The organism is Bradyrhizobium sp. 154, from assembly GCF_023073875.1.
In the GTDB taxonomy this organism is placed as follows: domain Bacteria; phylum Pseudomonadota; class Alphaproteobacteria; order Rhizobiales; family Xanthobacteraceae; genus Bradyrhizobium.
On sequence record NZ_JADPKG010000085.1, the window covers coordinates 1 to 57394 of the forward strand.

Annotated in this window: 50 protein-coding genes and 3 pseudogenes (1 of these 53 cut by a window edge); 15 read left to right on the forward strand and 38 right to left on the reverse strand. The window is 62.7% G+C overall.

Going from position 1 to position 57394, the window contains the following annotated elements; all coding sequences use genetic code 11:
• A pseudogene (locus IVA92_RS19565) lies at nt 1-678 on the reverse strand (transposase); the annotation flags it as partial.
• Nucleotides 679-1583: 905 nt separating this feature from the next.
• On the opposite strand from IVA92_RS19565, the gene IVA92_RS19570 reads away from it, so the two are divergent.
• Nucleotides 1584-2111: a transglutaminase-like cysteine peptidase gene (locus tag IVA92_RS19570; protein ID WP_256464981.1), complete on the forward strand. Its 528-nt coding sequence runs from the start codon at nt 1584-1586 to the stop codon at nt 2109-2111.
• A 1432-nt stretch (nt 2112-3543) separates the two neighbouring features.
• Here the strand turns inward: IVA92_RS19570 and IVA92_RS19575 are convergent.
• The gene (locus IVA92_RS19575) at nt 3544-3888 is read right to left on the reverse strand and encodes an H-NS histone family protein (RefSeq protein ID WP_247280405.1); all 345 of its coding nucleotides are present in this window, start codon (nt 3886-3888) and stop codon (nt 3544-3546) included.
• A gap of 951 nt (nt 3889-4839) precedes the next feature.
• Here IVA92_RS19575 and IVA92_RS19580 point away from each other — a divergent pair.
• Nucleotides 4840-5532, forward strand: a complete 693-nt coding sequence (locus IVA92_RS19580; protein ID WP_247280406.1) for a response regulator transcription factor — start codon at nt 4840-4842, stop codon at nt 5530-5532.
• 35 nt (nt 5533-5567) lie between these two features.
• Here IVA92_RS19580 and IVA92_RS19585 read toward each other — a convergent pair whose 3' ends face one another.
• Complete coding sequence (locus IVA92_RS19585; protein ID WP_247280407.1) at nt 5568-5819, reverse strand: hypothetical protein; 252 nt, start codon at nt 5817-5819, stop codon at nt 5568-5570.
• A 257-nt stretch (nt 5820-6076) separates the two neighbouring features.
• Between IVA92_RS19585 and IVA92_RS19590 the strand changes: the two are divergent.
• Nucleotides 6077-6349, forward strand: a pseudogene (locus IVA92_RS19590) (hypothetical protein); the annotation flags it as partial.
• Nucleotides 6350-6831: 482 nt separating this feature from the next.
• Here the strand turns inward: IVA92_RS19590 and IVA92_RS19595 are convergent.
• The 16 genes from IVA92_RS19595 to IVA92_RS19670 form a co-directional block, all read right to left on the reverse strand.
• Complete coding sequence (locus IVA92_RS19595; RefSeq protein ID WP_247280408.1) at nt 6832-7623, reverse strand: Crp/Fnr family transcriptional regulator; 792 nt, start codon at nt 7621-7623, stop codon at nt 6832-6834.
• Between the two features lie 667 nt (nt 7624-8290).
• Nucleotides 8291-9346: a UDP-glucuronic acid decarboxylase family protein gene (locus tag IVA92_RS19600; protein WP_247280409.1), complete on the reverse strand. Its 1056-nt coding sequence runs from the start codon at nt 9344-9346 to the stop codon at nt 8291-8293.
• 11 nt (nt 9347-9357) lie between these two features.
• On the reverse strand, nt 9358-10482 hold the full coding sequence (locus tag IVA92_RS19605; protein ID WP_247280410.1) for a glycosyltransferase: 1125 nt from the start codon (nt 10480-10482) through the stop codon (nt 9358-9360).
• Entirely contained in the window at nt 10479-11567 is a 1089-nt protein-coding gene (locus IVA92_RS19610) for a glycosyltransferase (RefSeq protein WP_247280411.1), read from the reverse strand. The genes IVA92_RS19605 and IVA92_RS19610 overlap by 4 nt, the downstream gene beginning before the upstream one ends.
• Complete coding sequence (locus tag IVA92_RS19615; protein ID WP_247280412.1) at nt 11564-12694, reverse strand: glycosyltransferase; 1131 nt, start codon at nt 12692-12694, stop codon at nt 11564-11566. The genes IVA92_RS19610 and IVA92_RS19615 overlap by 4 nt, the downstream gene beginning before the upstream one ends.
• Nucleotides 12691-13773 carry a glycosyltransferase family 4 protein gene (locus tag IVA92_RS19620; protein WP_247280413.1) on the reverse strand — a complete coding sequence of 361 codons (1083 nt, stop codon included), beginning with the start codon at nt 13771-13773 and terminating at the stop codon, nt 12691-12693. Before IVA92_RS19620 ends, IVA92_RS19615 begins: the two co-directional genes overlap by 4 nt.
• 26 nt (nt 13774-13799) lie before the next feature.
• Nucleotides 13800-15086, reverse strand: coding sequence for a TIGR04295 family B12-binding domain-containing radical SAM protein (locus tag IVA92_RS19625; RefSeq protein WP_247280414.1), 1287 nt, complete (start codon nt 15084-15086; stop codon nt 13800-13802).
• Complete coding sequence (locus IVA92_RS19630; protein WP_247280415.1) at nt 15083-16147, reverse strand: NAD-dependent epimerase/dehydratase family protein; 1065 nt, start codon at nt 16145-16147, stop codon at nt 15083-15085. Before IVA92_RS19630 ends, IVA92_RS19625 begins: the two co-directional genes overlap by 4 nt.
• Complete coding sequence (locus tag IVA92_RS19635; protein WP_247280416.1) at nt 16147-17259, reverse strand: NAD-dependent epimerase/dehydratase family protein; 1113 nt, start codon at nt 17257-17259, stop codon at nt 16147-16149. Before IVA92_RS19635 ends, IVA92_RS19630 begins: the two co-directional genes overlap by 1 nt.
• A gap of 213 nt (nt 17260-17472) precedes the next feature.
• A complete protein-coding gene (locus IVA92_RS19640) occupies nt 17473-18678 on the reverse strand; it encodes a phosphopentomutase (protein WP_247280417.1) in 1206 nt (401 codons plus the stop codon).
• The gene (locus IVA92_RS19645; protein WP_247280418.1) at nt 18666-19619 is read right to left on the reverse strand and encodes a beta-xylosidase; all 954 of its coding nucleotides are present in this window, start codon (nt 19617-19619) and stop codon (nt 18666-18668) included. The genes IVA92_RS19640 and IVA92_RS19645 overlap by 13 nt, the downstream gene beginning before the upstream one ends.
• Nucleotides 19616-20383 carry a TIGR04290 family methyltransferase gene (locus IVA92_RS19650; RefSeq protein WP_247280419.1) on the reverse strand — a complete coding sequence of 256 codons (768 nt, stop codon included), beginning with the start codon at nt 20381-20383 and terminating at the stop codon, nt 19616-19618. Before IVA92_RS19650 ends, IVA92_RS19645 begins: the two co-directional genes overlap by 4 nt.
• On the reverse strand, nt 20380-21189 hold the full coding sequence (locus tag IVA92_RS19655; protein WP_247280420.1) for a sugar phosphate nucleotidyltransferase: 810 nt from the start codon (nt 21187-21189) through the stop codon (nt 20380-20382). The genes IVA92_RS19650 and IVA92_RS19655 overlap by 4 nt, the downstream gene beginning before the upstream one ends.
• Before the next feature lie 2 nt (nt 21190-21191).
• Nucleotides 21192-22295 carry a glycosyltransferase gene (locus IVA92_RS19660; RefSeq protein WP_247280421.1) on the reverse strand — a complete coding sequence of 368 codons (1104 nt, stop codon included), beginning with the start codon at nt 22293-22295 and terminating at the stop codon, nt 21192-21194.
• The gene (locus IVA92_RS19665) at nt 22292-22888 is read right to left on the reverse strand and encodes a histidine phosphatase family protein (protein ID WP_247280422.1); all 597 of its coding nucleotides are present in this window, start codon (nt 22886-22888) and stop codon (nt 22292-22294) included. The genes IVA92_RS19660 and IVA92_RS19665 overlap by 4 nt, the downstream gene beginning before the upstream one ends.
• A complete protein-coding gene (locus IVA92_RS19670; protein ID WP_247280423.1) occupies nt 22888-23988 on the reverse strand; it encodes an inositol-3-phosphate synthase in 1101 nt (366 codons plus the stop codon). The genes IVA92_RS19665 and IVA92_RS19670 overlap by 1 nt, the downstream gene beginning before the upstream one ends.
• 318 nt (nt 23989-24306) lie before the next feature.
• On the opposite strand from IVA92_RS19670, the gene IVA92_RS19675 reads away from it, so the two are divergent.
• Together IVA92_RS19675 and IVA92_RS19680 are read left to right on the forward strand one after the other, a co-directional pair.
• Nucleotides 24307-24594: a hypothetical protein gene (locus tag IVA92_RS19675; RefSeq protein WP_247280424.1), complete on the forward strand. Its 288-nt coding sequence runs from the start codon at nt 24307-24309 to the stop codon at nt 24592-24594.
• Nucleotides 24595-24608: 14 nt separating this feature from the next.
• Nucleotides 24609-25586 (forward strand): hypothetical protein, encoded by a 978-nt coding sequence (locus IVA92_RS19680; RefSeq protein WP_247280425.1) that lies wholly within the window; start codon nt 24609-24611, stop codon nt 25584-25586.
• On the opposite strand, the gene IVA92_RS19685 is transcribed toward IVA92_RS19680, so the two are convergent.
• Nucleotides 25526-26311, reverse strand: a complete 786-nt coding sequence (locus IVA92_RS19685; protein ID WP_247280426.1) for a Crp/Fnr family transcriptional regulator — start codon at nt 26309-26311, stop codon at nt 25526-25528. The two genes, IVA92_RS19680 and IVA92_RS19685, sit on opposite strands and share 61 nt — an antisense overlap.
• A gap of 526 nt (nt 26312-26837) precedes the next feature.
• Between IVA92_RS19685 and IVA92_RS19690 the strand changes: the two genes are divergently transcribed.
• Nucleotides 26838-28763, forward strand: a complete 1926-nt coding sequence (locus IVA92_RS19690; RefSeq protein WP_247280427.1) for an SDR family oxidoreductase — start codon at nt 26838-26840, stop codon at nt 28761-28763.
• On the opposite strand, the pseudogene IVA92_RS19695 reads toward IVA92_RS19690, so the two are convergent.
• From IVA92_RS19695 to IVA92_RS35790, 12 genes and pseudogenes are all read right to left on the reverse strand, one after another.
• Nucleotides 28647-31035, reverse strand: a pseudogene (locus tag IVA92_RS19695) (glucose/quinate/shikimate family membrane-bound PQQ-dependent dehydrogenase). The gene IVA92_RS19690 and the pseudogene IVA92_RS19695 overlap by 117 nt on opposite strands.
• A gap of 5 nt (nt 31036-31040) precedes the next feature.
• Nucleotides 31041-31418: a c-type cytochrome gene (locus tag IVA92_RS19700; protein WP_247280428.1), complete on the reverse strand. Its 378-nt coding sequence runs from the start codon at nt 31416-31418 to the stop codon at nt 31041-31043.
• A gap of 20 nt (nt 31419-31438) precedes the next feature.
• Nucleotides 31439-32074 carry a cytochrome c gene (locus tag IVA92_RS19705; RefSeq protein ID WP_247280429.1) on the reverse strand — a complete coding sequence of 212 codons (636 nt, stop codon included), beginning with the start codon at nt 32072-32074 and terminating at the stop codon, nt 31439-31441.
• Nucleotides 32074-32913: a substrate-binding domain-containing protein gene (locus tag IVA92_RS19710; RefSeq protein ID WP_247280430.1), complete on the reverse strand. Its 840-nt coding sequence runs from the start codon at nt 32911-32913 to the stop codon at nt 32074-32076. Before IVA92_RS19710 ends, IVA92_RS19705 begins: the two co-directional genes overlap by 1 nt.
• Nucleotides 32897-34732, reverse strand: a complete 1836-nt coding sequence (locus IVA92_RS19715; protein WP_256464854.1) for a methanol/ethanol family PQQ-dependent dehydrogenase — start codon at nt 34730-34732, stop codon at nt 32897-32899. Before IVA92_RS19715 ends, IVA92_RS19710 begins: the two co-directional genes overlap by 17 nt.
• Before the next feature lie 104 nt (nt 34733-34836).
• Nucleotides 34837-35628 carry a heme-binding protein gene (locus tag IVA92_RS19720; protein WP_247280432.1) on the reverse strand — a complete coding sequence of 264 codons (792 nt, stop codon included), beginning with the start codon at nt 35626-35628 and terminating at the stop codon, nt 34837-34839.
• Nucleotides 35629-35700: 72 nt separating this feature from the next.
• On the reverse strand, nt 35701-36609 hold the full coding sequence (locus IVA92_RS19725) for a cytochrome c oxidase assembly protein (RefSeq protein ID WP_247280433.1): 909 nt from the start codon (nt 36607-36609) through the stop codon (nt 35701-35703).
• Nucleotides 36597-36950, reverse strand: a complete 354-nt coding sequence (locus IVA92_RS19730; protein ID WP_247280434.1) for a hypothetical protein — start codon at nt 36948-36950, stop codon at nt 36597-36599. Before IVA92_RS19730 ends, IVA92_RS19725 begins: the two co-directional genes overlap by 13 nt.
• Nucleotides 36947-37546: a cytochrome c oxidase subunit 3 gene (locus tag IVA92_RS19735; RefSeq protein ID WP_247280435.1), complete on the reverse strand. Its 600-nt coding sequence runs from the start codon at nt 37544-37546 to the stop codon at nt 36947-36949. The genes IVA92_RS19730 and IVA92_RS19735 overlap by 4 nt, the downstream gene beginning before the upstream one ends.
• Nucleotides 37543-39456, reverse strand: a complete 1914-nt coding sequence (gene ctaD, locus IVA92_RS19740) for a cytochrome c oxidase subunit I (protein ID WP_247280436.1) — start codon at nt 39454-39456, stop codon at nt 37543-37545. The genes IVA92_RS19735 and ctaD overlap by 4 nt, the downstream gene beginning before the upstream one ends.
• Nucleotides 39453-40463: a cytochrome c oxidase subunit II gene (gene coxB / locus IVA92_RS19745; RefSeq protein WP_247280437.1), complete on the reverse strand. Its 1011-nt coding sequence runs from the start codon at nt 40461-40463 to the stop codon at nt 39453-39455. Before coxB ends, ctaD begins: the two co-directional genes overlap by 4 nt.
• Before the next feature lie 88 nt (nt 40464-40551).
• A complete protein-coding gene (locus IVA92_RS35790) occupies nt 40552-40674 on the reverse strand; it encodes a hypothetical protein (protein WP_256464853.1) in 123 nt (40 codons plus the stop codon).
• 722 nt (nt 40675-41396) lie between these two features.
• Here IVA92_RS35790 and IVA92_RS19750 point away from each other — a divergent pair.
• Nucleotides 41397-42596 (forward strand): ABC transporter substrate-binding protein, encoded by a 1200-nt coding sequence (locus IVA92_RS19750; RefSeq protein ID WP_247280438.1) that lies wholly within the window; start codon nt 41397-41399, stop codon nt 42594-42596.
• A gap of 126 nt (nt 42597-42722) precedes the next feature.
• Nucleotides 42723-44525, forward strand: a complete 1803-nt coding sequence (locus tag IVA92_RS19755; RefSeq protein WP_247280439.1) for an AMP-binding protein — start codon at nt 42723-42725, stop codon at nt 44523-44525.
• A 171-nt stretch (nt 44526-44696) separates the two neighbouring features.
• On the opposite strand, the gene IVA92_RS19760 is transcribed toward IVA92_RS19755, so the two are convergent.
• A complete protein-coding gene (locus IVA92_RS19760) occupies nt 44697-45209 on the reverse strand; it encodes a helix-turn-helix domain-containing protein (protein ID WP_247280440.1) in 513 nt (170 codons plus the stop codon).
• A gap of 233 nt (nt 45210-45442) precedes the next feature.
• Between IVA92_RS19760 and IVA92_RS19765 the strand changes: the two genes are divergently transcribed.
• Together IVA92_RS19765 and IVA92_RS19770 are read left to right on the forward strand one after the other, a co-directional pair.
• The gene (locus IVA92_RS19765; protein WP_247280441.1) at nt 45443-46075 is read left to right on the forward strand and encodes a 2-hydroxychromene-2-carboxylate isomerase; all 633 of its coding nucleotides are present in this window, start codon (nt 45443-45445) and stop codon (nt 46073-46075) included.
• A gap of 74 nt (nt 46076-46149) precedes the next feature.
• On the forward strand, nt 46150-47349 hold the full coding sequence (locus IVA92_RS19770) for a CoA transferase (protein WP_247280442.1): 1200 nt from the start codon (nt 46150-46152) through the stop codon (nt 47347-47349).
• Between the two features lie 26 nt (nt 47350-47375).
• Here the strand turns inward: IVA92_RS19770 and IVA92_RS19775 are convergent, their stop codons facing one another.
• Both IVA92_RS19775 and IVA92_RS19780 read right to left on the reverse strand, forming a co-directional pair.
• Entirely contained in the window at nt 47376-48053 is a 678-nt protein-coding gene (locus IVA92_RS19775; protein ID WP_256464860.1) for a glutathione S-transferase family protein, read from the reverse strand.
• Nucleotides 48053-48793: an SDR family NAD(P)-dependent oxidoreductase gene (locus tag IVA92_RS19780; RefSeq protein WP_247280444.1), complete on the reverse strand. Its 741-nt coding sequence runs from the start codon at nt 48791-48793 to the stop codon at nt 48053-48055. The genes IVA92_RS19775 and IVA92_RS19780 overlap by 1 nt, the downstream gene beginning before the upstream one ends.
• 361 nt (nt 48794-49154) lie before the next feature.
• Here IVA92_RS19780 and IVA92_RS19785 point away from each other — a divergent pair, with 361 nt between their 5' ends.
• The 5 genes from IVA92_RS19785 to IVA92_RS19805 are packed head-to-tail and all read left to right on the forward strand — an operon-like array spanning nt 49155 to nt 54473.
• Entirely contained in the window at nt 49155-49892 is a 738-nt protein-coding gene (locus tag IVA92_RS19785; RefSeq protein WP_247280445.1) for an SDR family oxidoreductase, read from the forward strand.
• A 14-nt stretch (nt 49893-49906) separates the two neighbouring features.
• Nucleotides 49907-51088, forward strand: a complete 1182-nt coding sequence (locus IVA92_RS19790) for an acyl-CoA dehydrogenase family protein (protein WP_247280446.1) — start codon at nt 49907-49909, stop codon at nt 51086-51088.
• A 23-nt stretch (nt 51089-51111) separates the two neighbouring features.
• Complete coding sequence (locus tag IVA92_RS19795) at nt 51112-52242, forward strand: acyl-CoA dehydrogenase family protein (protein ID WP_247280447.1); 1131 nt, start codon at nt 51112-51114, stop codon at nt 52240-52242.
• Nucleotides 52243-52256: 14 nt separating this feature from the next.
• On the forward strand, nt 52257-53444 hold the full coding sequence (locus IVA92_RS19800; RefSeq protein WP_247280448.1) for an acetyl-CoA C-acyltransferase: 1188 nt from the start codon (nt 52257-52259) through the stop codon (nt 53442-53444).
• Nucleotides 53445-53468: 24 nt separating this feature from the next.
• Nucleotides 53469-54473 carry a nitronate monooxygenase family protein gene (locus IVA92_RS19805; RefSeq protein WP_247280449.1) on the forward strand — a complete coding sequence of 335 codons (1005 nt, stop codon included), beginning with the start codon at nt 53469-53471 and terminating at the stop codon, nt 54471-54473.
• 87 nt (nt 54474-54560) lie between these two features.
• Here the strand turns inward: IVA92_RS19805 and IVA92_RS19810 are convergent, their stop codons facing one another.
• The 3 genes from IVA92_RS19810 to IVA92_RS19820 form a co-directional block, all read right to left on the reverse strand.
• Nucleotides 54561-55700: a DUF305 domain-containing protein gene (locus IVA92_RS19810; RefSeq protein WP_247280450.1), complete on the reverse strand. Its 1140-nt coding sequence runs from the start codon at nt 55698-55700 to the stop codon at nt 54561-54563.
• Nucleotides 55697-55876 carry a CsbD family protein gene (locus tag IVA92_RS19815; RefSeq protein ID WP_247280451.1) on the reverse strand — a complete coding sequence of 60 codons (180 nt, stop codon included), beginning with the start codon at nt 55874-55876 and terminating at the stop codon, nt 55697-55699. The genes IVA92_RS19810 and IVA92_RS19815 overlap by 4 nt, the downstream gene beginning before the upstream one ends.
• 149 nt (nt 55877-56025) lie before the next feature.
• Nucleotides 56026-57394: the 3' portion of an alpha-amylase family glycosyl hydrolase gene (locus tag IVA92_RS19820; RefSeq protein WP_247280452.1), read on the reverse strand. 230 nt of this gene lie beyond the right edge of the window; the window shows 1369 of its 1599 coding nt (coding positions 231-1599); its start codon lies beyond the right edge, outside the window — the gene reads right to left on this strand; it ends in the stop codon at nt 56026-56028.

Consider the following 57394-nt stretch of genomic DNA (forward strand, 5'->3'; position numbering starts at 1 on the left):
CGGTCAGGATGCGGAAGCGGCGGCCATCGGTGAGCTGGTCCGAGACGAAGTCGAGCGACCAGCGGTCATTCGGCGCTATAGGCACCACCATCGGCGCCCTGGTCCCGAGCGCCCGCTTGCGGCCACCACGGCGACGGACCGCGAGCCTCTCTTCCTGGTAGAGCCGGAACAGTTTCTTGTGGTTGACCAGATAGCCCTCCCGCCTGAGCAGAACATGCAGGCGCCGATAGCCGAAGCGACGGCGCACCTCGGCAATCGCTCTCATGCGTTGGCGTAGGGCCGCGTCGTCCGCCCGGGTCGTCCGATATCTGATGGTCATGCGGCAACAGCCGATGGCTTTACACGCCCGCCGTTCGCTCATCCCGTGGGCGTCCACGAGATGGGCGACAGCTTTCCGCTTCCCCGCGGGCGTCACCACTTCTTTCCCAGGAGGTCCTTTAACGCCGCATTGTCCAGCATGGCGTCGGCCAAAAGCCGCTTCAGCCGCGTGTTCTCATCCTCCAGCGTCCTCAGCCGCTTGGCCTCCGAGACCTCCATCCCGCCAAATTTGGCTTTCCATTTGTAGATGCTGGCATCGCTGACGCCGTGCTTCCGGCACAGATCGACAACCGACACGCCAGCCTCGTGCTCCTTCAAAATCCCGATGATCTGCTCTTCCGTAAAGCGGCTGTGCTTCATGCTCTGGTCCTCATATGGGCCAGAGCGAACTTCAATCTGGATTAAGTCCAGGGGGCAAGGTCACTGATTCTGGAACGGCTCGCCCCCGCCCTACGCGCACAGATTTCCCGCCGCGAGCGCATTACCCACTGATCAAGGGACCGCCGGTAGATTGCCGGAGGCGATCGAAAAGGCGCAGCCGTCAGGATCGGTTAGTGGGGTCAAATCGGCTGCCTTGACAAACAACGCGACCAACACTCGACATCGCCGGTCCTGATCGTCCAACCCGAGCGTCCGGATCGAACCCCGATTCCAAAGCTCCGCAGGCTTCTGTCAGGCAGTGGCCTGCGAGAAGCGATGGTGCTGGCGATTTCGACTCGCGTCCCCGCCTTGCGCACAAAATTCGGCGCACAACCGCGGACCGAGTGCGCGGCGCTTCCCTGTTGTAAAAAATATGCTGCTGATTGCAGCCATTCGCTTGGCGGGCGAAGTCACCGCTACGATTGTCGTCTGACCTATGAGGGGGACGAAGTTCGGGCCAGCGCTCCTTCGGCGCCGTCCGCCCGATAACAGCGCGACGCTCGCGACGCGAGCACAACCGTCGGTGACAGATGGCATAACCGCGTAAGGGCAGCAGCGCTCCCGGAGAGAAGCAACCGAGGCGCATTTGAACCTGCTTGTCCACTGGCAGGCCGAGCGTTTTAGTCCGAGGCGCAATAATCGGATTGTTATTTTCGTTGCTAATTATATATTAAACATATTTAAATGGGCGAATTAATCGCGCAGTTCTGCCCATAGCCTGGCTGCGACTGGATCCGAACCTCAGTAGGGATCGGCAGATGTATCGAGTCTCCGGCTCCGTCTTGGTTATAGCGATCGCCATGATGGCCGGAGGTACTCCATGGGCGGGGGCAGGACGCCTGGCGATGCCTACGCCTCCTCAAGCGGCACTAGGGCGCATCGAACTTGGGCGGCCCACACTTCCGCCTCTGACGTACACGATGTTCTGCCTGCGCTACGAGGCCGAGTGCCGCTCGCGGCGGGGCTTCCGCGGCGGTCCAGTCCGGCTGACGGAGGAACGGTGGGCGGATCTCTTAGAGGTCAATGGTCTGGTCAACTTGTCCATTGTGCCTGCGCCCAACCATCTCGGCTTAGACGGCGAGGCGTGGAGCATCAATCCCGATCGCGGGGACTGCAATGATTACGCTGTAAGCAAACGTCACGAACTCCTTCAGCGTGGCTGGCCGGCGCGGGCCTTGCTCCTGAGCGAGGTCATCGTCAGTTCTGGAGAGCATCATTTGGTGCTGCTCGTGCGCACCCGGAGCGGCGATCTCGTGCTCGACAATCTTGCTTCAGAGATCAAGCTGTGGTCGCGGGTCCCCTATCGTTGGGTTCGCGTACAAATGCCGAGCAGCAATCAGCTGTGTTCGACGGTCGACCGCGGAAAGGTATAAATTTGGCCGAGCCAGCACAAGGCAATCACCATTTCCTTTCCACGACTAAATTAGTAACCTGTCGCGAAAGGCGCGGAGCCTTTCGTCGGGACCGACCAGGAGCCCGATCAGGCACACGGCCGAGGTGACCACTACGAACCGACCGTTCGATCGGCCAGTCCCATCGAGCGCCGGGTTGAGTGTGAGCTCGGTCGAGGCCTTCGGGCAGGAGGGGGGGGCAAGCACCTCGAAGTCTCCCGGTATGGCGTTTGCCGGGAGGACTTAGGTCATATTGAAGGGGAAATTCATTTCAACGTTGCTCTTGTTCCAAGCTCCGAACAGCGAGCTTGATCGCGTCTGTCGACCTGCCCGCTGGCGTCGATCCGGCTTCCAGCCCATAGCTCGTTCGCGACCGGTCGCGGTGAGATCTGGAGGTCCGCCCACCAAGGCGTCTTGTTACCATTGCGGTGTAGCTCTTCATCTTGACGATGCGTACGGTGAATTCGTCGCTGACCTTGCAGGCGAACTTGACGCGGCTAGCGTGGGACGGAAGCTGTTTGCAGACCAGGAAGGCCTGAGCGCGAAGGAAGAGCGATCCGCCTTGCTGTGCTTGCGCGATTCTGGGCGAAGGGGAGTCCAGCCTCAGCGCTCAAACTGGGTGGACGCTTTTCGCACCGGCCTGCCAAGGTTCAAGAGGAGGACTATTCTCGGTTGGCCATGAGTCTGAGCGGCAGCTTTTTTGACTTTGATCTGGTTGGCGGCTGCGGGGCGCCGCCTCCTGAAGCGAGTTCTTCAGTCGCAGGCGGCCGAAACTAGTAGGAGACCCGCGCCGGTACCGCCGAGCTGCGCGTCCTAAGCTGCGTAGGGGCCCTACGTTCCGGCTTCTTCAAACCGCCGCGCATGGCCGAGAAGTTTAGTTTAAGGTGGTGGGATGAAGGGTCTCGCCGGCCCGCCGACGGTGAACCTTACCGCGGCCGATCTCAATTTCCCCGTCTTCCTCGGCGATCGCCGCCAGATCCAACAATCTCGAGCAGGTAGCCGCTGACATCGTTCAGGTGAACGCGTTGCATGACGACGGTGATGACGCCTTTTGTCGTCTAACCGCGACCTGAGCGTGTTGGAGAACCACAGGTTGATGGCGTCCGGCTTCTGCGGATCATCGATAATGAAAATATCGCCGCCTGGGCGCTGGCCGCATCGTTTGGTCCAGGAAGGATGCAATTCGGCGATTGTCATCTCGCCGGGCGCTTGAAGGAATTCGCGGTGTTTGATGTTGCCGCGACCGACTGTCTATTTGATCGAGACGTTGTACGGAGGATCCGCAAAACACCATCGCTACTTGTTCTCCGACCCTCAGCGCGGGCTAGATCGGCTTCAACGCGAGCGTCGCCACACAAACCGCCGTGAAACCGCGCGGGGTCGTCGGCGCGCGACGATAGCGCGGCGGCGCGCCTCAGCCGGTCCGGCGGCGCCTTTGCGCGGACGAGCGATCGATCAGGAGATCGTTTAGCTTCTTGCCGGCTCGAAGCTGCGCTTTCAGCCATCGGGGCTGCTTACCGCGACCAGACCAAGTTTCGGACGGATTCTTCGGGTTCCGGTATTTCGGCAGCACCGGCGGGTAGGGGCGGCGCGAACGTTCCTGGGTCTGAGTCGGACCGGCGGTCCCCTCAATCTTACGAAGCCGCTGTTCGAGCTTGGCTTTTTCCGCAGTCATCCTGCGACTGAGGACGGTCGTGACCTCATCGTAAAGCCGCCACAGCTCGGCTGTGGTCATGTTTGCCCAGTCGTCCTTCTCCATGGAAGCTGTCCCCAACTACTTCCGAACCGAAACAGGAGGGGGATTATCAGGTCAAGCCGGGGTCGGGCAAGCGCGATCCGGGCGCGCGGCGGCGCCTGTGTGGAACGCGGTACCTGGTGCTACCGATTGGGACCGTGCCTCCGACCGAGCGGTCGCTTCCCTGGCGCCCTCCGCCCGTGGGCTCGTCGCCTGGGCGCAAGCAATCGCTGCTCGGCCTTCAACACGCGACTACGTAGGTTCTGCAATTCGGTGAATTGAACGATTAGGGCCTGATGTGTTTGACGCAAAATAGCGGAAGAATACATGTGACCACCTACTCATGCCAACGATGACCGCGCGACCGCTCATTGAAGTTGCTGAATTGACGAAATCAGCTCCAATTTGGGGACCGGGTTTTCATCGGTGCTACACGGGCTGCGATCAAACGCAGCCATATTTTGTCTTTGATTGCCAATCCTCGCTTTGATGAATAGTAATACTTTTTTGCCCTCCCTCCGGAAAGCGAGGCTTTTCGAATGGCCTCGCTTCAGTGAAACTTCGTCGAATGTTAGATTTGAATCGTGAATGACCCTATATATCGTTCGTAATAACCGGCCCTGGCGAAGTTAGATGGATGTTGACCATAATGACAACGCAACCGATCGGGTGCGCCGATGACACTCTTCGAGAGAATTTGTAGATCGAATCTACCAATCGTTGTGGAAAGAATGGCGCTTTCGTCGAGGAATTCGCGGTTTTTAACTTTCCGTGGAGCACCGCATTCTTACGGTGCTGCACGCATTCTCTGAGCGAGTTACGCTAGCGCGGCCATCGAGCGTTGCTGCTTCGTGCTGTCTCAAACCTAAGCCGTGCGACTTTATGGCCGAGCTGATGGGTCATGCCTCGCGCATCTCAAAGGAGATGCCGGATTAAACGGCTGCACGGGGGTTGTTAGCAACAGGCAAGGGAAGCATGCGCCGCATCAGAGTTGTCATCGCGGATCGACACCCGATCGTCTTACAGGGAATCAGGAGCGTTCTTGCGACGCAGCGTGATTTTACGATCGTTGCGTCGTGCAGCGATGGTGCAAGCTGTCTTGAGGCAATCCGATTTCTTGTGCCGGACATCACGCTTGTCGATGCTGCACTGCCCGATGTCAGCCGACAGCAGATCCTCGCTCTTGCAAACACGGTAGGCCCAGGTGTCCCGATAATCTTCTTCGCGGGTATCGCGGGCGACAGTGAGCTACAGAGGCTGGCCTTGGACGGCGCCTGCATCATCCTCCCGAAGGACGCGAATCCGGAGATGCTGGTCGCAACCCTGCGGAAGGCTGCCCAAGGCGTAGCAGCAGGCTTGTCGAGCACCGGGAACGGCAACCAGGAGCCCCGTGCTGGTGAGAAGAGGCCGCTGACACAACTGACGGGCCGGGAGCGCCAGATCATGCGGCTCGTGTCGGAGGGGCTATCGAATAAGGAGATTGGGCGTCGCTTGAATATTGCCGACGGTACGATCAAAGTCCACCTTCATCACATCTTCCAGAAGCTGGATGTCAGCAATCGTACAGTTCTCGCGGCATTGGCGATTTCGCGAAACGAGCTGCATACAGCGCCACGTGAGCCGGATCCCCCGGATCTGTTGCGTCAGGATCCGGCCAGCGTGAAGTGACGAGGACGTCTGCCGTGCTCGTGCGCGGGGGCGCGCTATGGTGGCGCCAGATGCTCAATCATATTGCGGCAAGCCCCTTCGGCCTCGGCTAATGTTCCAAAGGGCGAGCCGCCAATCTTGATTGCGGCTTGGTTCTTGTGGAGCGGACGCCAACTCGCCAAGTAGCCGGAGCGTCCGTGAAAGCCCGAACCTCCAGGGCTTTCAAAACTGATCACGAACGAGAAGCCGTGGCTGCTCGCGCTCCAGATCTCCATGTCCCGGACGGACCGGTGGAATTGCAGTGGCATCGCAATGATCCATTGCAGCCGAACTCGCGCTCGGCCAGTTAAACACAAATTAACTATATTAAATGCTGAGGCGCAACTCAATTCGCGCAGCAAGCCGCAATGCGCGGGCGCGCCGAGAGGAAAACACGGAATTTGGAGCCGTTCTGTCGGAGCGACGCACGTTCAGTAACTCCCGCCGGGCAAGGAACATTCCCTGGTTGAAAGCGTATTTAATATATAATAAGGTATTTAAAATTTTAAATCGAGGAGAGCGCGTCGTGACCCGGGATGGTAATGAAGATGACGACCGGCGGGCGTTTTTGAAAACCTGCGGAAGATTTGCAGCCGTGACGCCCCCCGTCATGACCCTGCTTCTGTCCACTTCCCTGACCTCAAAAGCCATTGCAAGGTCAGGCGGCCTGCACGCGGAGAGGCAGAACGACAGGGGCCAGTCGTTCTTCGACAACGATCGGTCGTCCGCGGCGGGGCCGGGGAACTCGAGCGGAGGGTCATCTGGGGGCGGTGGAGCAGCTGGCGGTGGCCCTGCTGGATCATCTCGTGCCGGAGGGACATCCGGCGGTGGCGGCGGTAGCGGCGGGTCCGGTGGTGGCGGAGCCGATGGCAAAGGGCCGTTCGCGACCGGCGGTAGCTCTGGAACTCCAAGCGCGGATGGCGGGGTCGATTGCGCCGACGAAGAGAACAAGGAAAAGCGCAAGGCCGATTGCCCCAGGGCTGATGCTCGGATCTCGAGCGCAATCGAATCCAACCGGTAGGAGTCTTCTTAGCCCATGCATGAGCGCTATGGGTCGCCGTACGGCCAGCAATGCCCGGGCCTTTGCTCCGGCATGCTGGAAAGTGTGGCCGAAAGCGCACCTGAGCAATCTATGGTCGGCTTCGGTCGAGGGCGCGGCCCCTAAGCTGCCAATTTTCTGAGCTCGCTTCCGCGCAGGAGTGGGCGTTTGTAACGACAGACCCGCGCACTTTTGCCGAATTGCGAAGCTACACGCGACTGGTTCGCGAAAGTGAACCGGCTCTACGAGCCTGTCCCGGCTACTCGGCTACCGGGCGAATGGGAGGCCCGCCGCGCTGGCGCCCCATGAACGAGTCCGACCGCGCCCTGCGAAACTATCCGATCGATTTTGCGGCTCATGACCTTGTAGCACTCGCATGCCACGGCTTCGAGCCGCGGCCGATCAATCTCGAGCTGGCCGCGCCGATTGGATTTCAGAGCTCTTGAGGCGCGCATTGTGCTTACGACATGTGTGACGGTGGTGCGGCGGACGCCCAGCAATTCCGATAATGTTTCCTGGGTCAGCGGGAGGAGATCGCCTCCATTCGCCCGGTCGTGAATGTGAAGCAGCCAGCGCGCCAGGCGGGCTTCGACGGAATGCAGTGCATTGCAGGCGGCCTCGTGCTGAAGCTGCGTCAACAACGATCTCGTGAAGACCTGCACCATGGATGTGATTGGAGGGCTGCGATGTTGCGCTGCCAGAAATTGCACCGCCGAGATCTGCAGCGCGAACCCTGGTATGCGAACGACTGCCGTCGCGGGCGAATTGGATGCGCCGAGCGCTGACGTCAGGCCCACAGCCCCCTCGTGGCCGATGATCGCTGTGGCAACTGTCTGGCCGTTCGGCAGCGCCATGATAGCGGCGATCGCGCCGCTCAGGGGGAAGAGGAGATGTTCGACCCGGTCGCCCGATCGGGCCAGCACGGAATCGCGCTCGATCTCGACTTTCCGCAAATGAGGCGCAAGCAAAGCAAAATCTGCTGGCGGCAACGCTGCTAACAACCGATTACCAACTCTGGTCGCGTGGTCCATCATGGGATTGGTCCCCGACGGATGCTCGGCCTAGGACTCATGCCGGTTTGTCGAGCTGCTCTGCAGAGTGACAGCTCAATGGCAAGCCAACCGGCCGCCACAGATATGGTTCCTATGATGGATGGTGAGCATGCGCAGGACCCACAGCCGCACGCTGTAGCGGAGATCCTATGCCTCTGGCTTCAGCTGGCGCTCGGCAAGGCCGCCGCGGACATCACAACCGATCGCATCAAACTTTGTCGCGAGCAGGCTGCGCGAGGGCAGAAGAGTGTCCTCGCCAGGGAACGCTCTCCGAACGAGCTCTTCGACCACGATTAGAGAAGCGCAAGACGCCTGCAAACGCGCTCTGAATCACTCAGTGACAGTATCGAACTGCTTCAGGAAAGTTTTCTGACCGATCGGACCAACACTGGTGGAAAGACGGCCATGAATGCGCGGCGATGCCCATATTCTGCCAGACGATCCCCGGGACGCGATCGGCAAGTCATTGATGGTCTTCAACCGGTTGCTATCTCTTAATCAGCGGGTCCCAGATTCGAGCCCTGGTGCGCCCACCATTCCATGGCTTCGCCTCCCAGCTCGGCTGAGCCGCGTGGATAATTGACTTTGATCGGCTGAGCGGATGTCCGCTTCTCAACTGGGATCCGATCCAACGAGAAGCGCGTTGATCTTAATCCGCAATCTTGAGCATGCCGCGCGTCGGACCTCTCTTTCGCCGTGCAAGAGCCGGCACCAGCGTCGGTGACTCATCCGCGACGCGCAACGCGAAATAGGCGATCGTCGCCTGAAGACCGTCCTTCAGCGCTACGCGCGGACGCCATCCCAGAAGTTGCGCGGCGGTGTCGATGACCGGCTTGCGACGCTTCGGATCGTCCTTCGGCAGCGCCACGAAGCGGAGTGGGGAGGCCGACTCCGTGTACGTCAGGACCTCCCGGGCTATGGCCTCGATCGTGACCTCGTGCGGATTGCCGAGGTTGCACGGGCCGGTTACCGAGGCCGGGCTTTCCATCAGCAGTTGAAGGCCCCGCACCAGATCGTCGACGAAGCAGAAGCTCCTTGTCTGCGTGCCGCCGCCATAGATCGTGATCGGCTCGCCGCGCAGCGCCTGCACGATGAAATTGGAGACGACACGGCCATCGTTCTCCAGCATGCGCGGGCCATAGGTGTTGAAGATGCGCGCGACCTTGATCTCGGTTCCGTGCGTGCGGTGATAGTCGAACATCAGCGTCTCGGCGGCGCGTTTGCCCTCGTCGTAGCAGGCCCGCGGCCCGATCGGGTTGACGTTGCCAAGATAGGATTCCGGCTGTGGATGCACCTCCGGATCGCCGTAGACTTCGCTCGTCGAGGCCTGCAGGACGCGGGCGCCCTTGCGGCGGGCGAGCTCGAGCAAATTGATGGTGCCGAGCACGCATGTCTTCATCGTGCCGACCGGATCCTTCTGGTAATGCCGGGGTGAGGCGGGGCAGGCGAGACTGTAGACCCGGTCGATCTCGTCGTCGATCTCGATCTCCTCGCGCACATCATGTTCGATGAAGCGAAAGTTCGGATGGTTCAGCAGCGGCCTGATATTGTCGATTGTGCCCGTGAACAGGTTGTCGAGGCAGATCACCCTGTTGCCGCGTTGCAGAAGCGAATCGCAGAGATGAGAGCCGATGAAGCCGGCGCCGCCGGCGATGAGCACTGTCGGCGAGCGACGGAGCGTGGGAATGCGGGTCTGGAGTGTCATGGCAAGCTCCCTCAGAGTTCGGCGACTTGAACCGGTCGGCCAGCCGGTAGCCGCGCCGATTTGCGGCGGCGGCGCGCGGTTGCTTCGGCGCAGTAGACCTCCAACTGGCGGGCTCGATGGTCGGAGGTGTGATCGGTCAGAACGCGGCGGCGCGCGCTCTCGGCGATAGTGCGTCGACGTTCCTCGGGCATGTCGCGCAGGATCTCGATGACGTCGCGCGCCGTTGAGGCCAGCAAGATTTCCCGCGACGGCTCGAAGATGGTCTCGATCCCCGGCCATCGGTCGGAAATCACGGGCGTGCCGCAGGCGGCAGCTTCGAACAGCCGAACGCTCGGCGAGAAGCCCAACGCGCGCATGTCGGCGCGGGTCGCATTCAGGGCGAACCGCTGCTCCGCGTAAAACATCGGGTGCTGCTTTGGCGCGAGGTGCTCGATCCGCATGACATTGTCGGGCCAGGCGATATGTTCAGGATATTGCGCGCCCGCGACGGCGAATTGCTCGGACGGCAGCATCCGCGCCGGGGACAACAGCAGTTGTTCAAGGACGGGCTGCCGATCCTCGCTATAAGTTCCGAGATAGCCCAGTGCCCATTTCGTCTTGGCCTGTTGCGGCACGTAGGCGTCCGCGTCGGCGCTGCAATAGAGAACCCGTGCCATCGGGCTGCCGTAACGCGCCTCGATCATGTCGGGCACCGGGCCACCGGCGAACGATAGATAGAGGTCGAAACGCGGGATCATCGCAGCGGAGAGATAGTCGAGGCCCCGGTCGAGTCTCGCCAGCGTCACCGGCGTGTCGATGTCGTAGAAGGCGGTGATCCCTCGCGCTTGGCTCGTGATCCATTCGGAGATGGCGATACCGTCGGGCACATAGGAGCCGATGATGACGAGGTCGGCGTCCCGGATCAGCTTTCCGAAGCGGCGAGGGACATCCTTCAGTGATTGATAGAGCTCGACAGTCCATGACGACGGCTTGGTGAGATCGCGATGCTCGCGATACCAGGCGACGTCGCGCTCCAGGAAGGTGACATGGTGGCCTCGTCGCGCGAGGGCCTCGATCAGGGCGCGGTAGGTCGTGGCGTGACCATTGCCCCATGATGACGTGACCGAAAGACCGACGACGACGATGCTAAGGTTCATTCTGCTGCCTCGATGTGCGAGCTGCTTCCGACGAAGAGATCGTTGAATTGGCGGGCGCGATGCCTGTAGGTGTGTTGGCTGAGAATGTGCGCGCGGGCACGGCTGGCGATCGCGGCGGCCCGATCAGGGCTGAGGGCGCCGAGATGGCCGGCAATCTCGGCTCCATTCGCGGCCACCAGCACTTCGCGATCCGGCTCGAGGAAATGGTCGATGCCGACCCATTGATCGGTGATCAAGCAGGCGCCTGCGCCGATCGCCTCGAATACCCGCGTCGGCGGCGAGAATCCGTATCGCGCCATGCTGTCGCGATTGACGTTGAGCGTGGCAAGGCCGGAGCCGAAGAATGCGTTGTGCTCGCCAGTGCCGACATGCCCGACCTTTCGGAGGTTGCCGGACGTATCCTTGGTCTCCCAGCCGGAGCCGCCGAGAACGAACGTCTTGTCCGGCAACTGGCGCGCGATGTCGAGGAAGAAGTGCTCGACGCGCTGCTCGCGATCAGGCAGGCGATTTGCCAGCAGGCTGAGATCGCAGGTGAAGTCCGGCTTGGGCGGCGATGGAAAATGCGTTTCGGGGTCGAGGGCGTTGTAGATCGGAACGCAGTCTCGCGCACCAATAGCGCGGTAGGCCGATACGACGCCATCGCCGCCGCCGTAGGTCAAGACCATGTCGTAGGATGGAATCGCACGGCGCAGATGATGCTCCGGATCGTTTGCCATCGCTTCGAGCGTGGCGGGAGCATCGACATCCCAGTAGATGCGCATGGTTCGGGAGGGTAAGGCAGCAACGGCGGTCTCCAGCTCCTGATCGAAGACGCCGACGCCGCTGGCCTTGATCAGCATGTCGGCCGATCGCGCCGCCGCATCGAGCGAGCCGCGCCAGCCGTCGGCGGTCGCGGGGTACACGACGACCCTGGCCCAGCCGGGGTCGTCGATGTCGCGGTGGGCCTGCCGCTCGAAGGCGTCAGGCTCGAAGAAGATGACGTCGTGTCCGAGCGCCGCAATCTGCTTGAGCATGCCGCGATAATAGGTGGCGGCGCCGTTCCAGTAGGACGAGACAAGGCTGGATCCGAAGAAGCAGATCTTCATGCGGAGGCTCCGATGTAACGCAGCGGCTGTGACGAGCTATCGGAGGCACGAATGGCCTCCACGATGCCCACAAGCTGTTGTGCGCGGTGACGGCAGGTATGGCGCTCCTGAATGGTCCGAAGGCCGGTCTCCACCATCGCGGAAGACAGCTCCCGATCGTCGAGAACGGCGCCGAGCGCGCGCTTCATCTCCGCGCCATCGGCCGCCTGGAGATAAGCGCCGTCCGGAAACAGGCTTTCCGCATCGGACCACGGCGCCGAAAGCAGAGGAATGCCGCAGGCGAGGGCCTCGAACACACGGATGGTAGGGATGCCCGGAAGCGACCGTACATAGGGCCCGCGCGGGACATGAATGGTCGCGCGCGCGCCGGCGAATGCCACCGGAGCCCAATGCGCAGGCAGCCAGCCGCCGTGGCGGATACCTGTGGCCCGGATGGCCTGGAGCGCGGCATCCGAGTAACGCACGCCATAGACGCTCGCGCGCAAATTCAGCTCGGCAACAGGCTCGACCAGGAATTCGTTGAGCTCAGTGCTGCGTTCGCCGTCGCCCCAATTGCCGATCCAGACCAGATCGTCGGTAGGTTCGACATTCGGCAGCGGGTGGTACAAGGCGATATCGGCGGCTTCGTGCCAAGTATAGGCCCGGTCGGCCCAGCCGAGCTTCACGTAGATCTGGCGAAGCACCTCGCCGAAGGCGAGCACGCCGTCGAATGCATCGAGGTCAAATTGTGCAAGTTCGTCCGGCGCTGTAATCGCACGATGGTGGGTATCGTGGAACAATAATGTGAAGGGAGCGCCGTGCGCGCGCCTGTGCCCGATCTGCTCGATCACATCGGGCGAGTTCCATTCGTGCACGACGACGAGATCGGCGCCATCGAGCGCTTCGTCGAAATCGAGCGAGGCATCATAGCGACGAATGGAAATGCCTGGGAAGAGCTGTCCGATGTCTTGCAGGACCTCGCTGCCGCTCTCGCGGATGGCATTCAACCGACTCCAGCCGTCGATCGGCTCGAAAACGACGACCTCGTGACCAAGCGCATGCAGCTCGCGGGCGTAGCCGCGCAGGAAATGAGCGTTGCCATTGTTCCAGCAGGAGGTGAATGCGTGGTAGAACAGGACGCATTTCATGCGCGCACCTCGATCTGGCCGGCTTGAGGTGTCGTGCGGTTGGCAGCGAGCAGCCCTTTGTAGAGCTTCAGATAAGCGCCGGTCGTGCGCGACAGCGAATAGGTCAGGGAACGCTCGTAGGCGGCGCGTTGCAGCTGTGCTCTTTCGAGATCGTCCGCACAAAGTTCTGCGAGAGCTCGGTGCAACGCCTGACTATCGCAGGGATCGAAAAACAGCGCGGCTCCGCTCCACAATTCCCGGAACGTCGGGATGTCCGACAGCACGAGCGCGCAGCCGGCGGCGGCTGCCTCCAAAACGGAGAGGCCGAACGGTTCATAAAGTGCTGGGCTTGCAAAGATCGCCGCGCGCTGGAGATGTCCGCGCAAGGCGCTGTGCGGCAATTGCCCAAGCCAAGTGACGCCCACGGACGGATCTGCTTCAGCGGGTCCTGCGACCTGAACCGGCCAATCCAGATCCGGTGCAGCCGCAGCCAATACTCCGATGTTCTTGGCATGATCCCACAGCCGGCCGGCCGCGAAGATCAGCTCCTGCTTTCGAGTTGAGAGGTCCCCAGCAGTAGTCCCGTTCCAGATCACGGCGCCGGGAGACCGTGGCCGATAGATCTCCATGATGTCATCGTGGAACGACCGGCTCGGGCAGACCCAAGCTTGCGTGCTGTTGAGCGCCGCGGCCACCCGTTCCGTATAACGCGCCCAACGGGGCTCGCCGAGCCAGGTCGTATCCCGACAGGCCAGCGCCCATGAGTTGACGCAGGAGTGCGCCACGAGAACGGTTGGCGCACGCCACGACAGGGTTGCCTCCCGGAAACTGTTGAGGTGGACAATGTCCGGCCTGAACCGTGCTTCGAGCCCTAGAAGGACACGCCTGGCATTGCAGAGGTCACGCCCTTCCGGGTCTTGCCATTCCAAAGCGAGGTCGGTTTCGATGAGGCGAACCCCCGAGCCGTGCAGCATCTCGCGCTGGTCCGCGCGCGCGGATGGACCCATCGTCGCCAGCGTCAAGTGGGCGCCCGCGGCGGCAAGGCTCGAGGCGAGTGAGCAGGAATAGGTCCACACGCCGCCCACAGTGTCGGTCGTCATCAGGATCCTGATGTCGGAACCGCGGCTCATGGCGCCACCGGATGTTCGAGGGCGTCGAGCGGGACCGGCCGATCGTTCTGCACGTCGCTGAACTGGTCGAACATTCCAAGATAGTGCTGATGCGCGCGCTCCCAGGCGAAGTCGTCGGCCTCGCCCCACAGCTTTCGGTAGTCCGGCGAGCCGGGGTAGGGATAGAGCGGGACCGGGTCGTTCGCCCAGATGCCGGCATCCTGCATCTTGCGGCGCCAGCGCTGCACTACGGGATCGTCGTCCTCGGGGAGCTCGATCAGATTGGCCTGCACGAAGGGGACGTAGCGTCGGGCTTCGACCAGGCGGTCGGCGAGCTGGTCGGTGGTCATCTTGCAGTTCTTGGCGAGTGCCGCGCGGCCCTCGACGGTGAGACTTTCGATGCCAGCCTCGATCGAGACGCAGCCTGCGCGACCCAGCAAGGCGAGCATGTCCGGCTTCCAGAGATCGATGCGGGTCTGGACACCGAATTTGAGGCCCCGCGTACTCAGCCCTTCCAGAAGTTCTGGGTTCGGAAGGAAGATTTCGTCGATGAAGTAGACATATTCGACGCCTTGGCCGCGCAGCCGATCAATCTCGTCGAGAATGATCGAGGGTGGCCGTTTGCGGTAGGCGTTGCGGAAATTCTCCTTGGCGCAGAACGTGCAATTGTAGGGGCATCCCCGCGACGCCTCGACCTCCGCGCCGGGGCCCACCGGTTCGGCCTCGAAGCGATGATGGTGGTGACGATGCCGCCGGATCATCTCGTCCGGCCAGTCGAGCGCTGGCTGATCCTTGAAGTCGACCGCCTGCGGGCCGCCATTGACCCGGACCGTGGCGCCGTCCGCCAAGCACAGGCCGGGGAAGTCCCGCTCCCCGTTGGCCAACCGCAGCAAAGATGCTTCGCATTCACCCATGACGATTATGTCGACCGCGAGCTTCTTCAGGGCCGCCCGCGGCGTGGTCGAGCCGTGCGGCCCAACGGCGACCAAGACCGGTGCAAGATCCCGTACCGCCAGTGCAAGCTCCTGCGGAACGCGCAGCTCCGGCGGTGCGCAGCGCCAGAACAGGTAGGTCGGTGCCGTCGTGATGACGATCAGGTCAGGCTCGAAGGCGCGCAGCTCAGCCTCGACGTCCCCGAATGACAGATCGAACATGTGCGCATCGAGCAGCAGCGTCCGGTGCCCGGCCGCTTTCAAATAATGCTCGGCGATCCCGAGCTCGAGCGGAAGGTGGGGGGACCGGCAGCCGAAATAGATGCTGCCGCCAAAATCCCAGTTCGGATTGATCAGGGCGACGCGCGTCATGCGAGAGCCTCGCGGTTGCCCCGAGTTGTTCCGAAGCGGCTGTCCAGCCAGGCATGAAGCGAGCGAAGGCCCTCGGCGACTGAGACCTGCGGTGCCCATCCGAGGGCGGTAGACAGCGCACGGGTGTCGGTGACGTACCAAGGCTGATCGCCCGGACGCCAATCGGCAAAGCGGTATGTGACCTGATGGCCGGTCAGTTCGGCAATGTGGTCGATCAATTCCCGGAGGCTGACCGCATTGGCTGGTCCGCCGCCGAGATTGAACACGCGTCCACGCGCTAGCGAGATCCGGTCGAGTACTGCGAGCCAGGCAGAGGCTGCATCCGACACATGCAGCGCGTCGCGGACCTGATAACCATCGCCGTAGATCGTCAGTGGGTTGCCGCGGATCGCGCTCAGCAGGAAATGTGCGATCCAGCCCTGGTCCTCGGTGCCGAACTGGCGCGGCCCATAGATGCAGCTCATGCGCATCACCACGGTCTGGAGCCCGTAAACCCGCGCATAGTCGTGGACGTACTGATCCGCCGTCCCCTTGGAACAGCCATAGGGGCTGTAGAAATCGAGGGCAGCGTTCTCGGAGACGCCTTCGGCCAGCAAGCCGCTGGTGGGCGTATAACGGCGGCCGGTGAGTGCGATCTCGCTGTCCTCGATCAGGCGGCCATAAACCTTGTTGGTGGAGGCGAACACGACCGGAGCGGTGCTGTTGTGCAGCCGAACCGCTTCAAGCACGTTCAGGGTGCCGCGCGCGTTGATCTCGAAATCGGCGGCGGGATCGCTCACGCTGCCCGTGACGGCGACCTGAGCCGCCAAATGCAGCACCGCGCGGGCCTCACGCACGGCATCGATCACCGGAATCGGCTCACGAATGTCGGCCACCGCGATGGTGATGAGGTCGCGATGCCTGGATTTCAGCCATTGCGCGTTCTCGCGCACGCCGGCGCGGGCCAAGTTGTCCAGCACCAATACGCGCTCGCCGCGCTCCGCCAGCCGGTCGGCAAGATTGCAACCGATGAAGCCGCAGCCGCCTGTGATCAGAACCGGCCTATTGTCTCGCTCATTCATCACGCAACCAATCCTCGTTGCAGCAGCTCCTGGGTCGCCCGCTCGGCCTGGTCGTCGGCGATCTGGTCTGCGAGATATTCCGCGAGCTCCTCCAGGCCTTCCCTGAAAGCCACATGCGGCTCGAAGCCGAGAAGGTCGCGCGATTTGCCGATATCTGCGAAGCAGTGCCTGATGTCGCCGGCGCGGTATTTCCGCGTGATCTCGGGCGCGATGTCGCTCCGGCCCATGACCTCGGCGAGGTCCTCGGCGACCGACAGAATGGTCCGGCTTTGGCCCGAGCCCACGTTGAAGACGTCCTGCGCCTGCTCCACTTGCAGCGCGATGCGGCAGGCGCGGGCGACGTCGTGCACGTGAACAAAATCGCGCCGTTGCTCGCCGTCCTCGAAAACAAGCGGCGGCCGACCGTTGAGGAGCCGCGCGGCAAAGATCGCGAGTACGCCGGTGTAGGGATTTGACAGGGCCTGACGGGGACCGAACACGTTGAAGAAGCGCAGCGCCAGGGTCGGGATGCCGTAAGCCTTGCCTGTGATCAGGCACATGCGCTCCTGCGCAAACTTGTTCAATGCGTAGACCGAGCTCAGTGACGGCAGCTTGCTCTCCGGCGTCGCCACGGGGACGAGTGGGTGACCCGCGCTGTCGCGCAACTCCCATTCCCCTCTGCGCAGCTGCTCGATCGGCCGTTCGTCGCAGGCGACGACGCTTTGATCGGGCCTGCGATAGAGGCCCTCGCCGTAGATGCTCATGGAGGAGGCGACCACCAGCCGTTCGACTGGGCGCCTCGACAGCGCCTGGAGCAGCACCGCTGTGCCGAGCTCGTTGGTCCGCACAAAAGGCTCGATGTCGTACATGCTCTGGCCGACGCCGACGGCGGAAGCGAGATGCAGGACCATGTCGGCCCCGCGCAGGGCATGTTCGACCGCAACGCTGTCAGTGACGTCGCCAACGACGAGCTCGGCCTCATCGGCGAGATAGGACGGGCGCTGGCGGTTGCCGCCGTGGACCTGCGGCGAAAGATTGTCGAGCAGCCGGACCTCATAACCGGCAGCGAGCAGCATGTCGGTTACATGCGAGCCGATGAATCCCGCGCCTCCAGTGATTAATACCCGCGTCATGCACCACTCCGTGCCGCCGTAAGATCGATCCCTTGGGAAATCGACCGATGATGGGAGCTGAAGCGCGCCTTACTGTCTGGTCGGACGACCTGCACGCCAGTCACGTTTGGAGTCAGAAGCGATGCAAGGAATGTTCGTTCCTCGAAATTGTACAAACGAATATTTCTCTAACCTGGATCAATAACCTAGGTGAATCCCCAGCCCTGCTGCCCGCTAGAAGTGCGCGCCGTGCAGCGGTTCCGGCAGGTCCAGATGCCTTGCTGCGGTGGCGCCGATATCGGCAAAGCCGGCACGCCGGCCGATCGGAGCAGATGATTGCGTCGTCCGGGCCAGGATCGGCACCTGTTCGCGGGTGTGGTCGGTGCCCCTCCAGGTCGGATCGCAGCCATGGTCTGCGGTGATGATCAGAAGATCGTCGCTCCGCAGACGTGACAGTAGCTCGGGAAGACGGTCATCGAAGACTTCGAGTGCCGCGGCATAGCCCGCGACGTCGCGGCGATGGCCGTAGAGGGTGTCGAAGTCGATGAAGTTGGCGAACAGCAATCCTCCATCCGCAAGGCTGGCCAGCCCCTTGAGCGAGGCGTCGAACAGCCCGTCATTGCCGTCGCCGCGCATGTTTCGCCCAGTTGCCCGATGAGCGAAGATGTCGTCGATCTTGCCGATCGTCACGATGTCACGGCCGGCGCTTTCAGCGAGATCTAAGATGGTTCGCCCGGGCGGCGGCACCGAATAGTCGCGCCGGTGTACGGTGCGCTTGAAGTCGCTCGCATTTGTGCCGACGAATGGCCGGGCAATGACGCGGCCGATGTTGAGGAGATCGATCAGTCGCCTTGCGATCGCGCAAATCTCATACAGACGTTCGAGCCCGAAGGTCTCCTCATGCGCTGCGATCTGGAACACGCTGTCGGCTGAGGTGTAGCAGATCGGCATTCCCGTTCGCATGTGGCGCTCGCCGAACTCGGCGATGATCTCCGTGCCGGAGGCGTGACAATCCCCGAGGATGCCGGGCAATCCGGCTTGCTCGCAGAAGGCCCTAGTCAGATCCGCGGGGAAGCAGGGCATCGTTCGAGGGAAATAGCCCCATTCGAACGGTACGGGCACTCCGGAGATCTCCCAATGACCTGACGGGGTGTCCTTGCCTTTCGAGATCTCGGTTGCGCACCCAAATTGCCGGTGCTCGACCCGACCGTCCAGCCCCGGCGGCACGCGCCCGGTGGCGAGGCGACAGGCTTGGCCGAGGCCGAGCGCGACGAGATTGGGAATCCGGAGCGGACCCTCGCGGGCGGCGCTGTCGGCGCGACCGGCCATGCAGGCTTCAGCGATGTGGCCGACAGTGTCGGCGCCATCGTCACCATAGCGAGCGGCATCCGGCGCGCCGCCGATGCCGACGGAGTCCATCACCAGGATCAGGGCACGCATGTCGGTTCCCTGATAGGGGGATTGGCGGACGTTGCGGAGGATGCAACACCCGTCTTCGTGCAGTAGCGATCGACCATCGATGCGCAGAAATCGGCAAATTCATTGACGTCGAGTGGCGGGCTGGTGTGATGCGGCTCGATGCCCAGATGCTCGGGCGTGAAGCAGAACGTCACCGTGACCTGAAATTCCGCCAGCGCCTCCATCTGGCGGTCGAACCATGCGAGCGCATTAGGACGGAAGCTGTCGGCCCATGAAAGACCTGTCCTGAGATGGGTCACGCCGAGACGGCGCATCCAGTGCACGGCGTCGTCGAGGCGATGATCCTCGAAGTGGAACCACTGGCACAGACCCATTGCAGGCGCATAGATGCCAAACTGATCGGCCGCCGCCTTTGGCGTGCCGTCCTCGCGCAGCAGGCCCATGTGGAAATGCCTGTAATACGAGGAGCCTTCGGCTTCCTTGTGCCGTGTCGTTGCTTCCCAGGCGGAGGGAAGGTCGTAGAGGCTGTACCAATGGATGCGCGGGGCACGGCCGATCAGGAGTTCGGCTGTGCGCGACAGGCCCCAGGCTTGCACCTCTTCGGCGCCGAACGAGGAGACGCCGACCTCCGTCACCCAGACAGGCAGGGTGGTGACCGCCTTGATCTCCTCAATCTTGGCCGGCCACTCGCCGATCTGCCACAGGTTCCAGTCGAGCGGAAAGCCATGCACGGCGACTGCATCGAAATTGTCGAGCACGCCGCGGCTCTGCATGTTGCGCATGAACGACGGATCAATCGGCGAGATGCCGCCGAGCACGATTGGCAATGCGCGCCGCGCACTGCGGATCGATTTGCCGGCAGCGATGGCCAAGTTCGCGAACATCGCCCAATCCGGATCGATCAGGATATTCCAATGCGACTTGTTGTTCGGCTCGTTCCAGATCTTGGCAGCCTCGATCATCGGTTTGTGCTCCGGCAAGGATAGACGGGTCCATCGGCCTGAGGGCGCTCCGTTCGCTCGCAGAGATAGACCTCCTCTTCGGGATGCGCAGTGATGGCAAAGCCGGCGCTGCGCAGCATGGCCTCGACGCAGGCCCGGTTCGGGACCCACCAATTGGTGGGGTCGTCGGCGTACTTGTGCTCGATGAAGTGCAGTTTGGGATAGCCGGCGGAATCGAACTGGTCGGTGGTCCAGAAATCGTAGTTCTTCTCGATCGCGTCGACGTGACTGTCGCCGCGCTGCATCGACTGGAACAGGAGGAGGTCCTTGGCGACGTGCTCGTGGATGAGATCCAGCGCCAGAAGCGGATGGCGCAGGTGGTAGAGCACGCCCATGAACATCACCAGATCGAACTTCTCGCGGAGCTGCCCGACGTCATAGGCCGACATCTTGCGGAATTCGATCCTGAGGCCTTTCACTTCGGCGGCGAAGCGCGCCTGCGCCAGGTACTCCTCGTCGGTGTCTAGTCCAAGCACACGCTCGGCGCCCCGCTGCTTCATCTCCATGGCGTAAAAGCCGGCGTTGCAGCCGATATCGAGCACGGTCTTGCCTTCGAGGCGGTTCGGAATGATTCCGGAAAATCGCCGCCATTTCACGCTGGGATAGTCGCCAAGGAAGTGGGCGGGGGCGGTCGGCACGCCGTTCAGGTCGAGATTGTGAAACCACGGCCCGAGCGCATCGACGCGCTTGCGAATTTCCTCGCGCGTAAGTAGCGCTCTCGTCATGCAGTCGCTCCGTTGTCCATTGCGGGGATCGGTCGAGCTCCATCCGACGAGGTGCCGACCCGCAACCTCGACCGGCCGTCAGCGCCGGCGCTGTCCGCGAGAAGAGCCATAGCCTTGCGATAGCCGTCGACGGTTCCGACATCGACATAGGACTCCCCCGCCTTGATCCCGATGCCGACGCCGCCTGCCTGGAGGTAGGCATTGACCAAAGTCCCAAAATATTCGTCTCGCCGGTCTCGCGCGTTCCAGAGCGCATGCAATTCGCCGAAGCCGGTGGCCGACATCCTGAAAGCGCCCCAGATCCACCGCGAAGTTGGGGTCGGCTGCTTGACCTGGATCTCCCGCACGCTGTCTCCCTCGACCACGACGGCGTCGAAGAATTCCGGGCGCTCGACTGGGAAGAGGAGGAAGGAGAGGTCGGCATCGGGCAGAGCCTGCAAGGCGGCCTTTGGAAACCACACGGTATCGGGCAGGCCGACGACGACGTGCTCGTCATGTCCGACCACGGTGCCGGCCCGGAAGACGGCGTCGCATAAGCCGGATGCGTCGGGCTGGACCACATAGGCGAGCTGAGCACTGCCGTAGTGATCGCCGAAATATTCCAGAATGTCGGATTTGCCCGGCGAAATGACGAAGCAGATCTTGTCCGCTCCGCCGAGGATGAGGCGCTCCAGGAGATACTCGGAGACCGCGCAGGGGCGCTCCGTGCCGTCGTCGCGCCGGCTGCCGACGGGCAGCAGCTCCTTGGAGAACGCTAGCGGTTGGATGCGGCTGCCGCGGCCCGCGGCCGGAACGATGCCCCACATGGTCAGGCCTCCTCGGATTGCTGGCGATGCGTGCCGCTGGACGCCGCCTGCTCGAGCAGCGACACCAGCTCGCGCGCGCGTTTGTCGGATGTGTGCTGATCCAATGTCCGTTCATAGGCGCATCTAGCGATCGATTGGAGCTCGGCGCTCGGCATCGCCAATGCCGCCAATGTGTCCTGCGCGTCGCGGGCGATCAGGATCTCCCTGCCAGGCGCGAAGAACTCTTCGATACCCGGCCAGTCGTCGCTCAGGAGCGGGACGCCACAGGCAGCCGCCTCGAACAGACGGCCGGAGGGGCACCAGCCCATCTCCGCCATGGCTCTGCGTGTGACGTTGAGGGTCAAGCGGGAGGACGCAAAGAAAGGCGCATGCTCCGATGGCGGCAGATGCCGCACGAAGTAGATGTTGGGCGACCATGGGAAGTCGTCAGGATATTGCGCCCCGCCGATCAGGAAGCGCAGGTCCTGCCGCGCGCGTGCCGGTTCGACGAACAGCGCTTCAAGTCCGCGCTGGCGGTCTTCGGAATAGGTGCCGAGATAAGAGAGATCTGCGCGGTAGTGCGGTCGGGGCGGCACCGGGCGATGAATATCGACATCGACGTGGCCGTATAGGGGGCGAATGTCGCGGGCGCCGAGCCGGTCGCGGAATTCGTGGGCAACGCGGGGCCCGCCGGTGAAGCTGAGGACGAGCGCGAAATCCCGTAGGCCCCGTGGGCTGATATAAGGAACGGATCCACCCTCCATGAGCCGCGCCAGCGTGATCGGGGTATCCAGATCATAGAAGACGGGAACGGCGCGTCTTTCCGACATGATCAGGTCGGTCGCCGCGATCGCGTCGGGACAATAAGACGTGACGATCGCGACATCGGCATCCCCGACGTCGCCGCGGGCGAGGGAGCGGGTCTCGTCCCAAGTCGAAAACAACCGCAGCTGGCCGCCCGGCAATTCATTGAAGTCGCGGGCGCCGGCGTAATAGGGCACATCGCGCTCGTAGAAGACGACGGTATGGCCGAGGTGTGCCAGATGCTTGCAGAGGCCGCGCCACAGGGTCGCGTGGCCGTTGCCCCAGGAGGAGGAGATGGTCAGCCCGAAAATGACGATCTTCACGCCGGCACCCGCTGATTGATCCCGGTAATCCTGAACCCGCGGCTGTCCACGCTGAGAGTGGAGATGCTGGCTGGGTCGATTTCGATCGAGAGAAAGTCGTCAAGCCGCATGCGCGCGTAATGCAAGAGCGCAGCACGGATCGGCTCGGCATGACTGACGGCAATGACGGTGCCCGCAGAATGATCGTTGCGCAGCTGCTCCAGATGGCCGACGACGCGATTCTGGAGCGACCGCATGCTCTCGCCCCCGGGTGGGCGGCTAGCCCCGCGCCGCCTGTTCCAGCGCGACCATTGCGGGTCCTGACGGAGCTCCTCAAAGGACCGGCCGCTCCATTCGCCATAGTCGAGCTCGTCGAGAGCGGGGACGATCTCGATCGGCAGTCCGAAGTGCGCCGCCAGAATGGAGGCTGATTGCATGCAGCGCCGCTGCGGGCTCGACTGGATCAAGGCTGGCCACGGGCTGATCGTGATTGCACAGCGCGCCATTTCCTCGCAGCCGATGTCGTCGAGCGTGACGCCATTCATCCGGCCGCATAGCGTGCGGCCGAGCAAAGCATGGTGACCGTGACGCACGAGATGAATGATCCTCGCCATCAGGTATACACCTTGTCGTCGATGAAGGCGCGCGTTCGCCGTCTGGCCTCTTCGTCGGTGAACTGCTGCGGCGGCGATTTCATGAAATAGCTGGAGGGACCGGTCAGGGCGCCGCCCTGACCGCGATCCATGGCAAGTTTTGCGCAGCGAACCGCGTCGATCACGACGCCTGCGGAGTTCGGGGAGTCCCACACTTCGAGCTTGACTTCGGCGCTCAGCGGCACGCCGCCGAATGTCGTGCCTTCGAGCCGGATGAAAGCGAGCTTGCGATCGGTCAGCCAGGGCACGTGATCGCTCGGCCCGACATGGATGTTGTCGGGATCGATCCGAACGTCGAACTGGCTGGTGACCGCCTGAGTCTTCGAGATCTTCTTCGAGGTCAGCCGCTCTCGTTCGAGCATGTTCTTGAAATCGGTATTGCCGCCGACGTTGAGCTGGTAGGTGCGGTCCAGCCGCACGCCGCGATCACGAAACAAATTGGCGAGCACGCGGTGCAGGATGGTTGCGCCGACCTGGCTCTTGATGTCATCGCCGATGATCGGAAGGCCTGCATTCTCGAACCGCTGCCGCCAGTCCGGATTGGAAGCGATGAAAACGGGGATGCAATTAACGTAGCCGCAGCCGGCTTCGATGGCGCGCGCTGCGTACCATTCACTTGCGCGTTGCGAGCCGACGGGCAGGTACGACACCAGCACGTCGGTCCGTGACATCGCCAGGACCTCCGAAACATCGGCTTCCGGGACGTCGGCGACCGGAACATCATCTTCGAGATAGTGCCCGATGCCATCCATGACCGGGCCGCGCTGAACGATCACGCCGGTCTGTTCGACATCGGAGAACCGATGCGTGTTGTTCGGCTTGGCAAAGATGGCGTCGGCGACATCGCGTCCGACCTTGCCGGCGTTGACGTCGAAAGCTGACGCGATCTGGAGGTCGCTAATGTGATACCCGCCGAGATCGACGTTCATCAGGCCGGGCACAGGCTCGTTCGATTTGGCGTTTCGGTAATAGGTGAGCCCCTGGACGAAGGAGCTTGCGCAATTGCCGACGCCGACGATGCCGACGCGCACGCGGCGCCTGTCCTGAAGACGGGAATGCATGGACTAAGACCTCCGGGAAGACGATGGCATCAGCGTAAGTAGATCGGCGAACGTGTCGGAAGGTATGTTCGTTCCTGTGCTGGAGCCGCCGAGCCCGCGTGCGCATCGATTCAGGGCAACAAAAATGCAGCGCGCTTAACTTGGGATAAGATCCGCAGCCGGATCAACGGAACGAACATCATCCTGGATGAAGATGAAGAAGATGATGCTGGTTGTCCGGCGTTGGCCCCGGCGCGCCGTGAAGAACAAATCCTGCCGGCCCGCGTTTCATCGCAAATGGCTTCGGCGATGGCCGTGCCTGCACAAGCGAGGTGCCACATGACGTCCAAGACGCAGAACAACGAAGCCCAGCAGACCACCGATCACGCCGCGATCCGCAAATGGATCGAAGAGCGCGGTGGGCAGCCGGCGACGGTCAAGGCGACCGAAGAGGATGGACACGCCGGCATCCTGCGCATCGATTTCGATCCGCCGGATGAGGGGCTGGACCGCATCGGCTGGGATGAGTTCTTCGAGAAGTTCGACGAGGCCGGCATTGCCTTCCTGCACCAGGACCGGACCAAGGACGGAAAGCTGAGCCGCTTCCACAAATTCGTCCGTCGCTAGCCGGATCTCGGGACGTGACGAACGGCTGGGTGGAGGCCATGCGAGCAGGCGACTTTGCGCGTGCCTGGGCCATCAATGACCACGATCTCGCGATGTCCGGGTACCCGCCCAAGCATACCGGTCCGCGTCACCTTCAGCGAATCTGGCGGGGGGAGTCGCTTGCGAACAAGCACGTGCTCGTGCGGTGCTATCACGGGCTCGGCGACACGATCCAGTTCCTGCGTTTCATGCAACCTCTTCGCGGCATAGCGCGCAGTGTCACGGTCTGGTGTCAGCCCGAACTGTTGCCGCTGGTCGAGCGCACGGCAGGCGTCGATTGCGCGCTTGCGCTCCATTCGGGTACGCCTGAAGCTGACTTCGAGGTGGACATCGAGATCATGGAGGTGCCGCACGCGCTCAGGGTGGAGAGAGGGCAGATTGAGATGAGCGCGCCATATTTGACGCTGCCGCCGAGAAGTATGCCTGTGTCGCTCGACTGCGAAGGTCTGGCCGTCGGCTTGGTCTGGGAGGTCGGCCAATGGGATAAGCGGCGCGCTATTCTCCCCGCATTGTTGCGACGTCTCGCCGTTCCTGGCGTAGCGCTTCATTCGCTCCAAAGAGAGGCGGGGACCGAAGAGCTCGCGCAGATCGGCGCTCGCGACATCAGCACGCCCGATATCGCGGCTCTCGGTCGTCTTCTCTGTGAGCTCGATCTCGTCATTTGCGTTGACACCATGGTCGCACACCTCGCGGGAGCACTCGGATGCGAAGCCTGGGTGCTGCTGCACGCCGATTGCGACTGGCGCTGGCCTTCATCCGGGTGCCGTACGTTTTGGTATCCGAGCCTGCGCCTGTTTCGTCAAAAGACGGCCGGCGATTGGGGCGCTGTCATTCTGGAAGTGCGCGAAGCCTTACAGGAGCGTGTGAGGTGTGAGCAGAAGGTTACGCAATATCATCTGGCCGACGCGACGGCACCTTTGGTCAATTCCAGTTGCACTGGTCGGCGGCCTTGATCAGGTGGCCGGATGCCTAGATACGCGGGATCGAAGCCTGCCAGCCGGACCAGTCCGGGCCAGTCGGAGATCATCAAGGTCTTGCCGTGCCAGTGCAGCAGGTTGCAGCGGCGCAACTCCCGGATGGTGCGGTTGACATGGACTGGGGAGATGCTGCAGGCCGCCGCGAGGTCGGATTGGGTGAACGGCGAAGCCAATCTGAAGTCCTTTGCGAGCCCGACATTCTGCAGGCGTGTCGTGATCTCGCAGAGCAGGTGCGCTACACGCGTCAAGGCGTCCCGGCTGCCGAGGTTTACGGCCCAGTTGCGCTGTCTGGCGTGGTCGCCAAGCAGCATCAGCAGGAGGGTACGCGACATCGCGGGCGAGCGCGCCGATAGTTCGCGAAAGAAGCGATGCGGGACTAGCGCGACCACGGCAGGCCCGAGGGCAATGAGGTTGCCGTTGATGCGGGGCCGATAGAGTGTTTGGAGGTCAGCGATGTCGCCGGGGACCGAGATCGACGTGATCTGCCCGTCTGCGCCCTGGGCGTCCTGCCAGGACAGGTAGCCCTGGAGCAGCAGGCAGCATTGATGGCTGTCGTCGCCGTGGCGCAGGATAGCCTGATGTGAACTGAAGTGCGCGATCGTGCTCGGCATTTCTGCCAGCAGATCGAGGTCGTCGGCCGTCACGTCACCGATACTCGCCAGGTGATCGGCAAGCTTGGAAAAGGCAAATCCCGTCTGCATCGGTCATCCGATCGCCCGCCGCCTACCGCAACTCTGACCCAAATGGCAAAGGGCAGGCATTAACCTGTGATACGCTCCCTCGATCGGGGTATGATCGATTGGTGCGAGTCGACGTTCGCCAGTCTTCAATGTTCCTGTGAAATGAAATTAGGGAAAGCGGCAGTCGTCCGCACTTCGAGGCGTCTGCGATCTTTCGCCGGCACTATTGCGTAGCGTGAGGTCTTTCCGCGGGAGGCGGTCCCCTGTTCGACACCGACACGATGGCGATAAGGGGACAGACCTCTCTTGGCGGTTCTTGGCGGTCCTCCGGAAGGCCGGTTCCAGGGCCTTGTCCGAAGCCTCAGCCATGCAGCGGTAACGGGCGGGAATGGGGCTATGGCGAACTCGCGACGCCGGCACCTGCGCGGCTCCCCTGAACGATTTGCTCCTGTACATCTTTGAGTCATCGAAGCTTTTGCGCCGGGCGCCTGGCTAGGAACGAGCGTCATGTCAGGGATTTGAGCAAGGTCCCGACCGGAAGACGCTCATGCACAGATTTGACGCCGCTTTATCGACCGCCGCCCTCACGAGGGTGACGGATGACATCTGGATCGCGGACGACGCGCCAATTAGCGCGGCGGGTCTGCGTCTGCCTGTTCGCATGACGGTCATTCGGCTGTCGAATGGTGACCTCGTGCTGCACTCGCCGGTGCGATATTCGCCTGCTCTGCGCAACGAGCTGGAGCGGTTGGGATCAATCAAATATCTGGTCGCGCCGAATGTGGCGCACTGGATGTTTCTGCCTGCCTGGCAGAGGCATCTGTCGCAGACGTTGACCTTTACAGCGCGAGGACTGTCTGCGCGGAACCAGGTGCGAGAGGCCGGGCTTCGCGTTGACCGCGAGCTCGGCGACACCACCCCCGGAGAGTGGGCCGCCGAGCTTGAGACCATCTCGGTGCATGCCCCGATGTTCTCCGAGGTGGAGATATTCGACAAGCGGAGCCGCACGCTGATCCTGACGGATCTCGTGCAGAACCTTGATTCCCATGATCTTTCCGCGTCAAATCAGGCCGCCGCAAACCTGCTCGGCATCGCCAAGCCTGACGGCAAGGCGCCGATTTATCTCCGGCTCTTGTTGCGCCTCGGCGGCCGTTCGGTACACGCCGCGGCCGAACGGCTCGTGCGCCTGGCGCCTGAGCGGGTCATCTTCGCGCATGGCGATTGGTTCAAGGCGGACGCGGCCGTGCGCCTCCGGCGGTCGTTGCGCTGGCTTGTCCCAATGGATGCCTCGGGATCTTCGCGGCGGCCAATGGCGGGCACACGGGTCGTCATTACGGGAGCATCCAGCGGAATTGGCCGAGCGGCGGCGCTGGCGTTTGCGCAGCAAGGGGCGAGCGTGGCGCTTGCCGCACGTCGCGGCGAGATCCTGGCAAGCCTCGCGGCAGAGTGCGAGGCGCTGGGAGGCCGTGCCTTGGCGGTCCAGACCGATGTCAGCGATGCGGAAGCGGTGCAGCGATTGGCAGGGCAGGTTGACGATGTATTCGGCGGAATCGACGTCTGGATCAATAACGCCGGCACCGGTGTATTCGGCGCCTATCAGGACGCCGACTTCGCGCTTCACCGCCGAACCATTGAAGTCAATCTCCTGGGAATGATGCACGGCGCCTTCGCGGTGCTTCCGATCTTTCTCCGCCAGAACCGAGGCATCCTGATCAACAACATCTCGCTGGGGGGTTGGGTGCCGACGCCGTTTGCGGCGGCCTATTCCGCAAGCAAGTTCGGCCTGCGCGGTTTCACGGCGAGCCTGCGCCAGGAACTCGGCGCGCATCCGAACATCCATGTCTGCGGCGTGTTCCCGGCGATGGTGGATACGCCGGGCTTCGTCCACGGCGCCAACATGTCGGGGAAGAGGCTCGATCCGGGGCCGCTGCTGTACCAGTCAGAAGATGTCGCTCAGACCTTTTTGAACCTCGTTCGCGCGCCGCGCGATGAAGTGGCCGTCGGCTGGCCCGCGCGCGGTGGCCAGATGGCCTACGCCATCGCGCCGAAATTCACTGAAAATCTGTTAGGTGGCGCATTCCGATTCCTCCTATCGCGCGCCGGACGCGCACCGATCAGCGAGGGGAGTATCATCGAAGCCTCGCCGCTCGGCACGTCGGTAGACGGGGGGTGGCTGGGGCGGAAGCAGCTTCCACCGGCTAGGATCATCAGCCAGGGGCTTGCACTTGTGGGAATGGTTGCGTGTGTGGCTTTGGTGGCCTCGGTAGCCGTCCGGCCGCGTCGGCCGCAGATCAGGACCAGGCGTCGCCGGACGTCGACGGACGTACCGTACCAAGGCTGTCTTGACCGACGGACATCATGGCAGCGCGTAGGCTCGCACGTAGTCCCCGAGCCTGGTGCCGAACGAGCCGTGGCCGCCATCGACCGTCACCACGTATTGCTTGCCGCCGGTCTCGTAAGTCATCGGCGTTGATTGGCCGCCAGCGGGAAGACGGTCCTGCCAGAGCTGCTTGCCATCACCGACGTCGAATGCCCTAATATAGTCATCCATTGTTCCCGTGATGAAGATGACGCCTCCCGCGGTCACGATCGGCCCGCCCAGCATGGGAACGCCCAGCTTGAACGGAAGCGGGACAGGGGCCTGATCGCGAATCGTGCCGATGCGGTGTTGCCACACCACCTTGTGCGTCTTGAGGGCAATGGCCGCGATATTCCCCCAGGGCGGGGCGAGGCAGGGTATGCCGAGCGGCGACAGGAAGATGCCGAGATCGACGCCATAGGGAGCGCCGTACATCGGCTGAACGCCGAGTTCGGTGCCGGGTGGATGCGCAGCGTTCGGCGCGGCCGGATTGTCTTTTCCACGCGGCACCAGGCGGGAAATGAACGGTATCGATTGAGGGTTTGCGATCGCGATCTGCCGCTGTGGATCGACGGCAATTCCGCCCCACTCGAACATGCCGAAATCACCCGGGAACACCAGCGTGCCTTGCTCCGAAGGCGGCGTGAACGGCCCTTCGTAACGGAGACGCTTGAACTTGATACGGCAGGCGAGCTGGTCGAACATCGTGCTGCCCCACATCTGCGCGTCCGTCAGCATGCCGGGTGGGCGGAAGCTCAATTCCGAGAAGGGTTGGGTGGGGGACAGCCGGTCGCCGGGTGCGGCGCCCTGCGGCACGGGCTTCTCCGGCGCGGGCACCAGCTGATGCCCGTCGCGGCGGTCGAGCACGAAAATGTCGCCCGTCTTTGCCGGAATGTAGATCGCCGGCGTGGTGCCGCCATTCGAACGCAGATCGACCAGGCTCGGCTGCGAAGGCATGTCCATATCCCAGAGATCATGGTGCACGTTCTGGAACGACCAGCGTAGTTTTCCGCTGGCGATATCGAGCGCGATCAGCGCCGAATCGTAACGCTCCTTGTCCGACGAACGGCCGCCGCCCCAGATATCCGGAGAGCTTGAGCCGAGCGGGACGTAGACGAGCCCGAGATTTTCGTCGACCGCCGAGATGCTCCACGAATTGGGTGAACCAGCCGTGAAATGATGCGAGGCGGAGGGCATCTCGTTCGGATCGGGATTGCCGGCGTCGAACGCCCATATCAGTCGCCCGGAATAGATGTCGAAGCCGCGGATCACGCCTGAAGGCACGCGGTCGGAATAATTGTCGATGACGGCGCCACCGACGATCAGAACCTTGTCGGTCACCACGGGCGGCGAGGTACCCTCGTAGAAGCCGAGCGTCTGGACCTCGCTTCCCTCCTTGAGGTCGATCTGACCTTGGTTGCCAAAGCTGGCGCAGGGCGTGCCGCTCTGGGCATCCAGCGAAAACATCCGGCCGTCATTCGTCGGCACGAAAATGCGCTGCGGACAATCGCTTGGGGCCGGCGCGCCGTCGGCCGTGACCGCGCCAAGGCTTTGTTGCGTGATAGGACACGCCGCGGCAGGTCATGTGCTGGAAGGCCTGGTTGTGTTGGATCTGAGGGTCAAACTTCCAGCGCAACTTGCCGGTCGCAGCGTCGAGCGCGAACACGATTTGGTGTGGCGAGCAGGTATAGAGGAGATCGCCAATCTTGAGCGGCGTCGCCTGGTTGGTGATCTCTTCGGGATCATCAGGACCCTTGTGGTCGCCGGTGCGGAATTCCCAGGCGAACTTGAGGTCCTTCACGTTGGCTTTGGTGATCTGGCTGAGCGAGGAATAGCGCGTCCCCCAGCCAGTGCCGCCGTAGGCCGTCCAGTTTTCGCCGGCGGCGGGCGGGGCTGCTTCGGAGGAGGCAATGGCGCCCGTCGTTTCGCTCTCCGGCACCGTGCCGGCAAGATCGTGGCGATCGCGCGTGAGGGAGAGAGCGAGCACGGCCGCCGCCGCCATCAGTACGAGGCCGAGCGCCGATCGCGCGGCACGCAAGCGAGGTGCCAAACGACGCGTAATGAAGGGCAACAGCAGCCAGACGCCCAGCGGCGCAAGCACGTCGCCGCGCGGCGCCAGGGACCAGAAATCGAGGCCGGCCTCCCAGATTGCCCACGCAATCGTGCCAAGCAGCAGCGCGGCATACACCCAGAGCGCCTCGGCACGCCGGCGCGTAAGCAGCCACGCGGTGAGCAGAAGCATGGCCCCGGCGACGAGATAGTAAAAGGAGCCCCCAAGCACAGCGAGCCAGGCGCCGCCGCCGGCGAGGGCCAATCCCATGATAGCGACGATCACAATGGTGATCGCGAGCAGTGGCGCGTCACGGAACAAGTGGATGGGAGTCATATTTCCTACTTCAGCGTATAGAGAAACGCCGCGATATCACGCGCGTCCTTCTGCGGGATGCCCATTCTCGGCATGGCGTTGCCCGGCAACGTCCGCTGCGGATCTTCGATCCAGTCGGCCATGTTGTCCGGCGAATTCTGGATGTAGCCGGCGATGTAGGTCCGCGTGCCGATCCGGTGCAGAGGTGGACCGACGTTGCCGTCGGCACCGGCGATGCCGGGAATGTCGTGACAGCCGCCGCACTGATATTGCTTGACGAGGTCGGTGCCACGGCGCGCATCGCCGATGAAATTGTCCGGGCCGGCAGCCGTGCCTTTGTCGCAGGCCACCGCCGTCAGGGCCAGCAGGGAGGCGATGAGCGATCGTGTCGTTGGAGTCCCCATCGGCTGCTCCGCTTTCCGGATCAGGGTTTTCGGCCGAAATTGAAAGTCTTGGTGGCGGACCACGGATCGGTCGTCGAGACCTGCTCGCTCGGCACTTGCTCCACTTCAGGGGATAGCGGATTTGCCGAGAAGGTCCGGCCCCATTGCCGGTTCGGCTCGTTGCTGATCTTGCTGATATAAGTGACGAGGTCCCAGATCACGCTGTCGGGCAGCACGCCGCCCCAGGCCGGCATTCCATTGGGCCGCCCCTGGTAGATTGACAGATAGATGCTCTCGGGCTGCGAGCCATAGGTGAAGATGTTGTTGCTCAACGCCGGCCCCATGCCGCCGCCGCCGTTCGGCGCGTGGCAGCCCACGCAATTGAAGCTGACGTAATAAGTCATCCCGCGCTGCTCCGCATTGGGATCGCCTTGCACGGGATTCTTGATCTGGGGTCGGTCCGGCTGCGCGCCGGGGAAGAGGTGGCTGACCGGGACCTGCATGAAGACGCCGGGCCTACCGTTGCCGACGCTGCCGCCGAAATTGGGGCGCGGTGCCGGCATCGGCATCTGCGCCTCCTGTGACTGCGGCAGAGTCTGCTGGGCAATTCCGGCGCCGTTCGACACGATCGCGAGGAGCAACGATAGGAAGCTCATGCGTAATGCTGGAGCAGACATCACTCATGCCCTCCGGACGCCGTGACCGGCTTTTCGACCAGCGGCACGCCGAAACTGCGCAGCAGCGACATGATCTCGGATCGATGCTCGTCGATGAATGCATTCAGCCGGTCGCGCAGCGCGTGGTCGTCCTTGCGTACGCCCATGGCAATGGAAAACTGGAACTGCTGAGGGCCAAAGCGCTCGTAATCCTGAATTGGCGTGACCGTCAGCGGGACGGGAGAGCGCTGCGCGAAATAGCCGCCCAGCGGCCCCCAGGCGGCAGCAACATCGATCTCGCCGTTCTCGACTGCCTCGATCAGGCGCGCGGGCGGATCAGCTCGGCGATAATCGCCGTAGATGGAATAGCCGCGGACATTGTCGACGATGCCTTGTTCGCCGAGCGCCTGCGCAGGCGGTGGATTGTTGCCGTCGTCGCCGATCAGATGCACGCCGATCACGAGGTGATGTAAGCGCGGGTCGAGCAGCGACGAAAGATCGAGCTGCTTATCCTGCCGAGCCACGAACACGTAGCTGGAGCGATAATACGGCTTTGTCGTCTCCACGAGATCGTAGCCGGCCGGTACGCCCATCACGACGTCGCATTTGCCGGCATTCAACGTGTTGCGGACGAAGCCGCGTCGCTGCGCCCACCAAGTGTAGGCGACCTGTTGGCCGAAATGCTCGCCGACTATGGCTGCGAGCCTGTTCTCGAATCCCGCTTCCGCGCTGTTCGAGAATGGCAGATTGTTCGGATCGGCACAGACGCGGAGTTCGCCATCCGATGCCGCCGTTCCGGGGCTCGCGAGCCCGATCAGAATGCCGAGGGCGATGCCCGGACAATTACTTCGAGGGCGCATGGCTGGTGTCCTCACCCTTTGCGTCTCCAAGCTTGAACACCAGCAACTCGCTCCCGCCGGCGGTGTAAAACGGCAAATCCTGCGTCGCGCCCGCAAAGCCCAGTGCGGCATTGCGCACGCGGGGATCGACCTCAGCATTGGCCACCACCCCGGGCCAACCGCCGACGCCCGAGAGGATCGCGATGTATTGCTGGCCGTCGGAGCCGCGATAGGAAACCGGCTGGCCGATGAACCCGGAGCCGGCACGGAATTGCCAGAGCACACGCCCATCCCTGGCGTTCACCGCCTTGAAAAGGCGATCCATCGTGCCGTAGAACGCCACGTCGCCGGCCGTCACCAGCGCGCCGCTCCAGACCGGAAGCTTCTCGTGGATCTCCCAGATCTTCTTGCGCGCGACCGGGTCCCACGCCATGAACTCGCCGCGATACCCACCAGGGCCGGCATACATATCAACGTCTGCGCCAACATAGGGCGTGCCGGCGATATAGCCGACCTGCGAGGCCTTAAAGTCCATGCAAAGGTGCTGATGCGGGACGTACAGCAGCTTGGTCCGCGGTGACCAGGCCGACGGTTGCCAATCCTTGGCGCCGGGCGCGCTCGGGCAGATGTTCTCGACGGTCTTGCCGACCAGCGGCGTCTTCTCCTCGTTCGGGATGATCTTGCCGGTCTTCAGATCGACGCCCTTGTAGCTGTTGACGAACTCATAGGCATCCGCCGAGATCACTTCGCCTGTCGCGCGATCCATGACGTACATGTAGCCGTTGCGGCCGGGATGGATCAGCACCTTGCGGGTCTGGCCACTAAGCTCGAGGTCGACAAGCACGTTCTCGTTGACTTCATCGTGGTCGAACAGATCGTGCGGGTTGATCTGGTAGGCCCATTTGGCTCGACCGGTGTCCGGATCGCGCGCAAAGATCGTGGTACTCCAGAGATTGTCGCCGCTGCGCTGGTTGGCATTCCAGGGACTTGGATTGGCAGTACCGTAGTAGATCAGGTTCAGATCAGGATCGTAGGAGATCCAGCCCCAGACCGTACCGCCGCCGACCTGCCAGCGATCGGCCGGCCAGCTCTTCACGCCGAGATCCGTGCCTTTGAGATTGTCATAGAACGGCTTGAAATCGTCCCCGATCAGCACCTCCTTGTCGGGACCCGTCGAATAGGCGCGCCAGGCAATGGCGCCGGTGTTCTCATCTAGCGCCGTGACCCAGCCACGAACGCCCATTTCGCCGCCGCTGTTGCCGACGAGAATCTTTCCCTTGACCACGATGGGTGCCATCGTGATGGTCTCGCCCTTATTGATCTCGCCGAGCTTCGTGTGCCAGAGCTCCTTGCCGGTCTTCGCATCGATCGCCACGGTGTGGTTATCGAGTGTATTGAGGAAGACCTTGTCGTTGTCGAAAGCGAGCCCGCGATTGACGACATCGCAACAGGCAACGCCCGCGGCCGCCGGCTCCGGCTTCGGCGCGTAGGACCACTTCAACTCACCTGTCGTGGCATCGAGTGCGAACACACGGTTGGGGTAGGGGCCTGCATAAGGGCCGACCACGTACATAGTGCCGTCCACCACGAGCGGCGCCGCTTCCTGGCCGCGATCGGCGCCAACCGAGAAGGTCCACGCAAGCTGGAGGCGCGAAGCGTTGGTCGCGTTGATCTGGGCGAGCTCGCTGTAGCGCGTGTTGGCGTAGTCGCGCGCGGCCATGGGCCATTGGCCCGGATCCTTCATGCGGGTAGCGAGATCGGTTTGTGCCGACCCCGACGACAGCAGCGCGCCGAATGCGCAAAGGACACTCAGCAACCGCGCGAAACCACGCACTAACATGTGTAAGGCACTCCATGGCGGTGACGAGGCCATGCCGCGTTGCAGGCCGGTGCGAACGTACAAACGTTGCGCTTCCCCTTGGTTCCAAAAGGAGGGATTCGCAGCTATCTCACGACGTTGCCCGATACGCCTGCGCCGAGATCGACCGCGATCTGATCCTCCTTGCCGTTGCACTTGGGGTGGCCGAATCCTGACGGGCTTCTGCCGTCCGGGCCGATGTCATAGATGATCGCGTCCTTCATATTGGGACTGACTCCGGCCGGCACGCGGTCAAGTCCAAGCAGGTGGCGGACGCGCCAGGCAACATTGTGATCGGCGCAGGAACTGTCGCCGCTGATACCAAGCGCACCGGCGATCCCGTTGCCGTCATAGAGCGCCAGCCCACCGCCAAAGACGATCACGCCGCCCACGGGCTTTCCGACCATTGGATCGTGCGCCGTGCCGAATTCGTCGGGCGAGCCCGAGTACAGAACCTCTGGCGATGGTGGGTTGCTGAGACCTGCGCCGAACAGAATTCCGCCAGGTTGCGCGCCCGCGTAGAGGTTGGCCGTGGCGATCGCCTTGTCCTTCAGGCTGAACGCATTCGCCGTATTCGCCTTTTCGGCTGCGATTGCTCGGCTGCCCAGCCACTGATCATCGACTTTACTGCCACTGTAGGCGACCGCGCAGACAAGACCCTGTCGATTGACGACAGCAGCCCATTCGTTGTTGTCGAAGCCTCCATTGCCCGGCCCACCGCCGGGCTTCACACTCTTTTTGAGGATATCGGCGAGCTGCTCATGATCGACCGGACACGACATAGCCGGCCGGGGTTGGTCCTGCGCGTTCAAGATTGCAGGCACCAAGAACGCCGTGGACAAGACAGCCGTTGCTGCCATGACAGATCGTTTGCCCATGTGGCCTCCCTGGAGTGTCGCACTCAGCAGGCGAACGTCCGAAGAGAAGTTGCGGTTCCTATGCAGGACCGCTCATGAGCGGCAGGTGCGAGTGGCCACCGTCGTGGTCAGCCACCGGTGAGCAAAGAACAATGCGGCGGCTGTGTAGAGTATGCCCATGGGCACCCACATCAGGATGCCTGCGAGCTGCTGGTCTTCAAGGGGCGAAAGGCCGAATTCCCCGGCGAGGGCGCCCTGGGCCGGGATCCAGAGCCGCGGCGATACGGTCAGCAGGGCCCCGAGCACACCGGAATGCAGGATGGTGATGAACAGGCAGGCGACGGCGATGCCGTCGCGAGTTCGGGTGCTGCGGCCCCGTCCGCGGCCATGCAGCAGCACCCACCAGAACAACAGCGCGGTCACAAAGAAGCTGACGTGTTGGAGGCGATGGATCCCGGCGTTGTCGAGCGCCCACGCGTAGAGCGGTGGTGCATGCCAGATCCAGAGCGCCGCGCCTTGGAAGATGGTCGCGCTGATGGGGTGGCTCACAAAAGTCCACGGCCAAACCAGCATCGGCAGATTGAGAATTCGGCCCGCCGATGGCCGGAACGAGGCTGGTAGGCTCCACAGCAGCGGGCCGTTGATCCGGGCAAACGCCATCAGTGGCGCCGCGACGAGCATGAGCAAGCCGTGCTCGACCATGTGCGCGGTGAACAGCCGCTCGCCCAGCCAGTGCAGCGGCGAGGTCACCGCCAGCGCGAGGACGAGCCAGCCGGTCCAGAACGCGGCGACCTGCCGGAAGCTGACGCCGCGGCCGCCTCCCGCGTGCCGCCAGAGTCGCTGCGTTCCAACATAGAAGCCAATGCCCATGGCATAGAGCGGGGCCACGAGCCAGGGGTCGTAGCTCCAGAGTGATCCCGAATCGACATCGGATAGTCCGTGCGCGGCGGCCGGCTTCGCGAGCAGCGCAAGCAATAACGCCGCAAAGCTCAGCGCAGACATGGGCTGATCATGAGCGACGCGGCGAGCTGGTTCGCGATGACCAGCGCGAACAGCACGCCGGAGCCGACGCCGAGCCACGCCATGAACGTCCTGGGACCGCCACCTTGCGCATCGGACCATTCAGCGCTGGCACCGCGCCGAACCGCGCGTGCCGATATGACGGTGCCTGCAAGAGCGAGGATGGCCAGAACAGCGCTCAGGATTGCTCCGCTCATCCTCGTCTTCTCGCACGAGAAGTGCGCGAACACGTAGACACCTTGCAAATTAATACCCCATGCAATGGGCCCGAGCGCAACGCCGGCCCAATACAGCCATCTGGAATGTCCGTCAGCTTCGGTCATAGGCGCGGCACCCAATCCAGCAGCACGTACAGAGGCAGCCAGGCAAGCACGACAAAGTTCCAGTAGAAGACGTTGTCGGTTACATCGCTGAAGCGGCGCGGCTTTGCGTGCCTCGTGAACATCAGGACCGCAAGAACGATCGTGTCGCCAACATCGGTGGCGAGATGGGTCGTGTGCAATCCGAGAATGAGCCACACGATCGATCCGTAGGCGGAATTGTCCCAGCGCGTATTGAGATGGGCGAACTCGAAGCCGCGCAGAACAAGAAGGGCGGTGCCGATCACGGCCATCACGATGAGACCGACCCGCACTTTGGCAAGATCCTGCCGGTGCGCGGCCCGATTGGTGATCTCGTTCGGGATGATGCTGAGCAGATAGACCGCGACCTCGGCCGTGCCTGGCCAAAGATCGGGCGGCGCGGCGCCGATCGGCCAGTTCGGATTGACGGCGTAGAGATAAAGATAGGCGCCGATCGCGATGGCGAACCCCATGCCTTCGAGCGCCATGAAGCCCATGGCGCCCCACCATGGTCCACTGCGTGGGCCGTACCCGTAAGTCGGCAGTTCGGCGACATTGCGAACGATGGTTTGTCTCACTCCTCGTCCTCCCTGCTGCCGGTCGGCCAGAACCAGCCGATCAAGGCGACGGCCATCGGCGGCGTGCCCCAGAGCACCGCCCATGGCGTGAAGATCGAACCGATGAAGAACACTGTGGTTGCGATGGCTGTGAGCAGTGGCCAGATGCTGGGTTCGGGCGATGCTTCGCGGATTTGCGGCTCGGCCTCTGCCAGTGAGGTGAGCAGGACTTCGCGCCGCTCCGCGCTCAGACCCGCGACGACAGGCAGGCTCATGCTATCGGCCCACAGCGGATCGCGGTGTTTGACGACCGGAATGCGGTCGAAATTCTGCGGCGGCGGTGGCGAGGACGTCGCCCATTCCAATGTTGAAGCGCTCCAAGGATTGTCGCCCGCGAGTTCACCCTTGCGCAGGCTGTAGATCACATTGACCAGAAGCAGCGCAAAGCTGAGCGCGAAAACGAGCGCGCCGCCGCTGGACAACAGGTTCAAGTGCGCCCAGTCCATGTTGGCCGTGTAGGTGTAGACCCGACGCGGCATTCCGATCAGCCCGAGAATGTGCATCGGGAAGAACGCGACGTTGAAGCCGATGAAGGCCAGCCAGAAATTCCAGCGACCGAGGCTCTCGCTGAGCATCCTGCCCGTGATCTTCGGAAACCAGTAATAGACGGCACCGATGAGCGGGAACACCGCGCCGCCGATCAGGACGTAGTGAAAGTGCGCAACGACGAAGTAAGTGTCGTGCACCTGGGTGTCGATCGGGACAGAGGCGACCATCACGCCGGACAGGCCGCCGAGCACGAAGATCACGATGAAACCGATCACGAACAGGAGCGGCGTGCGGTAGACCGGCCGTCCGTCCCAGAGCGTTGCCAACCAGCAGAAGATCTGCAGCCCGCTCGGCACCGCGATCAGCATACTGGACGCCGTGAATAGGCCGGCGCCGAGCTGGGGCAGGCCCGTGACGAACATGTGGTGGACCCACAGGCCAAACGATAGGAAGCCAGTCGCGATCAGGGAGAGAATGACGACGGGATAGCCGACCACCGGCCTGCGCGCGAAGGTCGCCAGGATTGCTGAAACCATGCCGGTGCCTGGAATGAAGATGATGTAGACCTCCGGATGGCCGAAGAACCAGAACAGATGCTGCCAGAGCAGCGGATGCCCACCGGAGGATGAATCATAGAAGCGGGTGTTGACGAGCCGGTCGAGGATCAGCGACGTCGATGCGACCATGACCGAGGGCATCGCGAACATCACCAGGAAGGCCGTTATCAGCATGGCCCACACGAATAACGGAATGCGGTCAAGGGTCATCCCGGGCGCACGGAGCTTGAAAACGGTGACAATGATCTCGACGGCGACTGCAAGCGCAGCGACTTCGGTGAAGGTGATCATCTGCGCCCACACGTCCGGGCGCTTCGTCGGCGTGTATTGCAGCGAGGAGAGCGGGACATAGGCAAACCAGCCAACGTCCGGGCCGACATTGAGCGCAAAGGAAATCCAGAGGAAGCACCCGCCGAACAGAAACATCCAATAACTGAAGGCATTGAGGCGCGGAAAGGCGATGTTCCGCGTGCCGACCATCAGCGGCACGAGATAGACGGCGAACGCCTCCATGACCGGCACGGCGAACAGGAACATCATCGTCGAGCCGTGCATGGTGAAGATCTGGTTGTACTTGTCGGCCGACAGGAACGTCTTCTCCGGTCCGGCAAGCTGAACGCGCATCAGGATCGCGAGAATGCCGCCGAGAAGCAGGAAAGCGAAAGCGGTGACGATATACCGGCGGCCGACGACCTTGTGGTCCACCGACGTGAGCGCACCCGTCCATCCGGACGGCGTGCGCCACACCCGCTCCAGCTGCGTGGACAGCTGAAGGCCATTCAGGACGTCGTCCCGTATCTCACGTGGTTCAGCGGCGATGCTCACTTGAGCTGCTCCAGATAGTGTAGGATCGCGATGAGCTCGCCCGACTGCAGCGGCATCTTTGGCATGAGATTGCCGGGCTTGATGTGCTGGGGATCGGCGATCCAAGCCGCGAGCGTCGCCGGCGTATTCGGCAGCGTTCCCGCCGCGATCGTCGTTCTGCTGCCGATATGCGTGAGATCCGGGCCGAGCTGCCCGCCGGCCAGCGTGCCGCTGATGTTGTGACACAAGGCACATCCGCGGGCCCGGAAAAGAGCCTCGCCCTGCTTGCCAAGCTGATCCGTAGGGCTGTTCGCGCTCTGGTTCTCGTGGTCGCGCCAGCGGCCGAATTCATCCGGCGGCAGCGCGAGCACGGCGAAGGCCATATTCGCATGCTGGAGGCCGCAGAATTCGGCGCATTGCCCGCGATAGACGCCGGCATTCTTGGCCGTGAATTGCAGCTCGTTCTTTTGCCCGGTGATGAGGTCCATCTTCCCGGTCAGGCTCGGCACCCAGAAGCTGTGGATCACATCGGCGGATTCCAGCTCGACCTTCACCGGTTGGCCGGTCGGGACGCGGATCTCGTTCGCGGTCACGAAGCTCCGATGCGGACTGTCAGCTTCATAGCGGACTTCCCACCACCATTGGTGGCCAATGATCTTGAGCGTGAGGGCGTTCTCGTCCTTGGCAAAGATCGTGCGCTGACCGGCATAACTGACAATGGAGAGTCCGAGCACGACGACGAGGGTTGCGAGCCCCAGGACAAAGATGACGCGACCGCTCGTCCGCTCAAACGGCTGGTGCAGCGCGAGTGGTTGGTCGGCCGGGCGCTTTCGGCGCAGCAAACTGACTCCAAGCACGACCACGACGGCGATCCAGACGGCGGCCGCAACGGTCAGGAAGATGAAGATGGTATGAAGGATCTGGCTGGACTGAAGTCCCTGCGGGTCCAGCACGGACTGCCGGCCGGCGCAAGCGGCCAGCGGCAACGTCGCAAATGGCACCAGAGCCGTTCGCATCCGGACAGGCATCGATGTTCGCCGTGCTCCCCTGTTCGAGGGCGAACCGGTCAATCGTATGAAGGTTCCTATCTCCGCGAAATGGCTGGTTCACAGCATCTCAGAAAGGCCATCCTCTGGTCGCGATGAAGATTGCCGCATCGGCCACGGCCATCAGCAGCAGGACGATCAGGACGGCTATCATGGCCCCTGGCTGGGTAATCGCGCGAAGGTCTTCAAGCATTGATCATCCTCGACTTTGCGGTTCGATCACCTTGCCATCTCCTCTTGTGGATCGTGCGGCGCTGTGCGGCTTCGGTGCTTCGCTCCCGTTGCGCGCTCGCTGCGGCAAATGCCAAAAGCACGCCGACGCCGCTATTGCCTGTTTGAGTGCTCCCGTCAGACATGCGGGAAAATGCCAGCGTGCTGTCGTGGTTCCTAAGCCTCGTGTATCGCCAGGACGCCAGGTGATCGCCAGGACGCCAGGAGAGGCGCTGTGATCAGAATTGGCGTGATTTCGTTGCGAGCGGCCGGCTTGTATTCCGGCCGGCGGGCAACTGCCTCGAATGCCGCGGTTACCTATCGGACTTCGATCGCTGACATCGTCGCCGAGCACAAAGGTTGAGGAAGTAAGTTCAATATTAGAACTTATATTGCTTCGCCGGCTGCGCCGAGGCCTTCTGCCCGGCGATCAGAGCTGTCGCCACTGCGCAATGATGGCATTTGAAAGTCGAATTCGGCACCTCCCGGGCGCGCACGGGACTTTCCGCGTGCCGTCATCTAATCGCTTGACCAGTTCTGAAATAGAACTGTAGGATGGACCGAGAAGATGGCCGATCATGACGGCCGCCCCTTCTACGGATTGCCGCGCCGGACCAACTCAGGCCTGCGGGTGAGGCGGGGCGTGCAGCCGCGCGAATAAACAGGACCACGTACCAGGAAGGTGCGGGTTTGGGAGGACGGACAATGTTGACGAAATGGAAGGCCGTTGCGGCCCTGGCTTTGCTTTTGAATGGTCCGGCGTTTGCGGCCGACGAGGTCGGCGTTACTGCGACCGAGATCAAAATTGGCGGGGTGTTTCCGTTCAGCGGACCGGCGTCATCGATCGGTCTCGTCGGCAAGGGCCTTATCGCCTACATTCAATCGGTGAATGACCGCGGCGGCATCAACGGCCGCAAGATCAACTACATCGCCTATGACGACGCCTACAGCCCTCCGAAAGCGGTAGAGCACGTCCGCAAGCTCGTCGAGAGCGATGAGGTGGCGTTCATGTTCGGTCAGCTCGGCACGCCCGGCCTTTCGGCCACGGCAAAATACCTGAGAGCGAAAGGCGTGCCGAGCATCGCGATCATCAGCGGCTCGTCCAAGTTCACCGACGTCGCCAGTTCCCCGCTGACCACGACAGGTCTTGTCAGCTACGACACCGAAGGAAAAATCTACGCGAAATATCTGACCAGGACGCTGCCGAACGCCAAATATGCGATTCTCTATCAGAACGACGATCTTGGCAAAGATTACGTCAATGCCTTCAAGGCCTTTCTCGGCAAGGACTACGATCGAAAGGTCGTCAGCGCGTCCTATGAGGTCACCGAGCCGACCGTCGACTCACAGATCACAAACCTGAAAAGCTCCGGTGCCGACGCCCTGGTGATCGCGGGAACGCCGAAATTCGCCGCGCAGGCGATCCGGCAGGCTTCTGTGATCGGCTGGAAGGCGACGGTGATCATCAACTTTCCATCCGGTTCGGTCGGGGGCACGCTCGCGCCGGCTGGCCTCGACAAATCAGTCGGCGTGATCGTCGGGACGATCAACAAGGACGTCGTGGATCCGACATGGAAAGACGATCCCGCCATGCAGACCTATCGGGCGTTTCTCGACAAGTACCTGGCCGGCGTCGATATCACCAACGGCAGCTATCTGACCGGCTATCAGCAAGGCATCCTGCTCGAGCAGATCCTGAAGCAATGCGGCGATGATCTATCCCGCAAGAACATTCTGGCGCAGGCCAAGAACCTCAGGGATTTCGTCGTCCCGACCGCGCTGCCCGGGATCAAGGTGAACACCAGCGAATCCGAGAACATGATCTGGACGCAGATGCGCTTGCAACGATGGACCGGATCGACCTGGGAAGCCTTCGGCGAGGTGCTCGACGCCAGGTCCGAATGAACTCGCCCCAGCCAGATGCCGCATGAGCTGCGTCCCAAGCTTGCAATGCGCCGGTAGGCCGCCGCTGGGCATTACGGGAATGCACGGCATGTGGTCGCCCTTCAGCAATTCGGGAGATCATTTTCGATGTCGACGACGGCACTGACGTTTGCCCCGCGCGAGGTTTCGATCGAGCGTCGCCCCGACGGCACGCTCATCTTGAGCTCGCCTCTTGAATGGACGCCGTGCGACTGGCGCATCACCGATTTTCTGCCGCGTTGGGCCAATGCCGTTCCGGATCGGGTTTTCCTTGCGCAACGCAATGCGAAGGGAGGATGGGACGAGATCACCTATGGTGAGGCATGGTCGCAGGTTCAGGCGGTCGGCCAAGGCCTGATCGATATGGGCGCAAGGCCAGCCGACAAGCTGGCGGTCCTTTCCGGAAACTCCATCGAGAACGCGGTGATCTCGTTTGCGGCGATGTCGATCGGGGTCATCCTGGCGCCGATCTCGCCGAACTACACCGTGATGCCGGGGGGCCTCGCACGTCTCAAGGACATCGCGGAAGTGCTGCGTCCGAGCTTTGTGTTCGTTCAAAGCGGACGCGACTTTTCCGCCGGCCGCGCCATTCCGGAATTGGTGGCCGCGACCTGGATCAGCGTCGATGGTGCGCCCCACACAGTGCCTTTTCAGGTTCTGACGGCGCGAACCGGGCGCGAAGGATTCGAGCGCGCATCGCGGGAGGTGCCTTGTGACGCCGTCGCGAAAATTCTCTTCACGTCCGGTTCGACCGGCTTCCCCAAGGGCGTGCTCAACACCCACCGCATGATGGCAAGCTCCCTGCAAATGGGAAGTCTGCTGGTGTCTCCGCCCGATGCGCCGGTCCAGGTGGAGTGGCTGCCCTGGCACCATACGATGGGTAGTAATGTCATCCTTCACGGCATCCTCAGGAATGGCGGGACGCTCTATATCGATGATGGCCGGCCGCTGCCGCATCTCTTTCACAAAACGGTCGAGAATCTCAGGGAGATCTCGCCAACCGCCATGTTCAACGTGCCTGCCGGGTATAACCTCTTATGTGATGCAATCGAGAACGACCTCGACCTTGGCGCCAGCGTGTTCAAGCGGATGGACCGATTGAGCTATGCTGGCGCCGCAATTTCTCAGGACACTCTCGAGAAACTCTATCGATTGACATTTGCCGCCACCGGCCGGCGAATTCCGGTCATGTCGGGTTACGGCACGACCGAAACCGCGCCGACGATCAGCACGACGCATTGGGCAACGGATCAGCCCGGAGAGATCGGTCTTCCCGCGCCGGGGCTGCAGCTCAAGCTCATTCCGGTCTCCGATACCTACGAGGCCCGGGTCAAGGGCCCCAACGTTACGCCCGGCTATCTCGGACGGCCCGATCTGACGGAAAAGGCCTTCGACGAAGAAGGATTCTATCGCATTGGCGATACCGTCTCGTTTCTGGATCCGCAGAGACCGGAGCGGGGCCTTCGCTTTACCGGGAGAATTTCCGAGAACTTCAAGCTTGCGAATGGCACCTGGGTCTCAATCGGAAACATGCGTGCGGCAATCCTGGCCGCCACACGTGGCGTCTTGCTGGACATCGTTGTTGCGGGCGAAAATCGCGAGACGTGCGCGCTGCTGTGCTGGCTGAACCCGACCGAGGCAGGCCGGATATCCAAGACTGCAGCCGTTGATTTGAGCTGCGATCCTGTCGTGGTTCAGTTTCTGAAGGACCGCTTTCGGGAATACAACGAGGCGGTCGGAAGCAGCGAACGAGTCTGCGCCTTCTCCCTGCTGAAGGATCCGCCGTCGATGGCAGCAGGAGAAATCACCGACAAGGCCTATGTCAACCAGCGCGCGGTGCTCAAAGTTCGCGCCGAGCAGGTTGAACGTCTCTATGCGAACGAACCATGCCGGGACGTGGCGCGGGTGTAGGGCAGGGCAATCGCATTTGAAAGACCGCTTCGCTGCGACATTCAACGAGACGCCCGTCTTCGGCGGGCCGCCAGATCAGGACGGAGTGTGTGGCAGCAGGTTCAATGGGCGCCGACGCCGCTTTCCTCCTCGTATTGCCATCTCTGGCACGAGGCCCTCGATGTGCAGGCCTCAAGCGGCGCGCGAGCGTGCCTTTGTCTTTCGGACCTCCGGCGCCGCCGTCGCCGGGGTGCTGCGCGCACCCGGCCCAGGGTGAGTATGAACCTCCTTGGCCGACAGCGGCTCGCCGCATTCAGAGCACACCATGACCGGATCGAAGTCCTTTCCGCACTTGCGATGCTGGTGCAGCAAGGGCCGGCCGCGCTCGTCGACCATGTGGGTATCGCCCCAATGCACGATCGCCATCATGATCGGATAGAGGTCGAGGCCCTTCTGGGTCAGGATATATTCGTGGCGCTTGGGGGAGTCCTGGTAAGGAATGCGGCGCAGGATGCCCTGGCGAACCAGTTTCTTCAGCCGTTCGGCGAGCAAGTGCCGCGTGATCCCGAGCGCCGATTGAAATCCCTCGAAGCGGCGCGTGCGCAGGAAGCATTCGCGCAGGATCAGAAGAGTCCAGCGATCGCCGATCACGCCGATGGTTCGGGCCATCGAACATGGCTCTTCCTCGAGCTCTTTCCACTTCATTCACCCACTCCAATCGTCCCGGCATGGGCCGTCTCCAATCGCCACGGAGGCCGGCCACGGGCTTCGCATTCTAGATAGGTACTGAATTCCAAACAATACCCCTCCCGGTAGGCCAAATCAGCAGATTGCAGGTACGTTTGACAGTTCTATTTCAGAACTATATGCTTGACCGAACCTCGGGCTGGCGATCGGATCGCCGGTGACCGCCATTCGCTCTCCGGGAGAAGGCCCAGATGACCCTGAAGATTGAATTCCAGTTCGATTTCGGCAGCCCGAACGCCTACCTGGCGGAAGTTGTCATTCCCAGCATCGAGCAGCGCACCGGCGTGAAGTTCGCGTATGTCCCGGTTCTGCTCGGCGGCATCTACAAGGCGACCGGCAACATGTCGCCGTTCGACTCGCTTCGCGGGATCAAAAACAAGCCGGAATACCAGGCGTTGGAGACCCAGCGGTTCATCCGCCGCCACAACATCACGAAGTTTCGCCAGAATCCATTCTTCCCGGTCAACACGCTGATGCTGATGCGTGGCGCTGTCGCCGCCCAGCTCGAGGGTATGTTCGAGCCCTACTTCCGTGCCGCCTATCATCATATGTGGGAAGAGCCCAAGAAGATGGATGATCCGGAAATTTTCCGGAGCGCGTTCGTGTCCTCGGGGATCGACATCGACCGGTTGATTGCGCGCGCGCAGCAGGATGACGTCAAGAAGAGGCTGATCGATCTGACCAATGACGCCGTCAGCCGCGGTGCATTTGGTTCACCGACATTCTTCGTTGGCAAGGAGATGTTCTTCGGCAAGGACCAGATCCGCGACGTCGAGGAGTCGATCCTCGAGCAGACCAGACAACCTGTTTCCAAGACGGCTTGACGGCGCCGACTGTCCAGGTTGAGTGGCGAAAGCCAGTCGGACCCAAAGCAAACGCAAATTCAGGGAGAATGCCCATGCCCGGACCACTTCACGGCGTTCGAGTGCTCGATTTGACCGGCGTGGTGTCGGGTCCGTTCGCGACCATGTTTCTGGCGGACCAGGGCGCCGACGTGCTGAAGATCGAGCCAATCGGTGGCGACATCACCCGCCGCAGCCGTGCCACCATCGACAAGGAGGGCGAGTTCTCCGCACTGTTCATCTCGTCAAACCGCGGCAAGCGTTCGCTGTCGATCGACGTCAAGAGCGCGTCCGGGCGCGAGGTGCTCGCCAAGCTGATCGCGCAGTCCGATGTCCTGGTGCAGAATTTCCGGCCAGGTACCATGGAACGCCTCGGTCTCGGGGTCGAGGAATTGCGCCAGCGCCATCCGCGCCTGATCTACGTCTCGATCAGCGGCGTCGGTGATAGCGGCCCCTACGTGAAGAAACGGGTCTATGATCCGATCATTCAGGGCTTGTCCGGCTTCGCCGATATCCAGTCGCAGCCGGTCACGAACCGCCCGCAGATGATCCGCACCATCGTCTGCGACAAGACCACCGCGGTGTTCACCGCGCAGGCCGTGGCTGCTGCGCTCTATGCCCGTGAGAAGACGGGGCAGGGCGACCACATCCAAGTGGCGATGCTGGATACGATGATCTCCTACCTCTGGCCGGAAGGAATGATGCAGTACACGGTGGTCGGCGCCGAGGCAGCCGCGGCCGATCCGAATGATCGGCCGGACTTGGTGTTCAAGACCAGCGACGGCTACATCACCGCCGGTACCATCTCCGATTCCGAATGGCAGGGCTTTTGCCGTGCCTCCGGTGACCCCGAGCTCGCCAAGGATTCCCGCTTTGCGACGCCAGCGGCGCGCTCGGTCAATGCCACCGCGCGGATCAACAAGATGGCGGAATACATCAGCCAGCATACGACAGCCGAATGGCTGGAACGCCTCGACGCAGCGGATGTGCCTTGCGCGCCGATCCTGCGTCGGGCCGAGATCATCCACAACGAACAGGTCCTGGCCCGCGGCATCATCGCCGAATTCGATCAGCCGAAGGTCGGCCGGGTGCGGCAGCCGAGGCCGGCAGCTCGCTTCGAGGTCAACCAGGCCGCGATCGGCGGGCCGGCCCCCCGGGTCGGCGAGCATTCGCGCGAGGTACTGCGCGATCTGGGCTACGACGACCGTGCCATCGACAAGATGATCGCCGAGCGCAGCGTGCGCGCGGCCGTATAGACGGAAGCGCGCACCGGCGATTGCTCTCAGACGGTTGCCGATACCGGCGTAATTGGCGCCACGGGAACATTCGCCGCCTGGGCTCTGCAATACGCGTCCCGCCCGTGAATGCGCTCAAGGTATGGGTGCGCATTGTCGCAAATGTCGACCCCATAAGCGATGGCCCAATCGAGGCACGTCGTGAGCAGGAGGTCGGCGCTGGTGAATTGGTCGCCCATCAGGAACTGGCGCCCGTCCATCAGCGCGACCTCCACATGCCGCAATTGTTGCTGGAAATATTGGCCGGCTTGGGCGACGACCTCGGGGGCGACGCCATAGATGTGTCCGAGCGCATCCGCCCGGTGACGGCGCATGACATAGAGGCTCGTCGAATCGAGCTCGGCCACGACAAAGAAGCACCATTCGAGCCACGCGGCATAGTCGCGGGTGGCTTCCGGAATCAGCGAGCGCTCCGGCGTGGAATACATGCGCGACAGGTACGCGACGATCGCGGCGCTTTCACCGATGCAGAAGTCGCCATCCTGCAACAGCGGAATCTTCTGGCGGGGATTGAGCCGGGTGTATTCAGCGGTCTTGGTTTCGCCTGTCCGTGGTCCGATCGGCTTGACCTTGTAGGACAAGCCGAGTTCGTGCATCGCCCAATGTGCACGAATGGTGCGGCTTGTTCCGGCACCCCACAGGGTGAGGTCGGGTGTCGTACTCATCACCACTTCTCCACCGACGGGCGAAGATCGAGTTCATGGGTCCAGCCGTCGCGGCTCTGCTGATGCGTGAACCAATAGGCTTCTGCGATAGAAGAGGTCTTCGTCAGGCTGTCCGGCGGGATCTCGCTTGCCTCGATCCCCTTCGCCGCTTTCATGCGCTGGTGGATGGCTTCGCTGTCGACACCGGCGTCGATGATGAGATGGACGACGTGGATGTTCTTCGGCCCAAGCTCGCGCGCCATGGCCTGAGCCACCGCGCGAAGCCCGAACTTCGCCGACGAAAACGCCGCAAACCCCTGGCCGCCGCGAATGCTGGCCGTCGCACCGGTAAAGAAAAGGGTGCCGTGCCCGCGCGGCAGCATGACGCGCGCGGCCTCGCGCCCGACGAGAAATCCGGCGTAGCAGGCCAGCTCCCAGGCCTTGAAAAACAGTTTTTCGGAGGTCTCCACGAGAGGCTTGTTGACGTTCGATCCGGCATTGAAAAGGCAGACCTCGATCGGTCCGATCTTCTTTTCGATATCGGAAAAGAGCTTCTGGACCTCGGCTTCCTGCCGCGCATCGACGCTGAAGGCATGGATGCGATGGCCGTCAGCCGTCAGCTCGTCCACCAGCGCCTGGGATTTGGTTGCGTCACGCCGACAGATGCAAACTGTGTAGCCGCCTTTGGCAAAGCGCCGGGCGACGGCGGCCCCGATCGCATCGCCCGCGCCCACCAGGATCGCCACGCCGGGACCTTCCATGATCGCTTCTCCCTATAAGTTCTTATTTGATACCTATAGCTAGCCGTTCGCAGCAATGTTGTAAACGACGTTCTGTAAGTCCAAAGAAAAGCGACAGCTACTCTGCCGTTCCGGCGCGAAATCGCCGGATGGCAATTTAGCAATTGACGAGTTCTAAAAAAGAACGTTAACTCCAATCCGAATAGGCCTTGACAAAGAACCGGGCCGATCGTTCGGGAGGTTGGCAGTGGCGGGCTCTTTCAGGCGCGGTCGATATCGCCGGCGACCGGGTGATCACGGTGCGCGGACAGCGCATTATGCGGGATGCTCCGGCACCGGCAGAGCAGCTTCAACAGATCTAACCTAATCCGGGAGACGACCCTTGCAGAAGAGAAACGCAACCGTGGCCGTGATTGGTGCCGGCGACTATATCGGCAGCGAGATCGCAAAGAAGTTTGCCTCCGAGGGCTTCACAGTGTTTGCGGGGCGCCGCAACGGCGCCAAGCTCGATCCGCTCGTCAAGGAGATAGAGGCGGCCGGCGGCGAAATCCACGCGCGTTCGCTCGACGCGCGCAAGGAGGAGGAGATCATTTCCTTCCTGGGAGACGCCGACAAACATGCGCCGCTCGAGGTCTGCATTTTCAACATCGGGGCCAACGTCAACTTCCCTATCCTGGAAACGACCGAGCGCGTCTTTCGCAAGGTCTGGGAGATGGCCTGCTATTCCGGCTTTCTCGCCGGCCGCGAAGCCGCGCGGCTGATGCTGCCTCGCGGCAAGGGCAACATCTTCTTCACCGGCGCCACGGCGAGCCTGCGCGGCGGCATCGGCTATGCCGCCTTCGCCAGTGCCAAGTTCGGTCTGCGGGCCGTTGCCCAAGCCGCGGCGCGCGAACTGGGGCCGAAGAACATTCACATTGCGCATCTCATCATCGACTCCGGGGTCGACACCGAATGGGTGCGCCAGCGGCGGGTCGAGGCGCTCGGTCCGGACGCCCTCGACAATCCCGATCTCTTGATGCCGCCGTCGTCGGTCGCGGAATCCTATTGGCTGCTGTATCAGCAGCCGCGCAGCGCCTGGACCTTCGAGCTGGAGATCCGCCCCTTCGGTGAGAAGTGGTAGCGGAGACCGCTGCGATGGAGCTCAATCTTTCCAGTGAGGACGCTGCCTTTCGCGATGAGGTGCGCGCCTTCATCGCAGAGAATTATCCGGCGGAAATGCGCGTTCCGAATCCCGAGACCGATTTGACCAAGGAGCAATCGCTGCTCTGGCATCGCATTCTCTACAATAAGGGCTGGATCGCGCCGTTATGGCCCAAGAAGTATGGCGGTCCGGGCTGGTCGATCACGCAACGCTTCATCTTCGAGCAGGAGACCTCCCGGGCCGGAACGCTGCCGCCGCTCGCGTTCAGCGTGACCATGGTCGGGCCGGTGATCTACACGTTCGGCAACGAGGCGCAGAAGAGGCGCTTCCTGCCGCGGATTCTCTCCGGCGACGATTGGTGGTGCCAGGGCTATTCGGAGCCGGGCTCCGGCTCGGACCTTGCGACCGTCAGAACCAAGGCGGTGCGCGACGGCGACCACTACATCGTCAACGGCCACAAGACCTGGACCACGCTGGCGCAGCACGCCGACTGGATTTTCTGCCTGGTGCGGACCGACCCGAACGCGAAGCCGCAATCCGGCATCTCCTTCCTGCTGATCGACATGAAGTCGCCCGGCGTCACCGTGCGGCCGATCATCACGATCGACGGCAGCCACGAGGTCAACGACGTCTTCCTCGAGAACGTCCGCGTGCCGGTGGAGAACCTCGTCGGCGAGGAGAACAAAGGTTGGACTTACGCCAAGTTCCTGCTCGGCAACGAGCGGACCAGCATGGCGGGCATCGGCCGGTCGACCCGTTACATCGGGAAGCTGAAGCAGATCGTGAAGGCCGAGATACCAGCGCACGATCCGGCACATCTCGAGTTTCTGCGGGACATCGCCCGCATCGAGCTCGATGTCCTGGCTCTGGAGGCGACCGAATTGCGCGTGGTCGCCCAGATGGCGCGCGGCATCGACCCGGGGCCGGCGGCGTCGCTGTTCAAGATCCGCGGCACCGAGATATTCCAGAGCATCACCGAACTCACTCATCGCGCGATTGGCAATTACGGCCTTGCGATCCGCGAGCATCCGATCAGCACCAACCACTTCATGCCGGGCCCGGAGTACGCTCATACCGCGTCGGAGAAATATCTGAACGCGCGCAAGCTCAGCATCTACGGCGGATCGAACGAGATCCAGCGAAACATCATCGCCAAAGCAGTGCTCGGTCTTTAGGCGCGGCGCATCGGGAGGATCGGATGGACATCCAGTTTACGGAAGAGCAGGACATGCTGCGATCCAGCGTCCAGCGTTTGCTGCGCGACCAATACGATTTCGACACGCGCCGCAAGATCGTGGCGAGCGAGCAAGGCTTCAGCCGGAAGCATTGGGAGGCCTTCGCGGAGCTCGGGTTGCTCGCGGCGCCGTTCTCCGAGGAGGTCGGCGGTCTCGGCGGCGGTCCCTTGTCGACCATGATCATCATGCATGAGTTCGGCCGGCACCTCGTCATCGAGCCTTTCGTCGAAACGGTGGTGCTGGCCGGCGGCCTGATCGAGCAGATTGGCACGCCGGAGCAGAAACAAGCCTTCATCCCCGGCATCATCGACGGCACAAAGACCTGGGCTCTGGCCTGGACGGAGAAGGAATCGCGCTTCGATCTTGGCAATGTCACGACGACGGCGCGGCGCGAGGGCAATGACTACATCCTGAGCGGCGCGAAGACGATGGTGATCGCCGCGCCGTGGGCCGACGATCTGATCGTCTCGGCCCGGACCTCCGGCGATGACCGTGACCGTGGCGGCGTCAGCCTGTTCGTGGTCGATCGCCGCGCCGCCGGCGTCGATCTTCAGAGCTTCAAGACCATCGACGGCCGCCGCGCCGCCGAGATCAGCCTGCGCGAGGCTCGCGGGCAATTGCTCGGACTGGAAGGCGAGGGCGTTGCCGCGCTGGAGGCCTGCCGCGATCGCGCGATCGGCGCGCTCTGCGCGGAAGGCGTCGGTGCGATGGGCGAGCTGAATTCCGCCACACTGGAATATTCGAAGACCCGCAAGCAGTTCGGCACCACCATCGGCTCCTTCCAGGTGCTGCAGCATCGGATGGTCGACATGTTCATCGCGCATCAGGAGGCGCTCTCCCTGCTGCAACATCTCAACCTCAGCCTCGCTGCGGGCGATGTGGGACTCCCGCGGCTCGCCTCGGGCGCCAAGTCGAAGATCGGCTATGCCGGCAAGTTCGTCGCCGAGCAGGCGGTACAGCTTCATGGCGGCATGGGAATGACCGACGAGCTCAACGTCGGACATTATTTCAAGCGAATCTCCTCCATCAACATCCAGTTCGGCGATCCCGCGTTCCACGTGCTGCGCTACGCGCAGCTGGACGCAGCCGCGTAAACAGAGAGGCCAGCATGACGACTGAAGCAGTCATCGTTTCCACGGCTCGGACCGGCGTCGGCAAAGCCTATCGCGGCGCGCTCAACAACACGGACGGCCCCACCATGGCCGGGCATGTGATGGCCGAAGCAGTGAAGCGGGCCGGCATCGCGCCCGGCGAAGTCGAGGACGTGGTGATGGGCTGCGCGATGCAGCAAGGCACCATGGTGATGAACGTCGCCCGCAAGGGCGCGATCCGCGCTGGCCTGCCGGTCACCGTCGCCGGCACCACCATCGACCGCCAATGTGCGTCGGGGCTGCAGGCCATCGCAGTTGCAGCGCGGTCGGTCATGCTCGATGGCGTCGAAGTCGCGATCGGCGGCGGCATCGAGTCGATCAGTCTCGTGCAGAACGAGCACATGAACAAGTTCCACGCCGTCGACGATGAGCTGATGGCGATGAAGCCCGAAATGTACATGTCGATGCTCGAGACCGCCGAGATCGTCGCCGAGCGCTACAAGATCGGTCGCGACAAGCAGGATGAATATAGTCTCGAATGTCAACGGCGCGTCGGCGCTGCTTGGCAGGCCGGCCGGTTCAACGACGAGATCGTGCCATTCACGACCAGGATGGCGCTTGTCAACAAGGACACCAAGGAGGTCACCTACGAGGAGGTGACGCTGACAAAGGACGAAGGCCCACGCCCCGAGACCACGGCCGAGGGCCTGTCGAGGATCAAGCCGGTGTTCGAAGGCAAAACGATCAGCGCGGGCAATGCCAGCCAGCTTTCGGACGGTGCTTCGGCCTGCGTCATCATGAGCGACAGGATCGCGGCCAGGAAGGGCCTCAAGCCGCTCGGCATCTTCCGCGGCTTCGTCGCCGCTGGCGTCGAACCCGACGAGATGGGCGTCGGCCCGATCGTCGCGATCCCGCGCTTGCTCAAGCGCCATGACCTCAAGATCGACGACATCGATCTTTGGGAGCTGAACGAGGCTTACGCGGTGCAGGTGATTTATTGCCGCGACAAGCTCGGCATCGACCCGGACAAGCTCAACGTCAACGGCGGATCGATCGCGATCGGTCATCCCTACGGCATGACCGGAGCGCGGCTTACCGGCCACCTCCTTCTCGAGGGCCGGCGGCGCAAGGCAAAGTACGGCGTGGTGACCATGTGCATCGGCGGCGGCATGGGCGCGGCGGGACTGTTCGAAATCATTCACTGAGCGGAAAACGCGGGGAGGTCATTCGTGAAGACAGCGATCACTGAACTGTTCGGCATCGAACATCCGATCATCCAGGGTGGGATGCACTATGTCGGCTTTGCCGAACTCGCAGCCGCGGTGTCGAATGCCGGCGGGCTCGGAATCATCACCGGCCTGACGCAGCGAACGCCGGAACTGCTGGCTAAGGAGATCGCGCGCTGCCGCGACATGACGGATAAGCCATTCGGGGTGAACCTGACTTTCCTGCCCACCTTCAGCGCGCCGCCCTATCCGGAATACATCGCTGCGATCAGAGAGGGCGGCGTCAAGATCGTCGAAACCGCCGGGCGCAGCCCCGAACAGTACATGCCGGCCTTGAAGGCGGGCGGCATCAAGGTGATCCACAAATGCACCTCGGTCCGACATTCGCTGAAGGCCGAGCAGATCGGCTGCGATGCCGTCAGCGTCGATGGCTTCGAATGCGGCGGCCATCCGGGCGAAGACGACATGCCCAACATGATCCTGTTGCCGCGTGCGGCCGAGGAACTGACGATCCCGTTTGTTGCCTCCGGTGGCATGGCGGACGCGCGCAGCCTGGTTGCGGCGCTGGCAATGGGCGCCGCCGGCATGAACATGGGCACGCGCTTCATCGCCACCAAGGAGGCGCCGGTGCACGAGAACGTCAAGAATGCCTTGGTGCGGGCGTCGGAGCTCGATACAAGGCTGGTCATGCGGGCGCTCCGCAACACCGAGCGGGTCCTGAACAACAAGGGCGTCGAGCAGCTGCTCGGGGTCGAGCGGGAGAAAGGCAAGAGCCTCAAGATCGACGACATCCATGATCAGGTGGCGGGCGTCTATCCCAAGGTGATGATCGAGGGCGATATGGACGCGGGCGCCTGGAGCTGCGGCATGGTCGTCGGGCTCATCCGCGACATTCCAACCGTGAAGGAGCTGGTCGACCGCATCATGGCGGATGCCGAGCGACTGATTAGGGGCAGGCTTACGGGATTTCTCGACGCCGACAGCGGGGCCGCGCTGAAGGTGGCGTGAAGCCGCGGCGAGCGGCTCGGCCTTTTGTGGATCGAGCAGCAAAGAGACTTGGCCTGCCGCATCGATGCGAGCCAAGGTTCCTCGCGCTCAATTGACGTTGTCGCCGAACATGTTGCGAAAGGCCGTCGCCACCGCGGCGACGCCGCTCACGCCTTGCATCAGCGCGATCTCACCTTGCTGCTCATGGCGGAGGGCATGAGCCATGATGCGCAGGCGCGGATCGCCACGGCTATGCCACATCTGGTCCGCCATCTTCACCGCACCCCGATGATGCAACGTCATCATCTCGACAAAGAGGCGGGCGAACGCCTCGGGCGCGGCGATCCTGACTTGACGCATCTCGGCCGGCGTCAGAAAGCCCGGCATGGCGGAGCGCTCCTGCGCGGTGCAGTCCGGCATCTCCGTGTCGAACCAGCTCAGCCACCAGTTCTCGAAGATTGTTTTCTCGCCGGTCTGGCTTGCGATCATCAGCATCGCGAGCTTCTGCAAATGCGGGTCTTGCGCACGCTCGGTTGCGATCCGCGCAAGCTCGATGCCTTGCGCGTGGTGGGTGGTCATGTGCCGGATATAGGCTTGGTCGACATCCCTGTCGCGTCCCATCCACGGCAGCTCGTAGCCATGGCGGCCGAAAAAAGCGATCGTCCCGAGCAGTGCGATCACGACCAGGGCGCCGGTGATCCAGGCATTGGTGAAGCGCAGATCGCGGGCGGGCGTATCGCTGTGGGCCCAGCGCAGCCGCGCGAACAGGGGATACATCACGGCCGACGAGCCGTGCACCAGAAGCCCGATCCAGTAGGGCTGCTGCAGCGTGAACAGGGGCTGCCAGAACGGAAAAAGCGGTACCAGCACGAACCATTCCATGCCTGAGGAAAACACCGCCCAGGGCAGCGCGAGCAGCAGGATCGTCAGCGGCCGCAAGTCCGCCGTCCAGCGTCCCAGCACGCCGAAGAAGACAACCGCCCAGGAAAAGTCCGCCCATTGATGGAACGCGATGCCGGTGACGACCGCGCTCCATGAGGGCTCGGCGCTGATCGCCCAGTCGCGCGCCGGAATGGTGGCGACAATCATCCAGTCGACCGCTGCATCGCGGCCGATCCGGGCGGCGAAGAGCTGGCTCACGATGGTCGAGAAGGTGCTGCTGATCAGGCCGAGCGCGATGGCCGCGGTCCAGCGCGAGCGGCGTCGCCTCCTGGTGACGTAAAGCGCCGGCTCGGACGGCGCGTTCACGTCAGCTGCTGGAGCTTCTTCAGCGGATTGAGCTCGCTCGGTTTGTCCTGTTCGTCGCGGCCGCGCTCCGCCTCGGCCTTGCCGTCGTCGTGGAGTTCCTGATCCCCGACGATCTCGCCGACGGCCTGTTTCGCCTTGCCGGCGATCCGCTGCTTAAGACCCTTCACCTTGCCCATTGCAGCCTCCAAGCTCACGCCGCCGCCCCGGCCCCAAAGGGGGGAATGAGCGCCGGAGCTAGCGGTTTCGTCCAAAATGCGTCCGGCAGCACGGGGGGAGATGCCGGAGGCGTTGATCAGACTCCTCGGCGCGCCGATGGTTCCTCCGATCATCGCCGCGCGAGCTCGATGATCACGCCTTCATTGCCCCGAAGCAGGATCGATGCATCCGGCAATGCTTCGCACGGCCGGTCCAGGTGCGTCGACATCAGCAGGCGCCCGCGGCCCTGCCAGTGCCATCTTCGCGGCTCGGCGGCCATGTTGAGCGCGACCAGCACTTCGCTTGGGCCCGCCAGGCGCTTGAAGGCGAGCACGTCGTTTTGCGAGCGTAGCGGCGCGTGGCTGCCGTCGCGCAGACAGGCATGCTCGCGCCGTAACGCGATCAGCGCGCGAAACAGCGCCAGGAGGGAACGCTCGTCCCGTCTCTGCTGCGCCACGTTTGGCGCATCGCCGGGCCCGAGGGGCAGCCACGGGCTGCCCGTGGTGAATCCGCCGCTCTCGCCGTCATCCCAGCGCATCGGCGCGCGCTCGGGGTCGCGGCAAAGTCCATAGCCCGGCACGAGCTTCTCGAAGGAATCGTGAACGCGATCGGCCGGAATGGGAACGCGCTTGCGGCCGATCTCGTCGCCCATGAAGAAGAACGGCGTTCCACGCAGCGTCATCAACAGCATCGCGAGCACGCGCATCTGCGCCGCACCGATCTTGCTCGCGATCCGCTGCTTGTCATGCCCGCCGATCACCCACACCGGCCAAGCGCCCTTGGGAATGGCGTTGAGATAGGCGTCGATGGTCGCCTGGAGCGACAGCGCGTCCCATTGCGAGTCCAGCAGCGCAAAATTCAGCGGCAGGTGCAGGCGAGGTCGATCGTTGCCGTAGAAGTGGCCGATCCGGTCGATCTTGCCCTGAACTTCGCCGCACAACACCCGGTCCGGATAGCCATCGATCACCTCCCGGATGAATTCGATGCACGACATCGTCTCCGGCCGGTCGTCGGTAAATACGAGCGTATGGCGTTGTGGCGGCGGCCTGTCCTTGGCTTTCGGGTTCGGTGGATTGTCGCGCAAGAGATCGTCCTTGATCAGCACGGCGCTGGCATCGACGCGAAAGCCGTCGACGCCGCGGTCGAGCCAGAAGCGTATGACGTCGGCGATCGCTGCTCTCACGTCCGGATTGCGCCAGTTCAGGTCGGGCTGCTCGACCAGGAAGGAGTGGTAATAATATTGCCGCCGCGCCTCACACCATTCCCAGGCGCTGCCGCCGAAACGACTGAGCCAATTGTTCGGCGGCCCGCCATTCTCGGCCGGATCGGCCCAGACGTACCAATCGGATTTCGCGCTGTGGCGCGAACTGCTGCTCTCGACGAACCAGGCATGGTCGTCGGCGGTATGATTGGGGACAAGGTCGAGAATGACCCGGATGTCTTCCGCGTGCAGGGCACTGAGGAGGCGATCGAACGCGTCGAGCGTGCCGAAACTCGGG

Excerpts from the sequence above, each read along its gene's own strand:
- IVA92_RS19570 (WP_256464981.1), top strand. The coding sequence starts at position 1,584 with ATGCCTACGCCTCCTCAAGCGGCACTAGGGCGCATCGAACTTGGGCGG.
- IVA92_RS19575 (WP_247280405.1), bottom strand. The coding sequence starts at position 3,888 with ATGGAGAAGGACGACTGGGCAAACATGACCACAGCCGAGCTGTGGCGG.
- IVA92_RS19580 (WP_247280406.1), top strand. The coding sequence starts at position 4,840 with ATGCGCCGCATCAGAGTTGTCATCGCGGATCGACACCCGATCGTCTTA.
- IVA92_RS19585 (WP_247280407.1), bottom strand. The coding sequence starts at position 5,819 with ATGCCACTGCAATTCCACCGGTCCGTCCGGGACATGGAGATCTGGAGC.
- IVA92_RS19595 (WP_247280408.1), bottom strand. The coding sequence starts at position 7,623 with ATGATGGACCACGCGACCAGAGTTGGTAATCGGTTGTTAGCAGCGTTG.
- IVA92_RS19600 (WP_247280409.1), bottom strand. The coding sequence starts at position 9,346 with ATGACACTCCAGACCCGCATTCCCACGCTCCGTCGCTCGCCGACAGTG.
- IVA92_RS19605 (WP_247280410.1), bottom strand. The coding sequence starts at position 10,482 with ATGAACCTTAGCATCGTCGTCGTCGGTCTTTCGGTCACGTCATCATGG.
- IVA92_RS19610 (WP_247280411.1), bottom strand. The coding sequence starts at position 11,567 with ATGAAGATCTGCTTCTTCGGATCCAGCCTTGTCTCGTCCTACTGGAAC.
- IVA92_RS19615 (WP_247280412.1), bottom strand. The coding sequence starts at position 12,694 with ATGAAATGCGTCCTGTTCTACCACGCATTCACCTCCTGCTGGAACAAT.
- IVA92_RS19620 (WP_247280413.1), bottom strand. The coding sequence starts at position 13,773 with ATGACGACCGACACTGTGGGCGGCGTGTGGACCTATTCCTGCTCACTC.
- IVA92_RS19625 (WP_247280414.1), bottom strand. The coding sequence starts at position 15,086 with ATGACGCGCGTCGCCCTGATCAATCCGAACTGGGATTTTGGCGGCAGC.
- IVA92_RS19630 (WP_247280415.1), bottom strand. The coding sequence starts at position 16,147 with ATGAATGAGCGAGACAATAGGCCGGTTCTGATCACAGGCGGCTGCGGC.
- IVA92_RS19635 (WP_247280416.1), bottom strand. The coding sequence starts at position 17,259 with ATGACGCGGGTATTAATCACTGGAGGCGCGGGATTCATCGGCTCGCAT.
- IVA92_RS19640 (WP_247280417.1), bottom strand. The coding sequence starts at position 18,678 with ATGCGTGCCCTGATCCTGGTGATGGACTCCGTCGGCATCGGCGGCGCG.
- IVA92_RS19645 (WP_247280418.1), bottom strand. The coding sequence starts at position 19,619 with ATGATCGAGGCTGCCAAGATCTGGAACGAGCCGAACAACAAGTCGCAT.
- IVA92_RS19650 (WP_247280419.1), bottom strand. The coding sequence starts at position 20,383 with ATGACGAGAGCGCTACTTACGCGCGAGGAAATTCGCAAGCGCGTCGAT.
- IVA92_RS19655 (WP_247280420.1), bottom strand. The coding sequence starts at position 21,189 with ATGTGGGGCATCGTTCCGGCCGCGGGCCGCGGCAGCCGCATCCAACCG.
- IVA92_RS19665 (WP_247280422.1), bottom strand. The coding sequence starts at position 22,888 with ATGGCGAGGATCATTCATCTCGTGCGTCACGGTCACCATGCTTTGCTC.
- IVA92_RS19670 (WP_247280423.1), bottom strand. The coding sequence starts at position 23,988 with ATGCATTCCCGTCTTCAGGACAGGCGCCGCGTGCGCGTCGGCATCGTC.
- IVA92_RS19675 (WP_247280424.1), top strand. The coding sequence starts at position 24,307 with ATGACGTCCAAGACGCAGAACAACGAAGCCCAGCAGACCACCGATCAC.
- IVA92_RS19685 (WP_247280426.1), bottom strand. The coding sequence starts at position 26,311 with ATGCAGACGGGATTTGCCTTTTCCAAGCTTGCCGATCACCTGGCGAGT.
- IVA92_RS19690 (WP_247280427.1), top strand. The coding sequence starts at position 26,838 with ATGCACAGATTTGACGCCGCTTTATCGACCGCCGCCCTCACGAGGGTG.
- IVA92_RS19700 (WP_247280428.1), bottom strand. The coding sequence starts at position 31,418 with ATGGGGACTCCAACGACACGATCGCTCATCGCCTCCCTGCTGGCCCTG.
- IVA92_RS19705 (WP_247280429.1), bottom strand. The coding sequence starts at position 32,074 with ATGTCTGCTCCAGCATTACGCATGAGCTTCCTATCGTTGCTCCTCGCG.
- IVA92_RS19710 (WP_247280430.1), bottom strand. The coding sequence starts at position 32,913 with ATGCGCCCTCGAAGTAATTGTCCGGGCATCGCCCTCGGCATTCTGATC.
- IVA92_RS19715 (WP_256464854.1), bottom strand. The coding sequence starts at position 34,732 with ATGTTAGTGCGTGGTTTCGCGCGGTTGCTGAGTGTCCTTTGCGCATTC.
- IVA92_RS19720 (WP_247280432.1), bottom strand. The coding sequence starts at position 35,628 with ATGGGCAAACGATCTGTCATGGCAGCAACGGCTGTCTTGTCCACGGCG.
- IVA92_RS19725 (WP_247280433.1), bottom strand. The coding sequence starts at position 36,609 with ATGTCTGCGCTGAGCTTTGCGGCGTTATTGCTTGCGCTGCTCGCGAAG.
- IVA92_RS19730 (WP_247280434.1), bottom strand. The coding sequence starts at position 36,950 with ATGACCGAAGCTGACGGACATTCCAGATGGCTGTATTGGGCCGGCGTT.
- coxB (WP_247280437.1), bottom strand. The coding sequence starts at position 40,463 with ATGCCTGTCCGGATGCGAACGGCTCTGGTGCCATTTGCGACGTTGCCG.
- IVA92_RS35790 (WP_256464853.1), bottom strand. The coding sequence starts at position 40,674 with ATGCTTGAAGACCTTCGCGCGATTACCCAGCCAGGGGCCATGATAGCC.
- IVA92_RS19750 (WP_247280438.1), top strand. The coding sequence starts at position 41,397 with ATGTTGACGAAATGGAAGGCCGTTGCGGCCCTGGCTTTGCTTTTGAAT.
- IVA92_RS19755 (WP_247280439.1), top strand. The coding sequence starts at position 42,723 with ATGTCGACGACGGCACTGACGTTTGCCCCGCGCGAGGTTTCGATCGAG.
- IVA92_RS19760 (WP_247280440.1), bottom strand. The coding sequence starts at position 45,209 with ATGAAGTGGAAAGAGCTCGAGGAAGAGCCATGTTCGATGGCCCGAACC.
- IVA92_RS19765 (WP_247280441.1), top strand. The coding sequence starts at position 45,443 with ATGACCCTGAAGATTGAATTCCAGTTCGATTTCGGCAGCCCGAACGCC.
- IVA92_RS19770 (WP_247280442.1), top strand. The coding sequence starts at position 46,150 with ATGCCCGGACCACTTCACGGCGTTCGAGTGCTCGATTTGACCGGCGTG.
- IVA92_RS19775 (WP_256464860.1), bottom strand. The coding sequence starts at position 48,053 with ATGAGTACGACACCCGACCTCACCCTGTGGGGTGCCGGAACAAGCCGC.
- IVA92_RS19780 (WP_247280444.1), bottom strand. The coding sequence starts at position 48,793 with ATGGAAGGTCCCGGCGTGGCGATCCTGGTGGGCGCGGGCGATGCGATC.
- IVA92_RS19790 (WP_247280446.1), top strand. The coding sequence starts at position 49,907 with ATGGAGCTCAATCTTTCCAGTGAGGACGCTGCCTTTCGCGATGAGGTG.
- IVA92_RS19795 (WP_247280447.1), top strand. The coding sequence starts at position 51,112 with ATGGACATCCAGTTTACGGAAGAGCAGGACATGCTGCGATCCAGCGTC.
- IVA92_RS19800 (WP_247280448.1), top strand. The coding sequence starts at position 52,257 with ATGACGACTGAAGCAGTCATCGTTTCCACGGCTCGGACCGGCGTCGGC.
- IVA92_RS19815 (WP_247280451.1), bottom strand. The coding sequence starts at position 55,876 with ATGGGCAAGGTGAAGGGTCTTAAGCAGCGGATCGCCGGCAAGGCGAAA.